Consider the following 57,443-nt stretch of genomic DNA (forward strand, 5'->3'; position numbering starts at 1 on the left):
ACGCCCCCTGTGTTCGCTTCGCAGGCGGGATCACTCCCGCACCACGCCACACTCGGTTCCGGTGGATGGCCAATCCTTACCGGCTCGGGACTTTCACCCGGTGGGCCGCAACAAGGAGTTTCCGATTCGCTTATCCGTTCGCTATCTTCCTCTCCTTCCAGGCTTTGCCTGGCGCAACCGAAGGATGATCGACGCCGCCGAACCGTGCAATTGAAGCGCTCGATATGATTCGAGGACGACAGGCGGTTGCCCGCCGGCTGAGTCCGCGATGCGCATCTGGCACAGCCGTCCCAGCGCATCCGCTCCTGGACTGCAGTCGCCTAAAGCTGTGCGGAAGTCGCCAGTTTTCCCTTCTTCGCTCCTCTAAGATCTCAGGAACCTTTTTCGCGACAGGCCGTGCTGGGCCGTCGGTGGCGCATGGGAGGAAGCCGTAGAGCGGGATGAGAAACCTGACACGCATGCTGTACCTGAGCCGTGTGAGCGGCGGCGTCGGCGAAGAGGAGCTCAAGCAGATCCTCGAGCACTCGCGCACGAAGAACAAGGCGCTCAATGTGACTGGGATCCTCTGTGGTGGGGGAGGGCACTTCATTCAGGTGCTGGAAGGCGAGCAGGAAGACCTCTTCAGGCTCTATGGCAAGATCCTGGAGGACCGGCGTCACTACGACTGCTATCTCATCGGTGTGGCCCCGATCAAGCAACGGCTCTTCGGGGGCTGGTCCATGGGTTATCTCTCGAATCCTCCGGAGATGATGGAGGTCCGGCGAAAGGAGCTGATCGCCGCTTGGGAGGGGCGCACTGAAGCGACAGAGCTGGTTGCGCTGTTGAAGCGCTTCCTGGTCCAGCTGAACGTCAGCTCGACATGAATCCGCGAATCCGATACCGCCCTGTCCGTGCGCAGGTCTTTCCAGCATCGTCATCCGTCCCCTGGATGCGTATCGGCTCGGACATCTCCGGGCGCGGCTGATGCGTGCGGCGCCTGTCATGGATCGAGCGGATGTCAGCCATGCGCGCATCAGCCTTCAGGTGTTGCGCGGACGCGCGAGCCGGGCCTCGCTGCAGGGTGTGTTCATTGCCGTCGGCGCCGTACTGCTGGCGACCATGGCCGTGACCTATCTGACCGCGCAGGGGGTGAGTCTGGACGGCGTCGTCCAGGTGCAGCGGACGAACTTCGCCCTCTGGGTGCTCGACCTCAGGCGATTTCCGGGAAACACAATACCCGCGGCTCCGATCCCGTAGGATGGGCAAAGCCCTGGCGATGTGCTTCTTTCAGAGTGCCGAGGGTCGAGTGCCGAGTGCCGAGTGCCGAGTGCCGAGTGCCGAGTGCCGAGGGTCGAGGGGCGTGCCCATCATCCTCGCTCCGAGCCCAGCAAGATGGGCACGTCCGTCCGACGCTGAGGTTGCATTCAAGCTCCGAGCGCGGACTTTGCCCATCCTACCAATCTCGTCATCGCGGCCAGCCGCCGTGGGAGCGCGCGACGGCGACTGATCGAGCGGGGGGTGCGGTTCGAGTTCTTGGCGCTTCAGCGCCAGTCAGACCAGGCCGTGTCGGTCCTTCATCTCCAGATAGACGAGATTGGACACCTTGCGGATGGCATTGCTGCGCTTGGTGATCCAGCGTCCGTAGTTGCGGGCGCTGCTGCGGCGCTCGATGATGCCGATCATGGTGTAGGCGTGAGAGCGGCCACGCCAGTCGCGCGCCTCGATGATGCCCATGTTCCCGCACAGCCTCGCCGTCGAGCCTGTCTTGTCGCAGACGCGGACGGAGTCCGGCACGCTGGAGACGCCGTGCACGATCCGGTCGTGATTCGGCAGCCGCATGATCCGGCGCAGCTCGCTGCTGTAGGGCAGCGTTCCATTCTTGAGCGCGTAGAGGAAACGGCTGTAGTCGTGCGCCGAGGCCTTGTTGGCGTAGGTGCTGCCGCCGCGCGGGATCTTCTCGACGATACGTGTCTGCTCGAAGACACCGGGGGCATGCTGCTTGAGTACGGCCTCGACGTCGCGCGCGCCGCGACCTGAGCGATTGCGGCTGACCAGGTCGATCAGCCGATTGGTCGAGGGATTGCTGCTCTTCTGGATCATCCGCTCCATGATCCGCTTGACCTCGCCGGTGTAGCGCACCTTGCGCGACTTGGCGGCCTGGCGGGGCACGGCTTCGTTGATCGAGACCAGCTTGGTGCCGGTGGTGAAGTCGAAGACGGACCAGGATGTCTTCTCACTTGGGAGGATGAGTCCCTGGCGGCGCAGGCGCTTGACGAGGTCGTTGACCTTGCGGCCTAGCGAGGTCTCGGAAGACGCTGCCGTCGCATAGCTCGGTGCCCCGGCCATCAGCCCGGCGGAGGTCGCCGCAAGCGCCTCCAGGAACTGGCGGCGGCTGAGGAAGAAGCCGTCTTCATCGTGTTCAAGGGCGGGTGGGTCGAGCAGCGGCCCGGCGGGGCGGATGATCGTCTCTTCATTGTCCGGCGTGCTCAATCCATACGGCGCTTCGTTCTGTCCGATTGCATCAATACCCAGCATCGTTTCTCCAATTCCACGGTCGTGCCTTGAGGGGATTTCCGGGAAACAACAGGTCGGCGGTCCTGTTCGCCGCTGGAGGCAAACAGCCGCTCACCCAGCGGGTGAGCGGTGCATCACCAGAAGGCGACTGTCGATCCAAGGCGCTGTGCTGGTTCCTGGTGGTTGACAGCTGTTTCTGGCTCGATCAAGCGCGCTATTGAACGCTGCCGAAGGAGTTGTCGACAGCACTCGCCGGCGGTTTCAAGCCAGCGAGGCGGCAGCCTTGGGCGACTGGGCCGCCAGGAAAGAGGCCGTAGAGATACTTGATGCCGCCTTGACCGTGAAAGACCTCGTCCAGGGCGTCGTGCAGCTCGCGAACATGGGTCTGCTCGTTGCGACTGAAATAGTCTTGCAGGGCTTTGATGGCCTTCCAGTGGTCGTCCGTGAGTGCGACACCGTCCGCTTGGGCGATCTGCTCCGCCTGGGTGTGGCTCCAGTCCTCGGGGGCGTGTGGAAAGTCGGGATCATGCACCGTCGCGCCTGGATTCATGATGTCTGTCATGGTCTTGGTCGCCATGTCGTCCTCCTGATGATTGTTTGATCGATGAGCATTGATCGATGAGCATCGCCCGTGGGTGATCCGCTGCCTTGCTGCGAGTGCCTTGCACACGCATTGCGTGATCACCGGGGCTGAGGCAGTGTCGATTCTGTCAGAGGGCGCGTCAAGGGCGGATCTTGGCTGGGGAGCACGCATCTGCGCGGCGGCCGAGTGACTGCGTCATGGGTCGGTCAGCCGCCGGTGGCCGGCTAGGGTGCGAGATAGAGGGGGTCTGGGAGGGGTGTGGCCAAGGCCGCGAGCGTCCTTTCGGCCGCGCGGTCGCGATTCCTGCGCAAGGCTGAAACGCGAAGCGGTTCCAGCGTGCGGCGTTTAGGCCGGTCGCCAGCGTTGCAGAGGCGGATCGCCCTCTCGGGCATCCGCTCTACCCGCCGACACGATGATCCAGGCCTTGGCGATGGATTGGCTGGCGCGGTTGAGGCCGCGCGGGTGACTGGGTTCGACCTGTCGGATCAGGTGCTGCCGCCGAGGAGGTAGAAGACCGCGCCGGCTGCGCCCATGCCGAGTAGGGCGGCCAGGACGACGAGTCCATACATGACGCCCTTGGTCTTGTTCAGTGACTGCTCGACCGCCTGGACGGCTTGCTGAGAGGCCAAGAGCGCGGCATCCATGGTCTCCTGGGATTCGCGTCTCGCCATCGCGATCGCCTTGAGTGCCATCTCCTCGCCGCCATCCTGACCGGCTCCCGCCTTGGGCAGCGCCTCACGCAGGTGTTTGTCGAAGGATTCCATGATCTGTGTGCGCTCGGCCACGAGGCTGCGCTTGATCAGATCCGGGACCGTCTCGGTGGCCAGACGGGTCGAGATGGCCTGGAGGTCCGCCATGGTCGGATGGGGCGCGGCGTTGCGCTTGGCGGCTTGCTCCGCGGCGAAATGCTCTTCGAGCAGACGGTTCACCTCGCCGAGGATGGTCTTGCTCAGGTCGTGACGCAACTCCTCCACCAGTGCGGGCAGCACCTTGGAGAGTCGAGCCTCCAGGCGCGCGTCCAGGATCTTGACGATGGCGTCTTCGGAGAGGCCGGCCGATGCCTCGGCGTGGCCGGTGGCGGCCACGGTTGCCGCGGCCTTGCCGGCACCCATGCCGAGCGCGCCCTGCAGCTTCTCCAGCATCTCCGGCAGCATTTCGGGGGCCGCCGACTTGGGAAGGATGCCGAAGACACCCTTCTTCTTCGCCTGGGCGACGAATTCGGGCTCTTCGTGCGAGGTGCACATGATCACCGGAATCGCACTGGTGCGCGGATCTTCCCGGATGACCTCGAACGCCTCGAAGCCGTTGAGGCCGGGCATCATGTGGTCCATCAGGATGGCGTCTGGCAGGGCGCCTTTCAGCTTGGCAAAGGCCGCTTCCGCGGATTCCGCCGTATCGACCTCCACGCCGTGACGTTGGAGCTGGAGCCTCAGCGCATAGCGCGCAGACTTGGAATCGTCGACCAGGAGTATCTTCATCGGGCGCATCACTTCCAATGATTGTGTTGAACGACTGACGTGAGGCGATCCGCCGGACGTCGTTGCAGCGATGGTGGGCGGGCGCAATATCCCAAGAGCCGCTTCGCACAAGGCTCGCTGCGTGGAGCGATCGCCCTAGAGAGCGGCGCAATGGCGGGTGCCAAGCGCGTCAAAATTCCAGAGGAATTGTGCCATGGCCGATACAGAGATCACCTTCCATCTATATGAGTCCGCGGAGCAGGTTGCCAGCGTCACGGCCCAACGCGTGCTCGCGTCAGCCGGTGAGGCGATCGCGGCCCGCGGGCGCTTTCACTTGGTCTTGGCAGGCGGGCGAACTCCCCTGACGGCCTACACTCTACTCGCGGATCAGTTTTCAGACTGGGACCGATGGCACATCTTTTTCGGTGACGAGCGCTGTTTGCCGGCCGATCACCCCGAGCGCAACAGTCATGCGGCGCAGCTGGCCTTCCTTCGCCGCGTCCCCATCCCCGCAAAGAATCTCCATCCGATTCCGGCGGAGTTGGGCGCCGAGGCCGCCGCCGCGGACTATGAGGCCCTCATCCGGCGCAGCTTGCCTTTCGACCTGGTGCTGCTCGGCATGGGCGAAGACGGGCACACGGCCAGCCTCTTTCCCGGTCATGAGATTCCGGAAGGGGTGTTGGTCATGCCGGTGCACGAGGCGCCCAAGCCACCCCCGGACCGTGTCTCGCTCACGCCGCGCGCGCTGGCGGCGAGCGCGCGGGTGCTGGTGGTGGTGACTGGGGCCGGCAAGCGCGTGGCCCTGGCACGCTGGCGGCAGGGCGCGGATCTGCCCGTCGCGAGGGTCGCAACGGCCGGAAGGGCCGAGGTGCTGATGGACCTCGATGCCGCTGGCGTTCGGGCGTCGAGCTAGCCTCAGTCGCTCGTGGGAGCGGCGCCCCGCCGCGACCGGGTGCGGCGGAGCGGTGTCGGTCGCGCCGGGGCGGCGCTCCCACGGGTGTCATGCTCCGGGGTGGCGACCCGCCCTGGTCCTCAGCTGATCTTGATCTGAAGCTCCCCGCCGGATTCCGGGTCCGTGAGATGCACGGCGCAGGCGATGCAGGGATCGAACGAATGGATGGTGCGCAGGATCTCGATCGGCTGCTTGATGTCCGCGAGCTGGTGATTGTCCTGCAGCGCGGCCTCGTAGGCGCCCGGCTGCTCGTGCGTGTCGCGTGGTCCTGCATTCCAGGTGGAGGGGACCACGGCCTGGTAGTTGGCGATGCGCCCGTCCTGGATCACGATCCAATGCCCCAAGGCTCCGCGCGGGGCTTCCATGAAGCCGGCCCCGCGCGCCTGGCGCGGCCAGCTCGAGGGCTCCCAGAGCCTTGGGTTGAAGGTGCTGGTGTCGCCTGACTTGATGTTGGCGACCAGGGCGTCGTACCAGCCTTGCATGGCATCGACCAGGATCTTGGTCTCCAAGGTCCGGGCAGCGGTGCGTCCCAAGGTGGAGAAGAGTGCCTCGACCGGCAGGTCGAGTTTGCCGAGCGTCATCTCGACCAGCTCCGTGGTCTGGGCGTGGCCGCTGGCATAGAGCATCAGCACGCGGGCCAAGGGGCCGACCTCGACCGCCTTGCCGTTCCAGCGCGGTGCCTTCATCCAGGAGTAGCCCTGGTCGATGTCGAGCTGCCTGTAGGGTGGCTTGACGCCGCCGCGGCCGTCGTACTCCAGGTTGGTTTCGCCGTCGTAGGGGTGCAGACCCTGGTCGTTGCCGCTGTCGTAGTCGTACCAGGAGTGCGCGATGAACTCCTGGATCTGGCTCTGATCATGCAGATCCACCGGGTGCAGGGTCGAGAGATCTCGGTTGAGGATGACCCCGCGGGGGAAGAGGAAGCCGGACGGATCCATGAGCCCGCCCGCGGGCAGATCGCCGTAGCAGAGGAAGTTTCCCAGCCCCTCGCCGCGCGTGCCCCAGTCCTTGTAGAAGCCGGCGATGGCGAGCGTGTCCGGGACATAGACCTGGTCCACGAAGGTCAGCATGGACTCAATGATGCCCTGGACTTGCGCCAGCTTCGCGGCGTTGATGGCGGAGTCGGAATCCAGATCGATGGCGCAGGGGACCCCGCCGACCACGAAGTTGGGATGGGGGTTCTTGCCGCCGAAGATGGCGTGCAGGCGCGCGGCGTCGCGCTGCCAGGCGAGCGCCTCCAGATAGTGTGCGACCGCCATGAGATTGGCCTCGGGCGGCAGCTTGTAGGCCGGATGCCCCCAATAGCCGTTGGCAAAGATGCCGAGCTGGCCGGATTCGACGAAGGTCTTGATGCGCTTCTGGGTGTCGGCGAAATAGCCGGGGGAGGACTTGGGCCAGCCGCTGATGGATTGCGCCAGCTCGGAGGTCGCCTTGGGATCCGCGCTCAGTGCGCTGACCACGTCGACCCAGTCCAGGGCATGCAAGTGATAGAAGTGCATGATGTGGTCGTGCACATACTGGGCGCCGATCATGAGGTTGCGGATCAGCTGGGCATTGGTCGGCAGCTCGATCCGCAGGGCGTCCTCCACCGCGCGCACCGAGGCAATGCCGTGCACCAGGGTGCAGACGCCGCAGATGCGCTGGGCGAAGGCCCAGGCGTCGCGCGGGTCGCGACCCTTGAGGATCGTCTCGATGCCGCGCACCGAGGTGCCCGAGCTGTAGGCTTGGGCGATGCGGTCCGCGGCCATCCGCGCCTCGATGCGCAGATGCCCTTCGATACGGGTGATGGGGTCGACGACGAGGCGTTCGCTCATGGTGGCGGATCTCCTGCGCGAGGCTGGCGCACCGGCCCCGCTCTAGTGCGGTGAAGGCCCTTGCCTCAGGCCCTGGTGTCGTCCTTGGCGGGTGTCTTCTCGACCAGATGATCCGCGATCATCTCGGTCAAGCCGACCACGGGGATGTCCATGTTGAAGGTCTCCAGGCCCTCTTCGAGCTGGGTTCTGCAGGTGGCGCACATGGTGACCATGCGCTCGGGCTCGACCTTCTCGATCTGCGCCTTCTTGCGCTTGAAGGCGGCCATCTTGAGGGGCTCGGCGCGCTCGTTGGAGCTGACCCCGCCGCCGGCGCCGCAGCACCACTGGTATTTGCCGTGCTCATCGAGGTCGACGAAATTCTCGGCGACCAGGTCCATGAGATTGCGCTGCGGCTGGATGACGCCGCTCTTGCGCGCGAGGTTGCAGGGGTCGTGCATGGAGAGGCGGTCCGTCTCCTTGCCCTCGGTCTTGAGACGCCCGCTGGCGCGCAGCTCTTCCAGCACCTCGACGATGTGGAAGACGCGGAAGGGATAGCGCCGGCCGATGAGGTTGGGCCCCTCCCAGCGGATGGCGGTGAAGGCGTGGCCGCACTCGGGACTGATGACCTTGGGCACCTGGAGCGCCTCGGCCGCGGCGACGACGCGCTCGACCAGTTGGGCGGCGATGTCCTTGTTGCCGATCTGGATGCCGGCGTTGGTGGCCTCGAAGCATTGGGTGGAGAGTGTCCAGGTCACGCCGGCGTGATCGAAGATCCGGGTGATGGCCTCGAGATACTCGGGGAAGTTGATGACCTCCATCGAGGAGAGCAGCACCAGGTACTCGGCGCCGACCTTATCGACTGGGACCACGAGGCCAGAGCTGCTTTCGACGTGCTTGATCTGGACCGCGAGCGTCTTCCACTGCAGACCCATGGGGCTGCCCGTGGTGATGGCGCGAATGGAGGCGTTGATGAGCCCTTCCGGCGCATGCCCGGACTGCACCATGCCCTCGCGCGTCTTGCGGATCATGTAGGCCAGGTCGTTGCCGACCGGGCAGACCATGGAGCAGCGACCGCACATGGAGCAGGAGTCGTAGAGCAGTTCCTCCCACTCGGCCAGCATCGCGTCCGTGACCTTCTGCTCCAGTCCGAGGATCCGCTTGATCCGTCCCCAGAGGGTGAATTCCGCCTCCCAAACCCGGCGCAGCGGTTCGAGCTTGAGGACCGGCGTGTATTTTGGGTCCCCCGTTTCCAGGTAGAAGGGGCAGGACTGCGCGCAGATCCCGCAGTGGACGCAGCTGGAGAAGAAGGCCGCTATCGGCGCATCGATCTCGGCGCGGAAGGCGGCCAGGCCGCGTTCGAGTGTCAGCTCGCTCATGACTGGACCCCCTTGCGGCCGAAGGCGGCGCCGTTGTACCAGCGTGCGATGAAGGTGGTGAAAATGTGCGTCAGCTTGGTGAAGGGCAGGATGATGAGGAAGATCTCCGCGCAGAGGATGTGCATCCCGAGCGCGAGCGGGTAGGGATTCACCAGACGGTGATAGGCCAGGTAGCCGGTCAGCACGACGAGGAAGACGACCGTCCAGACGAGATAGTCCTCGACGGTGCTGATGTGCCGCTTCACCGGATGGGTCAGACGGTGAACCAGGGTCGCGACCAGGCTGAACAGGGTCACGGCGGTGAAGACGTCGACCACCGGGTTCGGGAGAGCCGGCCAGGAGATGCCCAGCACGCCCTTGACCAGCTCGACATGGGGCACGAAGAGCAGCAGCGCGACCAGGAAGCCGATATGCCAGATCCAGCCGACGAGCACGTTGAAGGGTGCGCGCTGGAAGGTGCCAGGATCCGGGACCGAGCGCGTCAGGACGGTGCGGAAGCCAGGCAGCCACTCGGTGGCGCGCGGCTCGGCGTAGTTGGTCGCCCGCCCGAGCATGAAGATCTCGACCAGGCGGGCGAGCAGTCCGACGGCGAAGATGACCATCGCGATGTCGAACATGGGACCCTTGGTCCAGAGCAGGAAGTCCATGGCGCTGTTCATTGCGTCTGCTCCAGTTCGTCGATGGTGACGGGTTGGCGCTCGGCGTCCGCCTTCTTGACGCCATGCTTCGCCAACGCGGCTGAGCCGCCGCCGACCACCGCGCCGACGGCCCCAGCGGTTAGCAGCGTGCCTGCGTTCGCGGTGAGGGGCACCGAGACCGGCTCATAGAAGCCGCCGCCATCCCAGAAGCTCGGCTCCGAGCAGCCCAGGCAGGGGTGTCCGGACTCGATCGGCCAACTGGTGCCGCCGTTCCACTTCATGGTGGCGCAGGCGTTGTAGGTGGTCGGTCCCTTGCAGCCGAGGCGATAGAGGCACCAGCCCTCCTTGGCGCCCTGGTCGTCGAAGCTTTCCGCGAAGAGTCCCTTGTCATAGAAGGGGCGACGGTAGCAGCGGTCGTGGATCGACTGGCCGAAGAAGGCCATGGGGCGGCCATAGGCGTCCAGGTCGGGCAGCCGGCCGAAGGTGAGGTAGTGCGCCAGCACGCCGGTGATGACCATGGGGACGGGGGGGCAGCCGGAGACGTTGATGACTGGCTTGTCCTTCACCAGATCCATGACGGACATGGCCCCGGTCGGGTTCGGCCTGGCTTGGGGCAGCCCGCCGAAGGCCGCGCAGGTGCCGACCGCGATCACGGCGGCGGCGTGTTCGACGGTCTCCATGAGGATGTCGTAGTTGCTCTGGCCGGCGACCGTGGAGAAGCCGGGGTTGGCGTCCGGTCCCGGGATGGAGCCGTCCACGATGACCAGATACTCGCCGGCGTTGGCCTCCATGGCCTGCAGGCGGGCCTCCTCGGCGGCCTCGCCGGCGGCGGCCTGCAGGGTGTGGTGGTAGTCGAGCGAGACCATCTTGAGGATGAGATCCTCGAGCGTCGGCGCATGGCTGCGCGTGAGCGACTCGGTGCAGCCCGTGCACTCCTGGAACGACAGCCAGATCACCGATGGCCGCCGGGCTTGCTCGAGCGCCGCCGCGATCCGGGGCACCATGCTGGCCGGCAGGGCCATCATGGACGCGGTCGCGGCGCAGAGTTTGAGGAAGCCTCGGCGTGAGAGGCCATGGTCGCGCAGGCGCTCGCCAAGGGTCTTCTCGGGGATTGGGGTAGCCATGGTCCCTCCTTCAGCCTGTCAAGACGATTCCGGCGGGGTGCCCTGATCCTCTTCCAGGCGGGCATCGAGCAGGGTGAGCGCTTCCGCGAGGTCCCGCGGCTGCGGGCGCAGGAGCTCGGGAACCGGGGCGATCTCCAGGTGCAGCGTGAGCCGCTGCCCCTCGCCGCTGCGGTAGTCGACCAGCCAGACGCCAGGGATGGCGGTCTCCTGGATCTGCGTCGGGCCGAGCGCCTCGACGGTTGCCGTGACCTCGCCCTTGCCGAGCCACGCGGTCAGCCGGTCGAGATCGCCGGGGCCGAAGGGCATGCCCGAGAGGTCGATGCGGGTCTCCTCGCCGGTCTCGACGAGCCGTTCGAGGGCGTGGCGGATCTCGTTGAGCACCGGCAGGGCGTTGCCGAAGTCGCGCGGAGAACGGGCGCAGTTCTTGGCTGCGCGGGTTTCGGGGATGATCCGATCCAGGTCTGACATAGGCTCGCCTCGGTGGTGCTTGTCGAATTCTATGGGTTTTTCCAGTGAAGGGACTTGATGCAGGACAGGATGCTGTCGGGTGGAATCCGCTTTCGTGGCGCTGCATACAGCATAGAGGAGGATCGATGTGGCATCTGGCTGGAGGGGCTGGATGTCAGGGCCGCGCGGATCGGGAAAACGATCGGGAGCCCCGACGGGCGCCTTGGATGCAAGGCATTCCAATGGCTCCGCCCCGCGTCGCGGTCGGGCTCTGAAGGCGTCTGAAAACCCTCGCGCGTCGGCACGAACAGCGAGGTCCGAAGGCGCAGAGCGCCAAGACGGGCACGTGGCACCGCAGAGCGGTGCCACGAGAGGGTGGAGTTTTTCAGACCGCTTCTCAGGGTCTTGAGTGCTGCCCGAACCCTGTCGCATCCAGTCCGTCAGCGCGGTTCGGCGGCGACATCTTGCCGCCCGCCGATTGGAACCTGGCGGGCGCTCCAGCGCGCGATGAGCGACTGGATCTCCGCGATCGCCCGCGGCACAGCCGCGGCCACGGCGGGCGTGAGTTGCTCGCCCCAGTCGACGAGCTGGGGCTCGATGCCGATGAGTGCCCGCTCGGCGGGCAGCTGATCGGTCAGGCGGACCATGTCCATGAGGTCCGCCAGGCTGACCTCGTGCACGCTCTTGGCGTGGGAGCGCAGTTGGCGGTCCATCGCCTCTCCCTCGAAGACGCGGACGGTGCCGGGCGGGTCGCCCATGGCCGCGGCATCGACCACGATCAACTGCTCGCAGTCGCCAATGGGGCCGGCGAGGGTAAAGCTCAGTGTGCCGCCGTCCATCAGCGTGCACTCCGCGCCGAGGTCGGTTGTGGTCTCCAGGTGCTTGAGCACCTCGGCGCCGACGGCCTCGTCCGTCAGCAGGACGTTGCCGAGGCCCAGAATCAGCGTGTTTGGCTGCATAAGGCGGCTCTCCCTGTTGCGCGTGTCTCAGGTTGGTTTCGTTTCGGAACGGCTCATGTCTCGAGGCCGCGTGTGATCTTCGGACGTGTCAGCTCCACTGCTGGCTGACGGGGCGCGGGCGCAAAGCCTGATCGCCGTCCTTGCGTCCGAGTCTAACCCCGCCTAGCCTCTGCCGCTAAGTGCGCTGGCGCAATCCCGCGGCGGGTCATCGAGGAGTGAGCGGTCATGTGTTTCGGAATTCCGATGGAGGTGAAGTCGATCGAGGGCTTCACCGCTAGGTGCGAGGCGAAGGGCGTGGAGCGCGAGGCGAGTCTCTTCATGCTGCAGCATGAAGAGGTCGCTGTCGGCGACTATGTGGTCGTCCACCTCGGCTATGCGATCAACAAGGTCACGGCCGAAGAGGCCGCCGCGGCTTGGGAGATCTATGACGAGATGCTGGCGGCGGAGGCGCCTGGCGGGCGGGCTTGAGGCGGGGCTATCGCGCTGGTCTGCTCGATCGCACTGGGTTGGTCAGGGCGCGAAGACTGCATCTGCTGCGGTTTGCTGGTGGGTGTGAGAGCGCGCCGACTGGCGCCACAGGCACCAGTCGGCTCTCGAGCGCTAGGCGCTAGAGACCGGTCGGATCAATAGCGCGGGGGTGGGCCGTAGCGGTCCTGATCGTAGGGTGAGCTTCCGCGCGGTGGCGGAGGTCCATAGCCGTCTCTGGGGCCATAGCCAGGGCCGCCGCCTGGACCCCGTCCGTAACCCGGACCGCTGTCATAGCCGCGCCCATAGCCAGGGCCTCGGCCATAGCCTGGGCCTTGTTGGCCGCCATAACCGCCGCCGCGATTCGAGCCGCGTCCCTGACTTGGTCCCTGATTCGAGCCTTGTCCATAGCCTTGGTTGCCGCCGGAACCTTGGCTCTGTCCTGGTCTCTGGCCTTGGCCTTGACTGGGGCCTTGTCCCTGGCTCGGACCCTGGCCCTGGCCCTGACTGGAACCCTGACCCTGACTGGGACCTTGGCCTTGACTGGGACCTTGGCCCTGCCCTTGACCTGGCCCTTGGCTCTGACCTTGACCCTGACTTCCCGGGCCGCCTTGACCTTGACCTTGACCTTGACTCGGTCGCTGGCCTTGATTCTGGCCGGGTCCTTGCTGTTGTCCTCCCTGATTGTACCCCTGTCCTCCCTGAGAATAGCCCTGTCCGGGCTGAGCCCAGATCGCAGAGGATGCGCCGAGGCTGGACAACGCCGATACAGCGAGGACCGCCATCCGGAACCCTGGTTTTCTCATTCTGGCCTCCTGGTTTTGATGCGGGGTGAGCCGTGCCCGGGCCTCAATTCCTCGGGCGCAGACACCGCGCGGTGGCCCCGCACAGACGGCGGGGTGTCTTGTCGATCCGTGGGTCGCGCAGGTCACCGACCTGCATGCTGACTCTAGCACGAGTGTATGACCTCGGTGAGGATCCGCGGTCCGAGCATGCAGATGCCTATCGGGCGCGGGCGATCAGAGGTTGCGGCCGATGGGGCTGTCCGGGCGGCGTCGCGGGTGCGGCTAGTGGAGCGCCGTGTCGAGCCAGTGTTCGAGCTGCTCGCGCGAGAGGGTTCCGAGCTTGGTCGCCACGATTTCTCCCCGCTCGAAGAGCAGGTAGGCGGGAATCCCGCTGATCACATAGCGGTTCCGCAGGGTGGGATTCTTCTCCACGTCGAGGCTCAAGACGCGCAGCCTCTGTGCATAGGCGCCGGCAACCGCCGTGATGACAGGCTCCATGTCTCTTGCGGGGGAAGACCAATCGGCCACGCAGAAGACCAGGACGGGGCGCTCACTCTGGAGTGCGAGTGGATTGAAGTCTGCTTCGGTGACCGTTGTGACGGCGCCGCTCTGGATGCCGGGCCGGACCCGCGCCGCGAGCAAGCCCCTTGGCGCCGCGATCGGCGGCTCAATGGATGCGGATTGACCCTGCGCGGCCGAGCAGGGGGGGAAAGGGAAGAGTGTCAGGCTCAGGAGGAGGGACGATACAGTCAGCCTTGTCGAATGCGCCATCTCGCCTTCGTGTCCTTCAGGTGGCCCTTGGTCGGGCGACTCTCCCACAGTCGACCGTGCTTGATCAAGGCGTGGACGCGCGAAGGCAATGCAGCCCGCCGAATCGTCCTGGCGGAGAGGCTGGAACCCCGACTTTAGGCGGTGTCTGGCGGCGTCGCCGCACCCCGAGGAGGTGCGACGCGCCAGTGAGACGGGGTCACTTCTGACTGACGGCCGGGGTATCCGTGTTTCCTGCAGCCAGATGCTCGACCACGTCGACGTTCTGCAACTCGGCCACCCGCTCGGGCGTGTAGCCGAGCATGGCGAAGTCCATGATGCCGTTCGGAGAGTGGCAGTCCTTGCACTCGCGGCCCTTGCCCTGGATGCCGTGATTGACCATCAGGGTTCCCATCTGACGCATCCAGTGCGGCTCGACGTTGACCAGCTTGCCGTCGACCACGGGATAGATGGTTTTCCAGCCGGAGGTGATGCCGAAGTAGGACATGAACTCGTCCATCATGTAGAGCTTGAAGGGCTCCTGGTACATGCGCTGGACGATGGGGTCTTGCACGGCCTTGACGACGGCGGCCTTGCTGTCGCCCGTTTCGTAGTAGGTCTTGTAGTCGAACGGCAGGATCATGGCGCCGAAGGGCCCCTGATTCGACATGTCTTCAAACATCATGGCGTTGAAGAGCTTGAAGGGATAGAGGCGGCTCTCGCCCTGGTTCATGGCGCCTCGCAGATTCTCCTGGATCATCGCCTCGCGCTTGGCGAGCAGCGCCGGCGGGAGCTGCGAGAGGGGATCCGTGGCGGTGCGAACATAGGTCTCGACGTCGATGTCCGGATACTGCTGTTTCAGCTCGACGGCCTTGGCGCGCACGGCGGCGATGATCTCCGGATCGTCGATCCGCGCGACCTGCTGCATCAGCGGGTTGTAGACCTCTGAGCCGTTCGGGTTGTTGCCCAGGGCGTTGGCGAGGAAGGTCCCGTTGCCGTTGAACCAGAGAAAGGTGAAGCCTTTGCCGGGTGCGCCGGAGCGGTAGACGTCGGTCGGCTCCCAGATGCCTTCTTCCGCGTTCCAGGTCGGATGCACCCAGTCGCGCAGCACGACGTTGTCGGACTCAAGCTTCTCGATATGGCAGGTCTCGCAGGCGAGGCGCTCGATGTGTCCGTTCAGCAGCACCTTGTGCTCGGAGTTGTTGTGCGGGGCGCGTGAATGACAGCTCTCGCAGGAGACCTCCTGGCCCGGCAAGTCGTTCGCGACCAGATCCACGCCCTTGCGTCCGCGTGGGATCTTGTGGCCCTGCGGTCGGTGACAGTCCGTGCATTGCAGCCCGGCGGCGGCGTGCGCGTCGTCCTGCGGACTGAATGGATTGCCGCGCTTGGCGCCGCGATGGAGGATGCGCTGGTGCTTGTAACCTGACGCCTGGGCGGCCGCGTTGTGCGCATAGGCATCGCCGCCCATGTTGTGCTGATGGCAGCGCAGGCAGTTCTCGGAGCGGATGGGGCCGACGGTCAGGGCGGCGCGCAGGCTGCGGTCCTGGTCCCAGCGCAGGCCGTGCTCGTCCTTGATGACCACGCGTTGGTTCATGTCGTAATTGGTCGAGTGGCAGATGAGGCAGTCGATGCCTTCCTTGGCCTCCGCGGGCACGTCGCCGATCGGCATCATCTTCTCGGTGGCCGGCTGGTAGTTGCCACCGATGTGGCATTGGCCGCAGCCCTCGCTGCGCAACTGCGTCACGCCCGCGGCGGCGTGCTCGGGGCTGGCCTCGATCAACGCGGCCCAACCGGTCCAGGTGAAACTCCCTGGAATGCCGCAGGCGCGGTCGATCTTGCCGACCGGGATCTTGTGCGGCCCGCTGTTCACGCGGCGTCCGTCATAGCCGTAAGTCGAGAAGCCGCCCGATTCGCTCTGGAATTTGAAATGCACCGAATTGACGATGTCGTCGAGCGTGTTGACGGTGGAGACGCTGCCGTCCGGGTGATCGATCTTGATGGCGGCATGACAGGTCAGGCAGGTCTTTGGCCCCTCGTAGCGGCGGATCCCGGCATCACGGAAATACTTGATGTGCGGGGGCTCGGCGTCGCGCACCACGGAGTCCGTGCCCATCAGCATCTCGATCTTGACCTGGCGCGCAAAGGCGTCTTGATCGCTTTCCACAATGGCCGCGGCCGTGCGATAGCGCGCCTCCTTGGTCAGGTCCTGCGCGAGCCCCTCGAACTCGGCGTTGGTGAGCGGCTTGCTGCTCTCGTAGGTGAGCTGGGCGTTGGTCTTACCGACATAGGCATCGAACACCGGCGGATAGACGAGCTTGTACGCGAGCGTCAGCGTCAGCAGCGCGAGCGCCGCGATCAAGACCCGGCGTTTGGTCGGCGTGGAGAGCAGATTTTGGAGCGGGTTCATGGTCGTCACTCTTGAAGATTCCGACGAAGACAGTCGTCTAAAGCCTCGGGTTGGTGCTGCCGGCTAGGCTTCCGGTTCCTGATGATCATCCCGATGCCATCCGGTCAGCATGGCGCGCATGTTCGTCATCACCGTCTCGCCTGTCGTGATGATGTAAAGGTGAATCAGCAGGAAGAGTACGAGGAAGTAGGCGATGCTGAGATGCAACATCGCGACCACCCACACACTCCCGATGCCGAGCAGCGTCTCCGGCAGGTAGACGGAGAAGAGGAAGGCCCAGCCGCTGAGGATGAGTAGCGGCATCAGCACATACATGACGCCGATATAGGTGACCTGCTGCAGGGTATTGAGCTTGGCCTCCGCGCTTGGATGGAAGGGATGCGGCGCGTTCTTGAAGATGCCGTAGCCGTAGTAAATGCTCTGCGTCATCAGGCGCTGGACGAATCCATGCAGCCGAACCCGATAGTGGCGGCCATTGTCCGAGACCAGATTGCCGACGATGAAGCCGATCCAGCCAATCGTGAGTAGGATGCCGGCGGTATTGTGGATCAGAATCGCGCTCTGGAAGTCCAGCAGCCAGCCGGCGCCGTTGAAGTGCATGCTCGCGCCGGAGAAGATGAGCACCAGAAAGAGCAGGGCGTTGATCCAATGCCAGGTGCGCACCCAGCCTGAATAGAGATAGAGCGCACTCATGTCCGATTCTCCTTCGAGCGGCGATAAGCCCGATAACGCCCGTAGCCGTGGGCACCGAGTCCGAGCAGCGTGATGGCGATGATGGCCAGCGCCGAGCGGTCGATCAGCGGGCTGCGGCTCATGCCGACGACATAGGCCTCATTGAACACAGCCTTCGAGATCCAGCCTTTGTTGGCCAGATCTGTCTCAGACCTGTACTGGTAGAGTCGGTTCAGGAGCTGCGGTGCCTTGGAGTGGCACTTGACGCAGTCGCGATTGCTGTCCTTCCCCGCGAGGATCCGGTGCGAGACGGCCTGGCCGTCCTCCGACAGGGGCGTGTGGCAGTCCAGGCAGCGCACGGCCTCGCGGTGCTTCTCGGGTTTGGGCAGCCAGGTATGCGGGTCGCGCAGCGGGTCTTGGATCTCGGCGTGACAGGAGAGGCAGATCCCATTGTCCTGGCGCACGATCTGGGCGATCTCCTCGCCAATCTCCGAGTTGCGGAAGGCATGGGGGTCATGACAGCTGTGACAGCTGAAGCCCGCGACCTCGGGTGCGTCCGAGGTGACATGGATGCTGTGCTTGAATTCCTCGTCGATGGTCTTGAAGCGGTAGACCCGCTCCGCCGCGTCGTCGTGCTCCTCGTGGCAGCCGACACAGGCCAGTGTCTCGCCTTTCAGGCGCTCGGGATGCGGATATTGGCCGAAATCGCTGTCGTGACAGTCGGAGCAGGCAAGCTCGCCGTGCACCGAGTGGGAGAGCGCCTGGGGGGCGATCGCGAGATCGACGATCTCGCCGTTTTCCGGGTTGCGGTAGGCGAGGGTCGCCATCTGGTGACAGCGCAGGCAGTTCCTGTTCTCGCTGGATCGGCTTTCGGCTGATCGAGTCTCCGCTGACGGTGTCTCCGCCGATGGTGTCTCGGCGGCCTGGCTCGCGGATGCCTGGCTGGGGCCGACATCGGTCTCGGCGCAAGCCGTGCCTGTGCCGGCCATGCCCGAGAAGAGCAGGATCCACCCCATGGCCAGCGCTGGCGCTGACCATGGCGCTCTCGGCCACTTGGCTCCAGGATGAGTATCGCGGTCGTTCATAACCCCTCTTCGCATAGCGCGTGCTCTCTGGTCCGGGGTCCGTCCGCGGCACCCCTTTCAGGCGTTGGTGCTGACAGTGGCTCTGCGGCCCGCACCGTCCCTCACCCTCTCCACCGGCGGATGCCAGCGGCGCTCCTTGAGTAAGGCTGGGCCGCATTTGGTGCGATTGGCGTGAAATTGGTCACAAAATAGCGCTTTCCATCGGCGGATACGGACTCTTCGTTCTTTACTTGATGCAAGCCAAGACTTGAGCGCTTGAGGTTGGACAAGCGTCGGAAGACGGCCTATAAGAATCTTAGTAGAAACTAATATTATTGGGTTGCAATTGATCGATTGATAAAGACGCGTTTGGATCCCTGCATTGAGCCAAGACTGCTGTAACGCTCGATCAAGGGATATGTCGTTCCGGCCGCCTGTCGCCATGACACATCTCAACCCGTGCTTCAGCATTGCCAATCGGAGAACGCCGACTGACTCGATGATGGATCCAAGCGCTGCGTGATTCTGGCGGTCGTCTTGGAGGCAGTTCAGATGAGAGAGCAGGCACAGCATCTACCCGACACGGAGATCGGTCCCTACCTGTCGAGTCAGCTTGAAATCCACGGCGTCAGCCGGCGCCGCTTCCTGAAATTCGCCCTGGCCATCACTGCGGCCATGGGTCTCCCGTTTGGCATGTCCCGCGAGGTTCTGGCTGCACTCGAACAGTCGCAGCGGCGCCCCGCCGTCATCTGGCTGCATTTCCAGGAATGCACCGGCTGCACCGAGTCATTGCTGCGGGCGACCCATCCCACGGTCGAGTCTCTGATCCTCGACCTCATCTCCCTGGATTATTCCGAAACCCTGCTGGCGGCCGCTGGTCATCAGGCCGAGCAGGCGCTGGCGGATTCCATCGCGGAGAACCGGGGCAACTTCATCCTGGTCGTCGAGGGCTCGGTGCCCATGCGCGACGGTGGCATCTACTGCAAGGTCGCGCGCAAGACGCCGCAGCAAATGCTGCACGAGATCGCCCCGCAGGCCGCGGCGGTGGTCGCCATCGGCTCCTGCGCCTCCTGGGGAGGGGTACAGAGCGCCGCGCCGAATCCGACCGAGGCCGTCGGTATCCCGGAGGCCCTGCTGCGCGAGGGCATCACCAAGGCCGATGGCAGCGCCTTGCCGGTGATCACGCTCCCGGGCTGCCCCGCCTCGCCCTACAACCTGCTCTCGACCGTCCTCTACTACCTCACTCTCAAGCAGTTGCCGGAGCTGGATGCCAAGGGTCGCCCGCTGTTCGCCTACGGGCGTCTCATCCACGAGAACTGCGAGCGTCGTCCGCACTTCGACGCCGGGCGTTTTGCCGAGGAGTTTGGCGACGCGGGTCATCGTCAGGGCTGGTGTCTCTACAAGCTGGGCTGCAAGGGACCCGAGACCTACGCCAACTGTCCAGCGATCGAGTTCGGCGACGTCGGCGCGAACACCTGGCCGGTGGGTATCGGGCATCCCTGCTTCGGCTGTGCCGAGCAGGGCGTCGGTTTCCACAAGGCGCTGCACGACCAGGCCGACGTGAAATCGGTGACGCCGCCGGCCTTCTTCCCACAGATCTTCGCCGAGCATCCGGGCGGCGCCAGCCTCGCTGGGGCGGCCCTGGCAGGCGCGATCGGCGGTGGCGCAACTGTCTACGCGGTCAATGCCAGCAGCAAGCTCAAGGACACGAAGGCGGCATCGCGCGCCGAAGTCGAGTCGGAGTCGAGGTGAGCCATGAAGATCGATCGTCGTGATTTTTGCAAGGTCGTGCTCGCTGGCGCCGCGACGGCACTGAGCGGCACAACGGCGCAGGCGCGTCCCCCGAAGACCCTGCCGCCCGGCGCCGTGGGCATCCTCTACGACGCCACCCTCTGCATCGGCTGCAAGGCGTGCGAGGTTGGCTGCAAGGAAGCCAACGACATGCCCATGGACCATACCTCTTGCGTGGAACAGGCGCATGGCGTGAGCGGCGTCTGGGACGCCCCGGATGACCTCAACAGCCGGACCATGAACAAGATTAAGGCCTACGCCCAGGGAACGGCCAAGGTCAAGGATCGGCCGCACGATGGCTACAGCTTCATCAAACGGGCCTGCATGCACTGCGTGGATCCGGACTGCGTCTCGGCCTGTCCGGTCAGCGCCCTGACCAAGGATCCGGTCACGGGTATCGTGCAATACGACCCCGACGCCTGTATCGGCTGCCGCTATTGCCAGCTGGCCTGTCCCTTCAACATTCCCAAGTTCGAGTACGACAAGACCTTCCCCAAGATCGTCAAGTGCCAGATGTGCGCGCACCTCCAGGCGGAAGGCGGGATCCCCGCCTGCTGCGACGCCTGCCCGACCGGCGCGAGCCTCTTTGGGAACGTGCCCGATCTGCTGGAGGAGGCGCGTCGCCGCCTGGCCTTCCAGCCGGGCGAGCGTCAGTCCTATCCCATCCACCGTCTGGACGGCGGTGAGACGCGGATGGCCGAGGTCCGTGGCTACTATCCGAAGGTCTATGGCGAGACCGAGACGGGCGGCACCCAGTACCTGATGATGGCGGGCGTGCCCTTCGAGGATCTCGGGATGCCGGCGCTGGGAAGCGATTCGCGCGCGCGGCTGTCCGAGACCATCCAGCATGGGCTCTATCAGGGCATGGTCGGACCTTCGCTGCTCCTGGGCGGCCTGGTCTATTCGGTCTACCAGCACACCAGGGAGGAGCGCGAGGACCCGCCGGAATCACCCGAGGTGAAGACGCGGGAGGAGGACCACCATGAATGAAGTCTATCGTCCGGTCGGTGGCAAGCTGCTCACCCGGCAGTTCTATTTCCTGGCCGGTCTGGCCTTGATCGCCGCCTATTTCATCGTCCGTCGCTTCATCTTCGGCATCGGCGATGTGTCGAACCTCAACGACGGCTATCCCTGGGGACTCTGGATCACCTATGACGTGGTCACGGGCACGGCGATCGCCTGCGGCGGCTATGCCATGGCCGTGGCTGTCTACGTCTTCAACAAGGGGCAGTTCCATCCCATGGTGCGGGCGGCGCTCCTGACCAGCGTCTTCGGCTACACCCTGGCGGGCGCCTCCATCGTCGTCGACGTCGGCCGCTACTGGCAGCTCTACAACGTCTTCCTGCCGCAGCACGTCAACCTCAACTCCGTGATGCTGGAGGTGGCGCTCTGCGTGACCCTCTATACGCTGGTGCTGTGGATCGAGTTCTCGCCGGCGATCCTGGAGGCGATGAAGGCCAACCGCGTCCTGCGCATGCTGCGGCATGTGCTGTTCTTCTTCATCGGGGTGGGCATCCTGCTGCCGACCATGCACCAGTCCTCGCTCGGCTCGCTGCTGATCATCGCCGGGCACAAGGTCCATCCGCTCTGGCAGAGCAACATCATCCCGCTGCTCTTCCTCATCACGGCCATCACCATGGGCTATGGCATGGTGGTCTTCGAATCGCTCTACGCCTCGGTCAATCTGGGCCGCAAGCTGGAGACGGAGCTGCTGGCCAAGGTCGCGGGGGTCATCCCCTGGCTGCTGATCGCCTATCTGGTGCTGCGCATCGGCGACCTGGTGCTGACGGGGGATATTGCTGCCCTAGCCGAGCCCGGAAAGGCGCCCATCCTGTTCGCCGCCGAGATGGCGCTTTTCGTCTACGCCATCCTGAGCCTGCTCGGCAAAGAACGACGGATGCATCCGCGGCATCTCTTCTGGAGCGCGCTCGCGGTGGTCCTGGCCGGGGCGCTCTACCGGTTCGACGCCTTCATGATCGCCTACAACCCAGGACCCGGTTGGCACTACTTCCCGGCGGTCGGGGAGACGATGATCACCCTGGGGATCGTGGCGATCGAGGTCATGGCGTACCTCTTTTTCGTGAAGAAGACGCCGGTATTGAACGTGGAGCAGTGAGAGGGAGTCCGTGGGAGCGGCGCCCCGCCGCGACGAGGCGGACCACAAGCGCCTGAGCCGTCGCGCCGGGGCGGCGCTCCCACCTCCCGCCTGCCGCCAAGCTCCTGATGGGCTTGGGGCAATCCTCTACTTAGCGGAGCAAGTGCAGTGACGAGCAAACGTATCAGCGTAGACCCGGTGACTCGCATCGAAGGCCATTTGCGGGTCGATTGCGATATCAAGGACGGCAAGGTGGTGGACGCCTGGTCCAGTGGGCAAATGTGGCGCGGTATCGAGACCATCCTCACCGGGCGCGACCCGCGCGACGCCTGGCTCTACACCCAGCGCATCTGCGGCGTCTGCACCACGGTGCATGCCATCGCCTCGGTGCGGGCGGTGGAGGACGCGCTCAAGCTGGAGATCCCGCTGAATGCCCAGCTGATCCGCAACCTCATCGTCGCGGCCCACGGCATCCATGATCACGTCGTGCACTTCTATCACCTCTCGGCACTCGACTGGGTCGACGTGGTCTCCGCCCTGCAGGCGGATCCCAAGGCGACCGAGACCCTGGCGCAGAGCCTCTCGGACTGGCCGAACAACAACGCGACCTACTTCGCCGCGGTGCAGGGGCGGGTCAAGAAGCTGGTTGAAAGCGGTCAGCTCGGTATCTTCGCGCACGGTTACTGGGGCCACGAGGCGATGAAGCTGCCGCCCGAGGCCAATCTGATGGCCGTCGCGCACTATCTGGAAGCGATGGAGTATCAGCGTAAATCCAACCAGATTACGGCGATCCTCGGCTCCAAGACCCCGCACATCCAGAACCTGGCGGTCGGCGGCGTGGCCAATGCCATCAACCCGAACGACCAGTCCGCCCTCAACATGGAGCGCCTCGCCTACATCCAGACGCTGATGGCCGAGCTGGAGGGCTTCCTGCGCAAGGTCTATCTGCCGGACGTCATCGCCATCGCCGCCCTCTATGCCGATTGGCTGCCCTACGGGGCTGGTGTCATGAACTATCTGTCCGTCCCGGACTTCCCGCGCGACACCAAGGGAACGGACTTCGGGATGCCCGGCGGTTACATTCCGGCCGCGAATCTGGATGCCTTCCAGGCCGTCAGCCACTTCGGCGACCCCTTCTTCGAGCAAAACGTCAAGGAGAGCATCAAGCACAGCTGGTATCAGGGCGACTGGACGCGCTCGCCCTACGAGGGCGAGACCGTGCCCGAATACACGGACTTCCAGGAGGACGCCGCCTATTCCTGGGTCAAGTCGCCGACCTTCAACGACGAGCCGGCCCAGGTCGGACCGCTCGCCAACGTGCTGGCCATGGTCGCGGCCGGCCACGAAGGCACGCTCGGCTATCTCAACGACGCGGTGGCGCGCATCGGTGCCATCGCTGGTAAAGAGGTGCCGATGAGCGCGCTGCACTCATCCCTGGGGCGTCACCTGGCGCGCTGCATCCGCACCCAGGTGCTCTACGACATGATGGTCGAGAACTACCATGCCCTGGTCGCCAACATCGCCAGCGGTGACGTGACCACCTTCAATCGGCCGACCTTCCCCAAGGGCGAGCAGATGGGCTATGGCTTCCACGAGGCGCCGCGTGGCGTGCTCTCGCACTGGGTCGTGATCGAGAACGGCAAGATCAAGAACTACCAGGCCGTGGTGCCCTCCACCTGGAACGCCGGCCCGCGCAACCAGAACGACGCGCGCGGTCCCTACGAGGCGTCGCTGATCGACAACCCCATCCTCGACGAGGAGCGGCCGCTGGAGGTGCTGCGCACGGTGCATTCCTTCGACCCTTGTCTCGCCTGCGCCATCCATTTGCACGACAACGAACGGCGGGAGATCGTGCGTGTCAAGGCATTCTGAGTCGGGCGGGGATGTCCTGCTGATCGGCTGGGGCAACATTCTGCTGAGCGATGAGGGCGTGGGTGTCCACGCCCTGCGCCGGCTCGAACGGGACTACCGCTACGCGCCCGAGGTTCAGCTGGTGGACGGCGGGACCTCGGGGCTGGATCTATTGCCGCTGTTCGGGGAATACCGGCGCATCCTCATGCTGGATGCGGTCGCCCTGGATGAGGCTCCGGGCGAGATCCGGGTGATTCGCGGCGCGGACATCCGCCGCCTGCTCACCCAGAAGCTCTCTGTGCACCACCTGGGCGTCTCCGATGTGCTCGCCGTCGCGGAGCTGCTGGACTACGCGCCCGAGGAGATCGTCCTGGTCGGCATCGTCCCCGAGCACCTGGAACTTGGGCTGGAGCTGTCACCGACGCTCGTCGCGCGTTTGCCAAGCTTCATTGAAACGACGCTGTCGATCTTGCGGGAATGGGGCGTGCGAGGCGAGCAGCGAGATGCATCCGAGATGCCCGCCGCGCCCTTGTCGCTCTTCTCGTGACACCGCTCCGCGGTGTCACGCGCCTCGACCGACAAAGAAGATCACTGCCCGCGTGACCTTCCGCAACCCGGCGTGAACAGGCTCATCCGAGCGCCGATTGGAGAAAGGCGCTCGCGATCCTATGCTGATGTCTGGCCTCATCCGTCTCTGAAGCCGTGTCGTCTTCCATCATGGCGCAGGTCACTGCCATGCGCGCATTCACAGCGGCTTTCCATGCCCGGTTCTGCTTGTCCGTCAGCATGTCGTCCGGTGTCAGCGCCGCTGCCGTGGCGGCGGCGACGAAGTGGTCGGCCTGAGCCATCCAGTCCGTGTCCTTGCCGCAGTCGGTATAGCTCTTGACCGCATAGGCCTTGGCCGCCCGATAGGCATCCTCCAGCTCGCCTGGCGTTATGGTTTCCCGCAGTCCCGTGGCGATGGCGCGATGCAGACGCTCGTCCCTGATCAGATGTTGCAGGTGCTCCGCGAACGTGCAACCCAGTCTACGCTGCTGTGCGGCGCTCAGCCCCTCAAGTGCCTGACGGAGATCCTGGTCGGTATCGATCTTGGCCATTGGCTGCTGTCCTCGGGCGAGTGGATGGGTCATCGCAGGTGCTCGCGAGCGCTGTGCGACGGGCGCTGGGCATATCACCAAATTCCACTATAGATCACATTGACATGAGTCACAGGTCGGCGTGGGCGGAAAGGGGATATGCTGAACCGACCTACGGCCGATACGTATCGGTTCGAGGCCCTGCGCCGGATCCGGCGGCACCGCCCGAGGACGTCGGCACCAACCACAGTCAGCAAGAGACCACATGAACCGCACTGTCTTTTTCGTCTCCGAGAGTACGGGGATCACCGCCGAGACCCTGGGCCACAGTCTGCTCTCTCAGTTCGATACGGTGGATTTCGAGCAAGTCTACATGCCCTACATCAACACCGAGCTGCGCGCCAAGGCGCTGACTCAGCGGATGCAAGAGGCGGCGGACCGCGACGGTGCTCGGCCGATCGTTTTCGCGACCATGCTCAACAATCAGATCCGCGACATCCTCAAGGGCGGCAACTGTTTCTACATGGAGCTGTTCGAGGTCTTCGTCGATCCGCTGTCCGCCGAGCTGGGCGTGCCGCCGAGCCTGCAGTCAGGCCGCAGCCACGCCATCACCAAACCCAGCTACTACACCAAGCGGATCGAGGCGATCAATTTCGCCATGGCCAACGACGACGGCATCCGGCCCGACAACTTCCATCGCGCCGATGTGGTCTTGACCGGGGTTTCGCGTTCCGGCAAGACGCCAACCTGCCTCTATCTAGCGATGCACTACGGTCTGCGCTCGGCGAACTATCCGATTACGGAAGAGGACTTCGAGCGCGGAGACGTGCCTCAGCTCCTCTACGACTGTCGGCACAAGCTCTTCGCCCTCACCATCGACCCCCAGCGGCTGCAGCTGATTCGCGAGGAACGGCGACCGGGTAGCCCCTACGCCTCGCTCAAGCGCTGCCAGGATGACATCCGCATGGCGCACCAGATCTACAAACGCCTGCAGGTGCCGGTGCTCAATACCACCACGCAATCCATCGAGGAGATTTCCTCGCAGATCATCAAGGCGCTGAAGGAGACGCAGGAAGGTCGGCCGATGGCGGTCGCTGAATTCGGCGGTGCTGCCGGACGATAAGCCTCCAAGAGGCGGACGGCCCCGGCTGCCTCCCCAGTCAGAGATGCCTGCGGCGGTCGGATGAGCCGCGATTCCGCGCCATGGCTTGAGTCTGGCCGCGCGAAGCCGGCGTTGCGTTGCAAGGGCGCTGCATTCAGAGACCGAACGAAACAGGGCCGGCGAGCCGGCCCTGCGAGCGCCTGAATCAGGAGGGAGCGCCTCCGGTCACGGCGCTATTTCTCGGCAGCGGAGCTTGTCGGGGCCGCGGGAGCGACTGGCGCCGCTGCATAGGGATAGCCGTAGCCGCCCCATGGATAGCCTGCGCCGCCCCAGCCAGGATACCCTCCCCAACCGGGGTAACCACCCCAGCCCGGATAACCGCCCCAGCCGTAGCCTGGATAGCCGCCCCATCCATAACCCGGGTACCCACCCCACCAGGGTCCGCCGTGCCAGGGGCCGCCGTACCAGGGTCCGCCCCAAGATCCCCAGAAGGCATTCGCGGGCAAGGTTGCGAGTGAAGTTGCGCCAGCAAGTGTCAGACTGGCCGTGGTCAAGAGCAGTCGCTTCATTGTTGTGCCTCTCTCGTAACGCATGAGGGTGTCGGGGAAATCCCCGGAGAAAGTCTAGCCAGGATGGCGGTGGCGGCAAGTGTTTTCTGGAGCATTTCGGTCTGGGCTCGCCCGCCTGAGTAACCAGGACGCGTGGGACGCGGCCGAGACGTCCCTGCCCGGGCGAGCAGCTGGCCGTCGTCGAGGAAGAAGGCGAGTTCCGTGCGGAGATCGGTCGCCGCCTAGACGCACTGGTTGAGCGCGAGGACGAGCGCGCTCTGGCGTCGCGCGGCGCTGGCGATCCCGAGCGCGGTGCTCGAGCCGCAGAGGCGTCCCCATAGCAGCCGCTCGCCGGTGCGCTGCGGCAAGGACGGATCGCCGCGACTAGCGAGTAGAGCTGGGCCTTCGCCGCCGCGTGCATCGTGCCGCTCGTGCGAAATCGCGTTGTCGCCATGCAGCCAGCCATCTGAGACTCGAGGGATGACTCCCGCAGCTTGACGGTGCCCACGTCTTCGGCGATCTGGGCGACCCCTCCACGGATATGGCGCAGGTGCTCGAGAATCAGATTTTCCGAGTTTTCAATCATAAACCTTCCCCGACAGCCATCGAATCGGAAGTACAGCGCCCTAGATCGGCCATTCCGCCGTCCACTTTGATGTCTGAAGCCTACCGGCAGACACCCCAAGAACTCGCCGGCTGAGCGTTCTCGCGGATGTCTGGATTCACGCTCGGTCACCCCAAGGCGGGCTATCGCTTGCAGCCTTCCAGCGGGCTAAGGAACCCGGCGCGCGTGGCCATAGAAGATCGGTGAGGGAAACGGGAAACAGGGTACGGCGTGCCATCAAATCGCCCACTCAACTGTGACGCTCAAGCCAAATGAGAGGGATGCCATCGGGAACGACGGAACGGTATTCTGGCGCTCACTCAGGACCACTCGTACTTGCGGCACGTGATACGATTGCCCTCGCAGTATGCGATTGATTAGGAGCGACGAAGAAATAGGCTCTCAATCGGATCGCCTATACGTTGTCGCTCACGCGTTACCATGCCAACTCGGGGAGCTTAGAGATGCCAGTCAGACGAAAATGCGTCTATGCCTATTCTTGGATCTACCTCTTATCAGCCTTGGTCTTCCCCGCCAGCCCTGGAATGGCATTCAGTTTCGTTGCAAGTTATGATGTGCTCTTCGATGGGTGGGACATCTATGACACGGGCGGCGATGATGCCAATTTCAACATATCCGTTGCGCGATTGAGTGGCGACGGTTCTCGCATCGCATTCGCCGGCCACGTGAGATATCCCAGCACTTATACCACCGACTATCGGCTGTATATTGTCGACTTCGATGGCTCCAATCTCTTGGAGATCCCACTTCCAGTCGATCCTGATCCCATGCGGGTCTACGATATTGCGATCAACGAAGATGGTTCGCGGTTCTTTTTCATGACGCCGTGGTATCAGCATCGCATCTACAGGGTAGACGTCTCGCAGGGTCCGGTGGATCCGCAAGTCACACAGATCGCGGATCTTCTCGGCCTACACAACAAAGAAATCGCTTCTGCCATCAAGACGACGGCTGCCGGCGATTGGGTCTACTACACGGATTGGGAGTACCAAGTCGGAACCGGCGATCTCTTGAGATTGTCCTGGGAAGGCGGTCTTCCAGAAGTCGTCATCGATGACACAGCGGTACCGATAGAGGAGGCCGGCGTGGGGTGGCAGGTACGTGATTTCGATATCTCGGACGATGGTAGCGCGATCGTCTTTTCGCTCGAGGGCTACTGGGATACCCAGGGTGTCCGTCACGATCGCTGGTTTGGTTGGCTTTCCCTCGATTCAACAGGCTTCCACCAGCTTACTCCCATCGACAAGGCAGGAGAGACTCCCGGTGTCATCTCGGGTGATGGCTCTAAGATCGTCTTCAGCGACAGCTCGAACAGCTACAAGTACCTTTCGGTGGATACCGGCGGCGCCACGCCTGTCGAGATCGAGGACAAGGGCTATAATTTTGCTGGCGCATCGCTGAATCAGCGTGGCACAAGGTTGTTTTATGCGGATCATTTGGCTCGTTCGGGCCGCATCGCTAATACCGACGGTCGGGGTGGCGAGCCGATCCTTCCCGATTCGGACGTAAACGCGATCAGGCTCGAAGTGAACGCCGATGCCCAGTTCAGCAGCGACGGCCAACGTGTCGCATTCATCAGCCGGGTGCCTACTGGTCCATGGACCGAGGAGCCGCTGCGTCTCTATGCAGGAATCTTCAATGATCGCCGATGGGCGAGCGCGGGTCCGGCAATCGCGGACATCGCGTTCAGTCCGCCGTTCATCGGGGAAGACATCAATGCACAGGTTCTGTTGACCTCGAGCGCCACGGCGGGCGTTGGCGGAGTGGAACGCGTCTCGCTCGATAGCATCGTGAACGGACGTTACTACGGGAGTTCTCCGTGGGAAGACTTCTCTTACGGCTTCCTCCACCACCCGGTGGACGACGGGGTCCATCCAGATGTGACAGCCGGGGACGGCATCTACTCGGCGGTCACGAGCAAGAATCCGGACTATGCCGGCAGTCCTCTCTATCGCATCACCGCGCGGGTCGGGTTCATGGATAGCGTCGGCAACGTGGCGGTCGCCGACAGGACGTTGTGGGCGGCCTCTGACTTTTGCTCGGGCGATGACGTGAGCCTGACTGATCATGACTTTCTGCCCCAGACGTATTCCATCTGTGTTGGAGGCAGCACGATGAGTCTGGGCTCGGCCGTGCAGGTTCTCGCAGGTGCGAGTGTCGTCGTGAGCGCTCCTCGGACCCTGCTGCGCGCCGGGTTCCGGGGTTGGCCTGGTGCGGCGCTCCAGATCCTCGTTCCCTAGCACCTATGGGGCGTCTCCGCACGCTCTGCGCACCCATGGCCGCGAGGCCTAGCGCAGCAGTGCGGAACCACCCGACCCTGGGGCGCGCGAACAATCGGATTGGATAGATGATTTCGCCGAAGCCTGGGGTTGCTCCTGCGGCTCGCGGCGTATGGCGCGAGCCCTTCCGTCTGTGGGCTGCCGCGTGAGTCGCCATCAGCTGCGCCGCTCGATGCGTCAAGCGGGCATCCAGGTGCGTTTCTGCACGAGGCGTCACGCTCCTTTCCAAGGCGCAGCACATCGATAGGGAGCCTTGACCAAATCCGGGTGATTTTCGGTAAGATGCCTGTGGTCAATCCGTCGTTGAGGGTCGATTCATGATCGTCTCCCGCGCACTCGACGTGACGTCCCGGCCTGTACTGACCCCAGGGCTTCGCCGTGTCCTGGCGGTCGTTTTCGTGCTGCTGGGCCTCCTTGCGGTGAATTCGCTCTATCTGCTTGCCGTAACCCTGGGCGAGCTTGGCACCGGCCGCATCCTGCAGAACCGCGCCTATCTGCTCATGTTCCTGGCGCACTTGGCGCTGGGTCTCGTGGCGATGCTGCCGGTACTGACCTTCGCTGTCTTGCACCTGCGCCGGGCGTGGTACCGCCCGAATCGCTACGCGGTGCGCGCCGGACTGGGATTGCTGCTGAGTCTGGTGCTGCTGTTTGCCTCTGGGGTCCTGCTCACCCGCTTCGGCTTTTTCGAGATCAATGCCCCGAGCCTGCGGCGTTGGGCCTACTGGATCCATGTGCTCACCCCGCTGACCGCGATCTGGTTCTTCGTCCTGCATCGCCTTGCTGGACCTCGGCTGAATTGGCGTCCGGGCCTCGTCTGGGCCGCGGCGGGTGTGGGCGTCGTCGCGGTCGCGCTGACACTGCATTTGCGGGCGGGCCTCCAGACTCCGGAGCTGGCGCAAGCCTTCGCGCCGGCGCTGACCGAGCTGCCCGCCGGGCGGCTGATTGCGCCCGAGCACCTGATGCAGGACGACCTCTGCGCCGAGTGCCACGCCGATATCGCCAAGGCGCACGCGTCCGGCGTCCACGCCATGAGCTCCTTCGACAATCCGGCCTACCGGGCCAGCATCGATGAGCTGCGCGCGCAGCTGTTGGCCAGGGATGGCGACGTCAAGGCCGCGCGGCTCTGCGCGACCTGTCATGATCAGGTGCCCCTGTTCTCCGGGCGTTTCGACCGAGTGGACTTCGACCCGAATCAGGATCCGACCGCGGGTGCCGGCATTACCTGTTTGGGCTGTCACGCCATCACCGCGGTCGCCAGTCCGCTCGGCAATGGCGGCTACCGACTCGAGGATCCGCCCGGCTATCCCTTCGCCTTCAGCGATCAACCCTTGTTGAAGGGCATCAATCGCCAGCTCATCAAGGCCAAGCCCGCCTTCCACAAGGAGACGCTGCTCAAGCCGATCCACGCTCGGGCCGAATTCTGCTCCGCCTGCCACAAGGTTCACCTGCCCTTCGCGCTCAACCGCTACCGCTGGCTGCGGGGTCAGAACCACTACGACAGCTTTCTGATGAGCGGGGTCTCCGGGCACCGGGTCGACAGCTTCTACTACCCGGCCAAGGCGGTCGGCTCCTGCAACGTCTGCCACATGCCGCCCCAGCCCTCGACCGATCCCGCCGCGCGCGATCTGGGTGGCGACGGCCAGCTCGCCGTCCACGGGCACAGCTTTGCCGCGGCCAATACGGCCGTGCCAGGGATGCTCGGCCGGGCGGAGCCGGGGAACACGGAGCGCGAGCGCATGCTTCGTCAGGCGGCGCGCATCGATCTCTTCGGGCTCAAGGAGGAGGGCCGCATCGATGGTGCCCTCCATGCGCCCTTGCGCCCGGATCTGCCAACCCTCGAGCCGGGCCGACGCTATCTGCTGGAGCTGGTCGTTCGCACACTCGGCGTCGGCCATGAGCTGACCCAGGGCACGGTCGATTCGAACGAGCTCTGGCTGGACGTCGAGGTACGCAGTGGCGATCGCGTCATCGGCCGCTCCGGGATGCTCGACGCGCGGGGGGAGGTCGACGACTGGGCCTACTTCGTCAACGCCTACCTGCTGGATCGCGACGGCAACCGCATCGAGCGGCGCAATGCGCAGGACATCGTCGTCGCGCTCTACGACCACCAGATCCCGCCGGGCGCGGCGGCTGTCGCGCACTATGCCTTCACCCTGCCTGCCGATCTGGAGGGGCCGGTCAAGATTTACGCCGCCCTGCGCTACCGCAAGTTCGACTCCAGGTTCATGCGGTTCGTCGAGGGCGACGGCTATGCGGGCAATCGGCTGCCGATCGTGACCATGGCGGAGGATGCGCTGACGCTGCCCGTCCGGGGGCTGGCGCAGGTCGCGCGGCAGTCGAGCGCGATACCTCCCTGGGAGCGCTGGAACGACTACGGCATCGGCCTGCTGCGCGAGGGCAAGCGCGGAGAGAGCCGACAGGCGGCGGACGCCTTTGCCCAGGTGGAGGAGTTGGGCCATGCCGAGGGTCCCTTGAATCTCGCCCGTGTGCTCTATCGCGAAGGGCGTCTCGAGGAGGCCGGCGCGGCGCTGGCGCGGGCAGCCGCCTGCGAGCCTGCGGCACCGCCCTGGACCCTGGCGTGGCTGACGGCGCTCATCGAGCGCGACCTCGGCCAGCTCGATGCGGCCATCGCGAGCCTTCAGGCGCTCGCGGAGACGCGCTTCAATGACGCCCGGCAGCGCGGGTTCGACTTCTCGCGCGATTACCGCATGCTGACCGAGCTGGGACGGACACTCTATGAGCGAGCCCGCCAGGAGCGGGGTCAAGCGCGTCTGGAGGCACGCATGGCGCTCTTGGCGCGTGCCCGCGATTGGCTGGAGCGCGCCCTGATCGAAGACCCCGAGAACGCGGCGACGCACCACAACCTGAGTCTGGTCCTGGCGGAGCTGGGCGAGCGCGCGCGCGCCGACGAGCACCGCCGGCTGCACGAGGTCTACCGCATCGACGACAACGCCGTCGAGCGGGCCGTGAGTCTGCACCGCAGCCGCGTGCCGGCGGCCGACCATGCGGCGGAGGCCGTCGCCATCTATGACCTCCAGCGTTTCGAGGGCTCGGCTGGGGTGGCTGAGTGGCCGTCGAACCGCAAGGCGATCGCATCGGATGCCGAATCATCGACGCAGAGGAGGATGCCATGACCTCAAGCCCCAAACCCTCAATGAGTCGCGGCGAGGCGCGTATCCGCCGTGCCTTCATGCTTTCCTCGGCCGTCATCGGCGCCATCGGTCTGCTCGCGGGGGCGGCCTGCCTCTTGCTCGGCCGCGCGCATGAGACCCGCCAGGTCGAGGAGGTACGCATCGAGGCGCCTACCCCAGTGCCTGTCGTGGGCGAGCCGCCGGATGTGCGGTTCACGGATATCACCGAGTCCGCGGGCATCGATTTCGTCCATACCAGCGGCGCCTACGGCGAGCGGCTGATGCCCGAGACGCTCGGCAGCGGCGCGGCTTTCTTGGACTACGACCGCGACGGCGACCAGGACCTGCTGCTGGTGAATTCGCGGCGCTGGGCCGGGCACGAGGAGGGCAGGGCACAGCCGACACAGGCGCTCTACGCCAACGACGGGAGCGGTCACTTCACGGATGTCACGGAGCAGGCCGGACTTGCGCTCGTCACCTACGGCATGGGCGTCGCGATCGGCGACTATGACGGCGATGGTTGGGATGACATCTACCTGACCAGCCTGGAGTCCAACCACCTTCTGCGCAACCGAGGCGGTCGGTTCGAGGACGTGACCGCACAGGCCGGTGTGGCGGGGGGCAAGGACAGGTGGAGCAGCAGCGCTGCCTTCCTCGACTACGACAAGGACGGCGACCTGGATCTCTTCGTCGTCAATTACGTCAAGTGGTCGCGCGAGATCGATCTCGCCATCGACTTCCGTCTCACCGGCTTGGGGCGCGCCTACGGGGCGCCGGTCAATTTCGTCGGCACGGACGATCAGCTCTACCGCAACGAGGGCGACGGGCGCTTTACCGATGTCACCCGCGCGGCCGGGATCCGGGTCACCGATCCTGTCTCCGGGAATCCGGTTGGCAAGGGGCTTGGCGTGGTGCCCGTGGACTACGACGGGGACGGTTGGCTGGATCTGATGGTCGTCAACGACACGGTCCGCAACTTCCTGTTCCACAATCTGCGCAACGGCCGGTTCGAGGAGGTCGGCATCTTCGAGGGGATCGCCTATGACCGCAACGGCAAGGCGACCTCGGCCATGGGCGTCGACACTGCGCATTTTCGCGACGATCAGGACGTCGGCATCGCCATTGGCAACTTCGCCAACGAGATGGCCTCGCTCTTCGTCACCGCCGCCGGGCGTCCGCCCTTCGTCGACGAGGCGGTGCTCGAGGGGCTGGGACCGGCCTCGCGGATCCCTCTGACCTTCGGCCTCGTCTTCCTCGACTACGACCTGGATGGCCGTCTGGACCTCTTGTTGGCCAATGGGCACCTGGAGCATGAGATCAGCAAGGTTCAGCAGAGCCAGCACTATCTCCAGCCGCCGCTGTTGTTCTGGAACTGCGGCGATACCTGCAGCGCGCGTTTTGTGCCGGTCACCGATGCGGGGGATTTGTCCCGTCCCATGGTCGGGCGTGGTATCAGCGATGCCGATATCGACGGCGACGGCGACCTGGATGTGCTCATCACCCAGAACGGCCGGCGACCGGCCCTGCTGCGCAATGATCAGCAGACCGGGCATCACTGGCTGCGGGTGCGTCTGGCCGGACAGCCGCCAAACCCGGATGCCCTCGGCGCCCGCCTTGAGCTGACCGCCGATGGCGCCACCCGGATCCGCGAGCTGGTCTCAGCGCGCGGTTACCTGTCCGCGGTCGAGCGGACGGTGACCTTCGGGCTGGGACCGGCCGCGCAGGTCGAGCGGCTGCGTGTCATCTGGCCCGATGGCCAGGTGCAGGAGCTGACGCCGGATCAGCTGGACACCACCCTCGTGATCGAGCAGCCGGTGGAGACGACGAGCCGTTGAGAAGATACCTGGGTGGTGGTCGCCCAACCGATCTTGGGAGAGGAGATGCCGATGCGCGCCTTTGCGATCGAATCGCGGATGAAGAACCGGAGGTCGTCGCTTACCGATGCATGGCGGCGGGCGCGGCGGCCCCTGTTGGTGTTCTTCCTGCTTCTCCAGTGCCTCCTCCTCGTCACCGGAGCGCTTCGCGCAGATGATCTGAGCGAGCTTCCAGTGGCCTGGCAGAGTCGGCTCCTGCCGGTGGTCGAGGGGGACATCAGCGGGGCCGAGCCGCTGATGCGGGAGGCCCTGACGCAGGCGCGGCGGTCAGTCGCGGAGCGGTTGGCGCAGGGGTCGGAGGCGGCCGACCCCAAGGCGCTGGCCGATGCCTACGGCCGGCTCGGCGTCCTGCTCCTGCTGCTGGAGGTCGAGAACCCCGCCGATGCCGCGCTGCGCAACGCCGCACGGCTGCAGCCACTGGAGTTTCGTTGGCCCTACTACTCGGGCTACATGGCGATGCTCGCCGGGAACACGGATCGGGCGCTCGCGGACTTGCGCCGCGCACAGGAGATCGATCCCGCCTACCGACCGCTGGAGGTCCACTTGGGGCGTGTGTTGCTGGAGCGCAGCACGCTGGCCGATGCGCGCGCCGTCCTTGAGCCTGTCGCCAGCGTTGCAGGGCTGAGTGCCTCCGCAGACTACTATCTGGGCCAGATCGCCCTGCTCGAGCGGCGCTATCCGGATGCCGTCGACCTGCTGACCCGATCGCTTGAGGCAGATCCCAAGGCGCTGGGAACCCACTATCCGCTGGCCCAAGCCTACCGGGCGCTGGGACAGGACGCGCTCGCGCGGACCCATCTGGAGCAGTTCGAGATGATCGTGCCCTTTCCGGCTGATCCGCGCATCGTCGAGATGAAGGGTGCCGTCCAGCGCTCAATCCCCGCGTTCGAGCGCGGTCTGGAGGCGGTGCGCAAGGGCGACTACAGGGACGCGGAGCGGCTCTTCGGCGAAGGGCTCGAGGTGGTCCCGGACAATGCGGCGGCACGCATCAGTCTCGCGCGCACCCTCTATCTCACTCAGCAGCCGGAGGCCGCGGAGCGCGAACTCCAACGTGCGGTGGCGACGGACCCCTCCCAAGCCCTGGGGCATCTGCTGCTCGGTGTCCTGGCCCTGAATCGGGGCGATCAGGATGCTGCCAGCGTCCCTTTCACTCGCGCCACGGAGGCGGATCCGCGTCAGGCGGGAGCGCTCTTCTACCTGGCCGGTCTGGATTTCGCCGCCGCGCGCTGGGCAAAGGCCGCGGAAGGCTACCGGCAGGCTGTCGCGATCGAGCCCGCGCTTGGCCCAGCCAAGCTGCTCGGCGTGGTCGCCGCATTCAGGGCGGCCCAGTCAAGCGAGGATCCGACCAGGCAGGCTCTGGCTGCCTTGACCGAGCTCAGGGAGAGCGTGCCCCAGGATCCCCAGATCGGCTACGCACTGGTTTGTCTGCTCTGCGCAGCCCCTGATCAACGCCTGCGCAATCCCGAAGAGGCGCTCAGCATCGTCGATGAGCTGCTGCAGACCATTCCAGCACCGCCACTGCAGCGAGCCCGTGCCATGGCGCTCGCCGCTGGTGGGCGCTTCGAAGATGCGCGCGCACTCATGCGCGAGACGCTATCGGCCGCGCTCTGGGGTGCGTCCAATGCGGTAGTCGATCTCATCAAGGAGGATCTGGCCGCGTTCGAGCGCAACGCGCTTCCGGAACCCTGGCCAGTCGGCGACCCCATGTTGTCTCCACCGCCGCTCGATGCCACGGCGGTGTTTCGTGACTATCCCGCCGTCGATCCGTATTAGGGGCCGCCGTCAATGACTGGAAACACCACCACCTACATCGATTCAACTGGCCAGCAGCGGACAGATCGCCGCCTGCACCACCGGGTCCGCGAGGTCTTCGACCGAGCCTGGGCAGTGATGGAGCCCATGCTCTCCGTGACTGACGGCAAGTCCGTCGGGAAGGTGAGTGTTTAAGCAACGCGCTGTGCGCCGCGCTTCCAGAGTTTTCTCAAAGTGAGTTCTTGGGAAAACTTACTGATGCTTCAGATCGTCAAAGACGTGATCGTGATAGAAAGAATGTGGGTGTTGCCGGAGGTGCTTGATACGACCATTGCAATCGAAGTCAAGATGACAGGCATTTGCACTACCGAGAGCGTCTCGTCAAGCGTATCGTTTATGTCCCAGTAACCCGGCGGCCGATTGCATGCAGTAATGTGAATAGGATAGGCGCCTGCTTTCCAAGCAAGCGCCTATCAATGATCGAAAACCTGTAATCAGCGGTGACGTCTACGGCTTTACGGCTTTAAGTCTCATACGCGCAGGTCGCAGAACATAAGAAGCACCTGGCCGCCCGATGGGCGGCCTCTATCGATTGGCGAGGAGGCTAATCAACCCCTCGCACGTTGCTTAAGGTTTCTGATCGAGTCGGTTGCGCATCTGCTCGATTTCAGTCCTCAGCGAATCGTTGTCTTTCTTTAGCTGGATGACGTAAAGGGCGAGCTCTTCAACCTTCTCGAGCGTTTTCGCGCTCATCAACCCAAGATTTTGGCCGTTCTTGCTGATTTCTTCTGCGGTCGGAATACCGGGAAGATGCCCTTTCTCTTCAATGTGCCGATTGAGTTCGTCGATGCTCATCAAGTTGTAGCCGTCTTTGAAGACGTAGTCCGGCCAACTTGTGCTCGTATCCACTACCTCGATCTCATTCGCTTTGATCTTGCCTTTGACCGAAAGATTTCCTTCCGGAGTGATAACGACCCTGTCGCTCCAGCCGCTTCCATTGTAGTGAGTGAAGGTCACTGTGCCCGTACCGGGAGCACCGCCGAAGATGAATTTGAACTGACCGTCTCGGCTGTCATAGGCGCCCGTCGCATTCTTACTATAGGCCTCGAGATTGCCGCCGCCGGTGCCCGTCCAGCCGAAATCATATCGACCGTTTCCCTTATCTGTGACGATGTCGTCTGCCGTCGCGGCGCAAGCAGAAGCGCTTGCCATCATGAGAGCCGTTGCGATTGCTACTTTCTTCATTAATTTCACTCCTTGGGGTTGCCGATTTCGGAAGGCCTTGCAGGACCAGCGTGGCCGCGTTCTTTCATATCGAAGATCAGTGCGACAAGGTGGCTTGTGAATCCCGTTGAACGGAAGACGGCTGCTTATTCGTATGAAAGAATCGCATTCTTTGAATGCATATTCACATGGGTTTCGCCAACTTCCCGCGAATAACTTGCCCAAAGCTGAAGTTTTCCGCGGAACTCGCCGACAGACTGTGACACGCATCACAGGATTCGCAAGCCCAGTCTGTGTTCAGTCCTGAGTTCTTGCCACGATACAAGTGCATGCAGCCAGCTCCCACTTGCCTAGTTGTACACGCGGTCTTAGTTTCTGGTCAATGCTATAGGGCGAGATCCTTGCGAACAGCTCTCAGGTCTCGACGTCGAGCGAGATGACGGTTGCCGGTGCGCGCCAGAACTCGCGGTAATCTGATCCCGATTATAGCACCCAAATGGAGGCCGGGTTGTCTTGCAGGGCACTTTGGACCCTTCGGTTGGATTCTGACGGAGGCGGCGATGCCAGCTTGGGCATGCAGCCTTGCCTCCACCTGTATCTGATTGGACCGTCGTGCAGTTATTGTCTTCTTTTCGCTATCCAGCCGCATCCATTAGACTGCCGCCCACTCAACGCAGGCGTCCCAATTTCCCTCCCGTTCGATCGCACACGAGGTCTTCATGAAACGGAACGTGTTTTTCTTGCCGGCGCTTCTCGTCGTGGGCTTCACCCTCGTGTCGGTGATCGCGCCCTCGGCGGCTCTCGGCGCTGGTCGCGATCATCGGGACGGACCGCGCATCGGTCTGGTGCTGAGCGGTGGCGGCGCGCGCGGTGCGGCGCATATCGGGGTGCTCAAGGTGTTGGAGGAGCTGCGGATCCCGATCGACGTCGTCGTCGGGACCAGCATGGGCTCCTTGGTGGGCGGCGGGTATGCGGCGGGATTGACGCCCGAGGAGCTTGATCGGCGTGTGACGGAGGTGAATTGGGATGTGCTCTTCAACGACGATCCGCCGCGCAAGGATTGGCCGGCACGGCGCAAGGAGGCATCGGCAAATCCGACTTGGAACTTCTCACTCGGTGTGCGGGATGGCCAGGTGCGCCTGCCCAAGGGGGCTATCTCAGGTCAGCAGGTGCAACTCTTCTTCAATGATCTGGTAAAGGGCGTCGAGACGGTGCAACGCTTCGATGAGATGCCGATCCCGTTCCGTGCGGTCGCGACCGATCTGGAGGACGGTCAGATGAAGGTCTTCGATCAGGGCCCGCTGCCGGTGGCGATGCGCGCCAGTATGTCGGTGCCTGGCTTGTTCGCACCGATGGAATGGGATGACCACATCTACGTCGATGGCGGGCTGGTGCGCAATCTGCCGATCGATGTGGCGCGTGGCATGGGGGTGGATGTCATCATTGCTGTGAATCTCGGTTCCGGGTATCTGCCACGGGAGCAGCTCGGGACCATCCTCGGGGTGACGGGCCAGATGATTGCCATCCTGACCGAGCAGAATGTGCAACGCTCACTCAAGGAGATTCGGCCTGGGCGCGACGTCTTGATCGTTCCGGATCTTGGCGACATTACCTCCGGCGACTTCAAGCGTGCCGCGGAAGCCATTGCCACGGGCGAGACGGCGGCGCGCAAGGCGGCGCCGCAGCTCGCGCGCTTCAGCCTGAGCGAGGATGCCTACGCGCGCTGGAAGCACCGGCGCTTCGGTCCTGGCGATCCGGTCAGGGAGGTCGGCGAGGTGCGGGTGGCGGGACTCAAGCGGGTGAACCCTCAGGTCTTCGATGGCCTGGTTGCGGATCAGGCGGAGCGTCCGCTCGACCGCGAGCGTTTGGTCGATGATATCGAGGGTCTCTATGGCCGTGGGGATTTCGAGCGCATCAGCTATCGTTTCGAGCCGCAGCGTGACGGTAAGGATCTGCTCATCGTCGATGCCATTGAAAAGGCCTGGGGGCCAGGATATCTCGGCTTCGGGCTTGGTCTTTCGACAGATAACCATGGCGATAGCCGCTTCGGCTTGCGGGCGACCTATAACCAGACCTGGATCAACTCTCTGGGTGCGGAGTGGACGTCCATGTTGACGCTCGGCAATGCCCCGCTCCTCTACAGCGAGCTTTTCCAGCCGTTGGATCTGGATCGCGCCTTTTTCGTGGCGCCCTATCTGGACCTGAGCCTGAGCCCTGATAGCGTCTTCCTCGAGGACCAGCGGGTTGCACGCTACGACGTGACCCGCCTTCGAGTGGGGATGGATGTGGGAACGACCCTGAAGGACGTCGAGGTGCGCGCAGGTGCCTACTACGGCCACACTGAGGTCGATCTCGACACGGGATCACCCGAGCTGAACGAAGGTGGCCGCCCCGATTCCGGGTTACGGGGGCGTCTGCTCTACGACACGCTCGACAGCGTCGGGGCGCCGCGCGCCGGGATGCGGCTTTCTCTGGAAACCATGAGCCCCCTCTCGGCGATGGGGTCGGACGACGACTACACGCGCGCGGAGCTCAACGCGACGGCGGCCCATAGCTTCGGACCCCATACCATTGCCGGGAACATCAAGGGCGGCACGAGCTTCGGCGCCGAAATGCCCTATTACGATCAGTTCCCGCTGGGCGGTTTCCTGAAGCTCTCCGGCTACGCCAACGAGCAGTTTCGTGGCAACGACATGGCCTTCGCGAGCCTGGCCTACTACCGCCAGATCGCCTCGCTTCCGCCACCGATCGGGCGCGGGCTCTATCTCGGCGCCTCACTGGAGGCGGGCTGGCTCTCCGACGGTATCGTGACGAATCCGCGCGACGGGAAGGACACGATCCTGAGTCCAGAAGAGACACGTTATGGCGGCAGCCTGTTCTTTGGATCGGATACCTGGATCGGGCCCGCCTATCTCGGGGTTGGGCTCTCGGGAACGGGCGATAGCGCCATCTATGTGCTGATCGGCACGCCCTGAGCGCGGCGACGCAAGGTCTGGGGCGGATGCGCCATGCATATGGCGTGACGCCTCCGCCCTCAGTCCACCGCGTCAGTCGGGTAGACGCGTCACGCGCAAGCTGAGGCTGCCGCGATTGTTGCCATAGAAGCGCCAGGCATCGTTAGCGTAGCAATAGAGGTAGCCGGAGGACGTGGGCCTGAAGGGTGGGGCGTTGTGGATGGCGAAGCACTGACCCCTGGGCGGCGAGCCTCCGCCATCGACATCGGCCTGGTTCGCGACCATCCCCACCAAGGCGAACCAGGCAGCCTCCTCGAAGCGCTTGGTACCCCACCAGTCAGCTTGAGGCTTCTTCAGCAAGGACTTGTAGAGCTTTTCGCCGAGGCCGAGCAGGTCGCCGAGCCGGTAGGCCCAATCGCGCGGCCAGAAGCTGACGTTCGGCATGCCTTCGGGTCCCGAGCGGTTGTACCAGTCGAGCCATTCGCCTTCGGCCTCGAATGCATAGCCGGCCGTCTCCTCGAGCCAAAGGCCGGTCTCGTTCCAACGCTCTTGCGCGTAGATCCGGCCCGTCCATGATTGACCCGCGTCAAGCGTCAGACTCGGACGATAAGGCGACTGGGTGATTGGCGGCTCGCTGTGGCGTTGCCAGGCGGCTGGGTGCAGGCTCTTGTCGACGTTGTCGAGCGCGCACTGCGGGACCGCGCGCGGCAGCGTCCGCATGAATCGCCAGATGCCTTGCAGGACGTTGTGCAAGCCGGCCCGGGGATCCGGGCGCAGTTGTGATAGGAGCCGTTCGTCGATCTGCAGTCCCTGGGCGACAGCCTGCTCCGCCATCCATTCCAACGCGATATCCGCGAGTCCGCTTTCCAGATAGCCGCCGCCGACATCACTGTGGCAACCCGGGAACCAGCGCTGGGCGCAGGTGCTGTCCGGCGGGCGTGGGTCGTCGAGTGTCCAGAGCGTGGGCGCGAAGCTGGCCCGCGGCTCGTCGAGCGCGACGGCGTGGTAGGCATGACGGACGCGCGGGCTCAGTCGGGTGTCGTGGAAGTCCCAGTTGCGGCGGCGGTCCAAAAGCAGATCCAGGAAGACCAGATCGTCCGGCACGCCTCGCGCCCCGACCGTGTCCCAGACGCCGATGAAGTGGATGTCTGGTGCGACGCCCTGGGTGTTCAGATGCACCGGCCACGCGGCGCCCCAGTCGCTTCGAGGGCGGCGCTGGCGGTAGCCGAGACGGTAAGCCGCGTCGACCCGCGCCCAGCCTTGGGCGGGCGTGAGCTCGGATAGATCGAGCAGGCCGCATCTCAGGATGAGGCCGCTCAGGCTACGAACCGTGTAGGCGCCGCGGCTGAAGCCAAAGAGATAGATGCGATCCTCGGGGCGGTAGGTGCTGCAGAGCCAGTGGTAGGCGCTCTTGATGTTCTGGTCGAGTCCAGTGCCAATGCCGCCAGCGAGCAGGCGGCGAATCAGCGAGCCCTCGGCACCCACGCCTGGGTGGTAGTACCTCCGCTGTGCGTCGCTCTCGATGCAGAGGTTGTAGAGTTTGACGACGTTGGTCGGCGCGGGGAGCCCGGCTTCCAGCTGATCGGGGGTGTTCCAGGTTCCATCGGAGCAAAGGACGAGATTGCGCATGATCAGGTTGCCTCATCGAGTCCAAACCCAGTGGGTGCGGCCGTAAAGGTGGAGACGGCGGAAGGTCGCCCGTCTCGTCTGGCGCTGTCCAATCACACTTGAGTATATGTGGCGTGTCGGCGTTGCGTAGCGCGCGGTCGCCTTTCTTGATGGAACGGGCGGGGGATGACGCGATGGAGTGGTTTGGCGGCGATGGACAAGGCGGGTCGCCTATTCGGCAGCGCACGCCGCATCCCGCGCTGGATGGGCCTCATCCTCGGGCGCGCTGAACTCCCTTGACTGATGCGCCTGCGTCGAACGGATGTGCGTGTGCGCGACGCTCAGCTGGCCGCTGTCTCTGCGAGCCAGGCGCGGGCCTGCTCACCTTCGCCGCGGTCGAAGTACTTCACCGTCGCGCGCGTGAAGGGTTTGCAGAACGGGGTCATCCAACGCTCCCATGCCGTGTCGCCGACCAGGGCGATCCGCTCGAAGTCCGAATAGTGCTCGATGCCCAGCTTGAAGTCGTCCCAGGCCGCGTGCAGGTCCCATCCATGAAAGTCTGCGAATTCAGCCAGCAGGCTGAGGTTTCCTTGTTTCGCGAGGGACTCCTCCAGGATGGGAACGAAGCCTCGATAGTCTTCGTCGTGGAGCTTGCCGGTCATCTTGAAGCCGAGGATTTTGGGCGAACCCATCTCAAGTTGTTCGATCATGGCGTCTCTCCTTAGCATCCAAGCGTCTGATACCCGGCTCGGTCGTACAGCGTCTGGCCGGGATGCGCGGTGTTGAGGCCTCTGCAGCCGAGCTGGCATGAAAGAGCGTTCTCGTCGCCGACTCGACTCAGTCCCGCAGGCTCAGTGGATTGGACCCTCGGCCCCGCCAAATCATTCCATGACGGTGGTGTCATCTTGAGGGCCGCGATCGGTATGATTAGGAGTGCGGTCGCCTGAGACTCACGTCTTGCCGGTTGCTTAGTCCGCGCAGTGGAGCCTGTTCGACGGCCTAAATCCTCGGTCTTGGAATGGCGTTCCTTACCCGCCCCGTGGTCCTTCCCAGACCTCCGCCCGGAACGCACGCATGAAACTCTCGATGCTGCTGGCGGTGCCGCAGACATAGACCAGGTCCGCCGGGTCGATGCGCAGGGTTTCATCGAACTCGATCATCATCTGTCCGTTGTGCTCGAGGGCGATGATCGAGGCCCCCGTCTGCTCGCGCACGCCGCTGCGCCAGGGGTGGCCGCCGACCAGGGTGCCCGGGCGCATGCGCGCGCAGCGCAGCCGCTGCTCGATCCGTAAGGATCCGTCTCCGAGGCGCTGATGCGCGAGCAATTGGCCCGCGACCTGTCCGACGGAGAGCGCGAAATCCGCACCGACCTGATAGAGCCGAGGGACGTTCGAAGCGCGGTTGACACGCGCGATCAGCCGAACCTGTGGCGCATAGTCGCGCACGATGGCCGTCCCGAAGACGCCGGAGCTGTCGTCGCTCAGGGCCAAGACGACTGTGCCAGCCTCGCGCACCCGCGCCTGCTCCAGTGTCGATTGCTGCAGCAGGTTGCCGACCACATCCACTCCCGGTTGGTCGAGCTCGTCGATCACCACGGTGGTCTCCCGTGCATCCTTCAGTATCTCCACGATCTTGCGCCCGACTGCGCCGAACTCGGTGGCGCCGACCGTCAGCATCGGCGGGCGGTGCAATGGATTCTCGGCCATGGCGTAGATGGGTCCCGTGAAGCCTTGCTCGCGCGCCATCATGATGAAGGTCGCGTTGACGTGGTCGTTCGCGTTGGTGACGAGGGCGCGCGCGGCGATCAGCCCCTCGAGCAGTCCGGGATCCTCGTCGAGCTGGCCGACGACCACTGGGAAGCCGCGATCGGCAAGCCGGCGAGCGACGGCGGCGTCTTGCTCCAGGATGACGAAGGGCGTGCGCTGGCGCGCAAGGTGGTCGACGACGGATTCCACGGCGGGTCCGTAGCGGTGAAAGAGGATGCGCTCCTGCATATTCGGGAGCTTGTTCGGCAGCCGCGGCTCGAAACGCTCCTTGAAATAGGGCAGCACATAGATGGGGAAGATCAGGAAGACGAGGAAGAGCCCGCAAATCTGGACCATCATCACGAAGAGGGTCATCAGCGGATGACCCCAGCTGGCGTCTCGGCCTTAGCCGGTCGTGGTCAGTGTCTCTGACGCCCATTCCAGGCTTTGCCAGAAGCCGCGCGGGCTGTGCTCCAGATAGTGCATGCCGAGCATATAGAGCACGCCGACGATGGCCATCGCCGCGGGCAGGGCTGCCAGAAAGGCGAGCAGCCGCTGAGAAGGTCGATCGAGTTTCAAGCGCAAGGAAAGCGTCCCCTTCGATGGGCCGGCGCGGCGCCCGTCGTTGCGCGGAGATCCTTATAGCGGGGGAGTGCGATCATCGCCATGCGTGCGGCAGCGTCTCGATGAGGCTGGATTGTGGCCTGGCTCTGTCGGTCCGCCGGTGACGGATCCTCGTCCTGGATGAGCCGGGGGCGGCCCCTCAGTAGCGGACCCTGAGTATCCGAAGGTCGGAACCGTTGCGTTCGAACAGCAGCTGGATGATGCCTGATTTGGTGGCGAGGAGGGACTGTTCATCCAGGTAGCTCACCTGAAAGAGCGCCATGGCCGCACAGCGGTCCCCACCTGACTTGGGCTCGATGCGGACTTGCTCGAAACGGATGCGGCGTGCCGAGGTCTTGCGGAACCAGTCGGCGTAGGTCTGGCGGATCGCAAACCAGGTGGCCAGGTCGTTTTCCTTCGCGAGCGGGCTGTAGAGCGCCATGAACTGGTCCAGTGTGCCCGCCTGGTAGTTCTGCTGAAAACGGCGCAGCACCTCGGGGACGGTGCTGCAATCGCCTGGGATGCTGGCGACGGCAGGGGTGGAGGGGGTGGCGATATCGGCCTGACTGATCTGCAGGGGTGGCTCGGGCGCGGTCGGGGGCGCGGGTGGTGCCGGCGGATTGGCGGCTGGGATGCGAAGTCTGGGTCGGTCCGGCTGATCGAGGTCTGGCTGATCCAGGTCCGGTGTGCGGTCGGGTGCGGGCGCGTTCTGATGCGCCGATGTCGATGCCGAAGTCGAAAGAGGCGCTTGGTCAGCGATCGGCGCATCCTCGGCGGAGGCGGTGTCGGATCTTGTGCTCGACGCCGGTGACGGCGGCTCCGGTGCGCCCTGTGGACCTGGCTCCGTCGCGGTGCTGGCGGCTGAACGAGCGATGTGCGCCTGCGCCTCGGGTTCTACTTCGGGGGAGGCTGGCTCGGGGGCGGGCGAGGCGATCTCCTGCTCGAGCGCCGAAGGCCGATCGCTATCGGGCTCCAGTTCGGAAAGCTCGGGCGTGGCTGGCTCGAGCCCAGATGCCGGTCGGGCTGTCGGCTCCTGCGTGAGCGCCCGGAGCGATGAGGATCCAAGGGCCTTGTCGGGCGGCGACTCATGAATCGCCGCGATTCGGGCGGGCTCCTCGGCGCGCGGCTTGGCCTCTCGGGGCGGCGGGCGGTTGGATGCCGTATCGAGCGGTGTGTCCAAGCGATGATGAATGATCTTGGGGACGGGTTTGGGCTTGTCCCCGAATGAGACGGCGCTGAGCAGGATGACCAGGCCCAGCATCGCCACCGTCGAGGCCAGGATCAGCTTGTTGGCCGTGGTCAGCGTGCCGAGAAAGGCCTGCAGTCGCTCCCAGCTCGCCGGCCAAAGCTGCTCGCCCGCAACGCGCCATGTCTCCAGGGCGCGCGTCCAGAGACTGTCCGCTCGGCGTTGGCCAGCGTTTCTCCCAGGGCTCCTGGCTCCGCCGTGGGCCTTGCGTGCGCTCGGAGCCTTCCGGTAGGCGGCGAAGGCGCGGTTGAGCTGGTCGGTCCGCTGGGTCGCCCAGGCCGCGCGGTCCGGATGATGATCCGGGTGGTAGACCTGAACCAGGCGGCGGTAGCGCTGCTTGGCCGTGGTGAGATCCGCGTCTTCTGGCAGCCCCAATGTGGCTGCGCCCGCCTGGCCATCGCTGGCGAAGAGCAGCGCGTCGAGCATCCGATAGGCGCGATCGGTCGCGGCGGCTCTGCTCAGAGGCTGGTGACCCATGGCCCTGTCCAGCTCCGCGGCCCTTGGGTTGTTTGGGTTGCTCAGCCAGAGGAGGAGGGCGTCCAGGTGGCGCTCGAGGGCACGCGAGGGGCGCCCTGTCGATATGGACTTGGCGAGCTGCTGCGTCCAGTGCAATCCCATGATGTCGGTGATCCGAGCCTCGGGCTAGGTGGTCGGCGGAGGGCTCCACTATAGACCTCTCAGGCTGGCGCGTGGAGCGCGCGACCACAGGCCTTGTCGGGGTCAGCGGCTCCGGCATCCTCGCGCGTTTGCTGCGAGCGGCACTGCGCTATGCTTGAGTGACGCCCAACGACCCAAGCGCATCATGGACCATGACTGAAACGAAGCGTCAGTTTCTGCGCCATCCATCGGACGTTCCCATCAGCTACAGCCTGCGGGAGGTGGTTTCCAGCCAGAGCGACTACCTGCGTAACATCGGTGCGGGCGGTCTCTGCTTTACGTCCCGAATCCCGATTTCGCCCGGCACCAACATCCACATCGAGATCCCCATCGCCGAGCCCGTCTTCGAGGCGGACGGGATCGTGGTCTGGTGCCAGTCATCGGAGCAGGTCTATACAGATCAGGCCTATGAAGTCGGCGTCCGCTTCAACGGTGTCGAGGCCGAGTACAGCATCCGCATGGTGGAGCAGGTCTGTCACATCGAGCAGTATCGGCAAGACGTGCTCAAGGAGGAGGGGCGCAGCTTGACGAGCGAAGAGGCCGCACTGGAGTGGATCCAGAAGTACGCCGCCCGTTTTCCCCGCTGACGCGGCCGCGCCACGCAGGGTGGCCTGCGCGGCACGGCGATCACGGTGTCTCAGGTGATGACGTCCGGCTCGCTCCGCTGCGTGCGGGTCTCGATCTGTGCCAGCTCGCGCGCGATGAGAACGAGCGGCTGCATGGCGGCCTGGGTGTCCTGCTGATGGCGAGCCGGGTCGGGCTCGAAGTATTCGAGATAGACCCGCAGGGTTGCCCCCGCCGTGCCTGTGCCCGAGAGGCGATAGACGATGCGCGCGCCGCTCTCGAAGCCGATGCGGATGCCTTGGCGCTCGGAGCGACTTCCATCGATGGGGTCGGTATAGGCGAAGTCGTCCGCATAGCTCACGATCTGGTCGCCTAGCGTCTTGCCGGGCAGCTCGGACAGTAGGATCCGCAGGTGGTCCATGAGCCCCTCCGCGCCGGCCAGATCGACGCCCTCGTAGTCATGGCGGGTGTAGAAATTGCGCCCGAAGCGCCGCCAATGGTCTGTCACGATCTCGGCGACCGACTGCTGACGCACGGCAAGCAGGTTGAGCCAGAAGAGCACCGCCCAGAGCCCGTCCTTCTCGCGGACGTGGTCCGAGCCCGTGCCGAAGCTCTCTTCGCCGCACAGCGTGATGCGGCCGGCGTCCAGCAGGTTGCCGAAAAACTTCCAGCCGGTCGGGGTCTCGAAGCACTCGACGCCGAGGAAGTCCGCGACCCGGTTGGCGGCCTGGCTGGTCGGCATGGAGCGGGCGATACCGCGGATGCCGCTGGCATAACCGGGTGTCTGATGCGCGTTGGCTGCCAGCACGGCGAGGCTGTCGCTCGGCGTGACGAAGAAGTTCTTGCCGAGGATCATGTTGCGGTCGCCGTCGCCGTCCGAGGCGGCGCCGAAGTCGAGTCCGTTCACGCCCTGCGTGAGGGCGACCAACTCCTTGGCGTGGGCGAGGTTGGGATCTGGGTGGCCGCCGCCGAAGTCTTCCTTCGCCTCGCCGTTCATGACGGTGCCCGGCATGGCTCCCAGCCGGTTTTCGAGGATTTCGACGGCATAGGGGCCGGTGACTGCGTGCATGGCGTCGAAGCGCATGCTGAAGTGGCCGGAGTTGAAGAGTTGGTGGATGGCGTTGAAGTCGAACAGGGACTCCATCAGGTCCGCGTAGTCCTTGACGGGGTCCATGACCTCGACCGCGGTCTCGCCGAGCTGCAGGGTGCCGAGTTTGTCGAGGTCGATCACCGGCGCGTCCAGCGTCAGGTAGCGGTCGATGGTGCAGGTGCGCGCGTAGATGGCGTCGGTGACCGACTCGGGCGCGGGGCCACCGTTGGCGGCGTTGAACTTGATGCCGAAGTCCTCGTCCGGCCCGCCCGGGTTGTGGCTGGCGGAGAGCACGATGCCGCCCTGGGTCTTGTACTTGCGGATGACGCAGGAGACCGCCGGCGTGGAGAAGATGCCGCCGCGGCCGACCAGGATCTTGCGCACCCCATTGGCGGCGGCCATGCGCAGGATGATTTGGATGGCTTCGCGGTTGAAGTAGCGCCCGTCGCCGCCGACGACCAGGATGCCGCCCTTGAGCGCGGCCTGGGTGTCGAAGATCGCCTGGACGAAGTTCTCCAGATAATGCGGTTGCTGGAAGACCTTGACCTTCTTGCGCAGGCCGGAGGTGCCGGGCTTTTGCCCGTCGAATGGCGTCGTAGTGATGATCTGCGTTTCCATCTTCAAACCCTTGACTTATGGTCGATCTGCCTTCACTGAGCGGGCCAGCGCGCGGCAGCGGGGGACGGCAACGCACGCCTTAGGGGCGCATGAGCACGCGTCACCAGGTGTCTGGAATGGTGCCCCCATCGGGCGGCGACAGGGGGCACCTGAACAAAAGATTGTATCCCCGGCGGCGCGTGCCACAATAGCGGATTCGTTTTTGCGGGTGTTTTCCCTTTCTCGCCCGCGTGTTCTCAAACCCATCGTTGAAGAATGATTCAAGGTAACGACACAAGATGACAGTCGAAGCGCATAAGGAAACACTGGAGTTCAAGGCCGAAGTCAGCCAGGTGCTGGATCTGGTGATCCGATCCCTTTACTCGAACAAGGAGATCTTTCTGCGCGAGTTGGTCTCGAACGCCTCCGATGCGGCCGAGAAGCTCCGCTTCGAGGCCCTCAGCGACGACGGCCTCTACGAGGGCGACAGCGAGCTGCGGATCCGCGTCACCGTCGATCGCGATGCTGGCACCCTGACCATCGCGGACAACGGCATCGGGCTCAGCCGTCAAGAGGTGACGGAGACCATCGGTAGCATCGCCAGCTCAGGCACCCGCCGTTTCATCGAGAGCATGTCCGGCGACCAGGCGAAGGACAGCAAGCTGATCGGCCAGTTCGGCGTCGGCTTCTATTCGGCCTTCATCGTCGCCGACACAGTCACGCTGAGGTCGCGCCGAGCCGGGCTGGGCGCCGAGCACGGCGTGCGTTGGGAGTCCGATGGCCGCGGCAGCTACTCGCTCGAAACGGTCGAGAAGCTGGATCGCGGCACGGCGGTGACGCTGCATCTGAAGGAGGAGGAGAAGGAGTTTCTCGACAGCTGGCGTCTGCGCTCCATCATCGGCAAATTCTCCGATCACATCGCCCTGCCGGTCGAGATGGCGAAGGAATATTACGGCGAGGAGGCCGAGCAGAAGAAGGACGAGCCGCCGGAGTTCGAGCAGGTCAACCGCGGCACGGCGCTGTGGATGCGCAACAAGTCGGAGATCACCGAAGAGGAATATCACGACTTCTACAAGCACGTCTCGCACGACTTCGAGCAGCCACTCGCCTACGCCCACAACCGGGTGGAGGGCACCAATGAATACACCACGCTGCTCTATGTCCCCAAGAAGGCCCCCTGGGACCTCTGGGACCGTGATCAGAAGCATGGGGTAAAACTCTACGTTCGCCGCGTCTTCATCATGGACGAGGCCGACAAGCTGATGCCGCACTACCTGCGTTTCGTGAAGGGAGTCGTCGACTCCGACGACCTGCCGTTGAACGTCTCGCGCGAGATCCTGCAGCACAATCGCAAGATCGACACCATCCGCCAGGCCAACACCAAGCGCATCCTGGGCCTGCTCGAAACCATGGCGAAGGACGAGCCCGAGAAGTACGGTGAGTTCTGGGACGAGTTCGGCCGCGCCCTCAAGGAAGGCCCCGCCGAGGACTTCGCCAACAAGGAGCGTATCGCCGGCCTGATGCGCTTCTCGACCTCCACCAGCGAGGGTACCAAGCAGCGCGAGTCGCTCGACGGCTACATCGAGCGGATGAGGGAAGGTCAGGACAAGATCTACTACATCACCGCGGACAGCGCCGCGGCGGCGCGCCACAGCCCTCATTTGGAAGTCTTCCGGAAGAAGGAGGTGGAGGTTCTGCTGCTGTCCGATCGGGTCGACGAGTGGTTGGTCAGCCACCTGAATGAATATAAGGGCAAGACCCTCCAGTCAGTCGCCAAGGGCGATCTGGACCTCGGTGAGCTGGCCGACAAGGAGGAGAAGGAGGCCAAGGAGAAGGCGGCGGTCGAGCACGGCTCGCTGCTCGAGCGTCTGAAGAGCGCGCTTGGGGATCGGGTCGCGGACGTGCGTCCAAGCACGCGCCTGGTCGACTCGCCAGCCTGTCTGGTCGTCGGTGAGGATGACATGAGTGCCAATCTGGCCCGTGTGCTCAAGGCCGTCGGGCAGAGCGCGCCAGAGACCAAGCCGACCCTCGAGGTGAACCTCGACCACCTTCTGGTCAAGCGGCTTGAATCCGAGTCTAATGACGATCGTTTCAATGATCTCAGTCTCGTGGTCTTCGATCAGGCGCAGCTTGCGGAGGGCGGTCAGCTCGATGATCCGGCGGCCTTCGTCGGACGCCTGAACAAGCTGATGCTCAACATGATGATGGCGGGGGGCTGAGGCGCGACCCGGACTGGAGCTTCCATGGCACAGGGGAGGTGCCCGATTGACGGCGGCCAGGTGCCGCTTGGGCCTTTTTCGTTTCCGGGCGGCGAATCGCCGCTTTCGCACGGCCTGGCTGTTCAGTCGCGTGACTGTTGCGACCAGTCGACTCGCGCGTTTCTCTCATCCATCATCGCTGATGATCCCCTCCGGCCCGCGGGCGTCGGTTCCCTCGCAAAAGACGCTTACCATTGGGGCTGGATTGAGAGCGGGTCGTCCAGGCGGCATCGAGTGGCCAGCGCCTCGATCTGGCGGATGGTTGCTCAAGACGCGGCTGTGGCACACTGCCCGGCCAGAGAATAAAAGCAAAGAGGAAAAACGACTATGCGCATCATCCTTCTCGGTGGCCCCGGCGCGGGCAAAGGCACCCAGGCCGGCTTCATCAAGGCACACTTCAGCATCCCTCAGATCTCGACGGGTGACATGCTGCGCGCGCACGTCAAGCAGGGGACGGAGCTTGGCAAGGCCGCGAAGAAGATCATGGACGAGGGCGGCTTGGTGTCCGACGACATCATCATGGGCATGGTTAAGGAGCGCATCACAGACGCCGATTGCAAGAATGGTTTTCTCTTCGACGGCTTCCCTCGCACGCTCGCCCAGGCCGACGCGCTGAAAGAGGCTGGTGTCGGAGTCGATGCCGTGGTGGAGATCGACGTCCCGGACGAGGAGATCATCAAGCGCATGTCCGGTCGGCGCGTCCACCTGGCCTCGGGACGCACCTACCATGTCGTTTTCAATCGGCCGAAGGTCGAGGGCAAGGACGACGAGACGGGCGAGCCCTTGATCCAACGCGACGACGATCGCGAGGACACCGTCAAGGCGCGCCTGAGGGTCTACCACGATCAGACCGAGCCCCTCATCGGCTACTACTCCTCCTGGGCCGAGCAGGGCGGGGAGGGCGCGCCGAAATACGTCAAGATCGAGGGGGTCGGTGGCGTCGACGCCATTCGCGACAGCATTCTAGGCGCGCTGGCTGCCGTTTGATCCACGGCCAACGTCCCCTCCGGCGGGCGGAAAACCGCGCATCGGCACGGGTTGGGCCGCGGGGGGCGGGTGTTTCTGTTAATATCCCGAGTAAATCCATTTACGGGGAATCCTCATGGCCGTCGTTGAACTCGATACTGCTGGCTTCGAAAAAGCTATTCAAGACAATGACTTCGTTGTCGTAGACTTCTGGGCGCCTTGGTGCGGTCCGTGCCGCTCCTTCGCGCCCGTTTACGACAAGGTGTCGCAGGATTTCGACGACATCGTCTTCGCCAAGGTGAATACCGAAGAGCATCAGCAGATCGCCGCCCACTTCCAGATCCGCTCGATTCCGACGCTCATGATCTTCCGCGAGCAGATCATCATCTTCTCGCAGGCGGGCGCCTTGCCGGAAGGGTCCTTCCGCGATCTGCTCGCCAAGGCCAAGGAGTTGGACATGGCGGACGTCAAACGCCAGATCGCCGAGCAGGCCAGCCAGCAGGCCTGATCCCTTTGCCGCTTGCCAGGTTGGCGGCCCGGCGCGTGCCAGGGTCGGTGACACCCGGTTGACTCCAGATCCAGCGGAACACCGATATGCCGCGCCGTTTTACCTGAACCTCATGCAGCGCTCGTTCACCCCGTGCTCCGCTGCGAGCCTCGCCTCAGGGCGCCCCGACGTGGGCGCCCTGATGGCTTTGTGCGAGGAGAATTACACCCTGATGCAGTGCCTGGCGCCTGGCCTCAAGCAGTTGTCAGGCAAGTTGATCTCCAGGCAGCGCGGTGTCATCGATCTGCATCTGGAGATTCAGGAGCAGTCTCCCTACACCACGCAGGTGCGCCTTACTCACCTCTTTAGCGAGCCGGCTGGTGCCGAGCCGCATCCGGATCCGGACGCCCGCTTGCGCGTCTATCACGATGCGCAGCAAATCGAGGTTCTGGAACTCAGGCAATCCGTCCTGCGCTTGAGCAAGGACTACGCGCATCCCGCCCTGCTCGACAAGTGGCAGGCCAATCTCTTTCTCTCGAAGTGGCTCGTGTTCTGTCTGCGCCAAGGTCATGGGTTCGGCCAGCGCTCGCCAATGCTGTCGTCCGCGGCAGCCGACGCCCTGCTGCCGACCTGTCTCGCGCGCTCCTAACGGACGCCGATCAAGCTCCACCTGGGCCTTCGTCAGCGCCTGCCTCGAAAACGCGGTTTTCCAGCGGTCTCATGGGTCCCTGCCTCAGCGAGCGCGCTCTGTGTGTTTTGCCCTAGATTTCAACTCTGTATTGAAATAGGGGGATTGTTGACTAATTTAGTTGATGAGAGGCGGGGAGGCGGCAGCGCCGAAGCGCTCGATCAATGATCAACAAGCAGCAGGCACCAGAATCATGAGACTTTCCACCAAAGGCCGGTATGCGGTCACTGCGATGCTCGACCTCGCCCTGAGTTCGGGCAAAGGGCCAGTGACGCTTGCGGATATCTCCGTCAATCAGGGTATCTCGCTGTCCTATCTCGAGCAGCTATTCGCGGCGCTGCGCGCCAAGAAGCTCGTGCGCGGCGTGCGCGGACCCGGAGGCGGTTACTATCTCGGTAAATCGCCCGAGGAGATCTCGATCGCCAACATCATTTGCGCGGTGGATGAGTGGGTCGAGTTCACCCGCTGCGGTGGGCGCGAGAACTGCCGCGATGGCCAGCGCTGCCTGACCCATCACCTCTGGGATCAGCTGAGCGACGAGATCTTTCGCTTCTTGAGCGATATCACCCTTCAAGACTTGGTCGATCGCGGTCGTTCGGGAACGGGCGGGTTGGCGCTGCCTGAAGCCGACATTGGGCATGACAAAGGTCGGCGCGCCGCCTGAGATCTCGCACTCGATCGGGCTCTTCGATCGAGCGGCCAAGGTGGGCCACAGTGGGTGAGTGCAGTGCCCCGCCGTGATCTGGCGCACCCACTTGGGTGTGCCGAAACCATGGGCGCGGTCCTGGATTCGACCGACAGCGAAAGCTGCGCGCATGCGGACTCCTGCTTGGTTGATCGGTCTGAAGTCACGGCCTGCGGCAACGGGTGCTGTGGCATGTGCCGAGTTCGGGTGAAAAAATCGGCGCGGCGGTGGTATGCTTGGCCGCTTCCATTCGGGGAGGTCGGCTAATCTGCGTCCTCGGCACCCGAGACGACGAGGATTGAGCTGAAGACGCGTTATGGCAGAGCAGCCCGATGGTTTGGTGACGATCAGGGATTTCGTGCGCTGGGGCGCGAGCCGCTTCAATGCGGCCGGGCTCTTTTTCGGGCATGGCACGGACAACGCGATCGACGAGGCCGCTCAGCTGGTGCTGGGCGGGCTCCATCTCGGGCCGTTCTTGCCCGTCACCTTTCACGATTGCCGACTCACGCCAGCCGAGCGCGATGTGGTCGCTGAACTCATCGAGCGGCGTCTGACCGAACGGGTTCCCGCCGCCTACCTCACGGGCGCCGCCTGGTTCGCTGGCCTGGAATTCTTCGTCGACTCCCATGTGCTGGTACCGCGCTCGCCGATTGCCGAGCTGGTCGAGGCCAGCTTCACTCCGTGGATGGACGCGGACCGGATCGGACGCGTGCTGGACCTCTGCACCGGCAGCGGATGCATTGGCATCGCTGCGGCTGCGTATCTCCCGGACGTGGACGTGGATCTGGTCGACATCTCGCCGGAGGCCCTCAGGGTTGCCCGTCGCAATGTCGAGCGTCACGGGCTGGAGCATCGAGTACGGGTCCTGGAGTCCGATCTGTTCTCGTCGCTGGACGGATATCGCTACGATGTGATCGTCTCGAACCCCCCCTATGTCTCGCGCGCCGAACTCGAAGACCTGCCGACGGAATATCACCGTGAGCCGAGTCTCGGTCTCTTCGGCGGCGAGGACGGCCTGGATATCGTGCTTCGAATCCTTGGCGAGGCGGATCAGCTCCTGAGCGACGATGGCATTCTGATCGTCGAGGTGGGCAACTCGGCCCAGGCCCTCGAGTTGCGTCTACCCGAAATGCCCTTCACCTGGATCGAGTTCGAGCGCGGTGGAGATGGCGTTTTCCTGCTGACGCGCGAACAGCTCGTCGAGCATCGAGCCATGATCGAGGCCGTCTTGGAGCGATGAGCCCGAGGCGGGCGAAGAGCGTGGATGAGTACGTCGAATGGGTGCGCCAGGCGGTCTTCGAGGTTGACGATCTGAGGGACTGCCTGGAATACGCGAGCGAGGATATGGCGAGCGCCCCGGCCTTTCTCGATCCGCTCGAGGCAGGCGTCAAGGCGGTCCATGCCGCCATGCGGGACGGCAGCGATGCCTTTGGTCGGGAGGATCTGCCGTTCATGGATTTGGCCGGCAAGTATGCGGAAGAGATTCCATTCCATACCCTGCTCAAACAGATCAACGAGACCCATCGCCGTGGGCTCGATGTGAGTGGGGATGATGCCTGAACAGGCTTTACGTGATAGGCCGTTTGGGAGCCGAAGATGGGCTCCACGGCTGGAGGATTGAACGGTGGAGCAAGGCGTTTCCTTCGACCTTGATTTGATTCGACGCTACGACCAGAGCGGTCCGCGCTATACCTCGTACCCGACCGCGGTCGAGTTCGACGAGTCCTTCGACGAGGCGGCCTACCAGACCGCCTGTGCGCGCAGCAACGAGAGCGGCCGACCGCTTTCGATCTATTTTCACCTGCCGTTCTGCGACACGGTCTGCTTCTATTGCGCGTGCAACAAGATCGCGACCAAGGATCGCTCGCTGGTGCAGCCCTATCTGGAGCGCGTCTACCGTGAGCTGGAGATGCAGTCCGCGCTCTTCGACCGGTCGCGCCAGGTCGAGCAGCTGCACTGGGGCGGCGGTACGCCGACCTTCCTCAACAACGCTCAGATGATCGAGCTGATGGAGGTGACCCGCCGGCATTTCACGCTGGCCGGTGACGACGTCGGCGAATTCTCGATCGAGATCGATCCGCGCGAGGCCGATGCCGCCTCGATCAAGGTGCTGCGTCAGATCGGCTTCAACCGCATGAGTCTCGGCGTGCAGGACTTCGATCCTCGCGTGCAGACCGCGGTGAACCGGATCCAGACCGAAGAACAGACCATGGCGGTGCTGAACGCCGCGCTGGCCGAGGGCTTCCGCTCCATCAGTATCGATCTCATCTACGGGCTGCCCTTCCAGTCGGTCGAGAGCTTCTCCAAGACCCTGGAGCGCGTCATCGCGGTGAATCCGCAGCGTCTGTCGATCTTCAACTACGCGCACCTGCCGGAGCGCTTCAAGCCCCAGCGCCGCATCAACGATGCCGATTTGCCCGCGCCCGAGGTCAAGCTCGATATCCTGCAGTCCACCATCGCGCGCCTGACCGAGGCCGGCTATGTCTACATCGGCATGGACCACTTTGCGCGTCCGGACGACGAGCTCGCGCTGGCCCAGCAGGCCGGAACCCTCTATCGCAATTTCCAGGGCTACTCGACCCATGCCGATTGCGATCTGATCGGGATCGGCGTGACCTCCATCGGCAAGGTCGATAACACCTATGGGCAGAACCGCCGTGGTCTGGACGAATACTATGCGGACATCGACGCCGGCCATCTCGCTGTCTTCCGCGGCATCGAGCTGAACCGCGACGACCTCATTCGGCGTGACATCATCACCCAGCTCATTTGCCATTTCGGGCTCGATATGCGCGCCGCCGAGGCCAGGTGGGGCATCCAGTTCGCGGACTACTTCGCGGACAGCCTGGAGAAGCTTCAGGGGATGGCGGAGGATGGTCTGGTCGAGATCACGGCTGATGAGATTCGCATCCTGGCGCCCGGGCGGCTGCTGGTGCGTAACATCTGCATGGCCTTCGACGCCTACCTCGCGGCAAAGACGGGACCGATCGGGTTCTCCAAGGTCATCTGAGACTGGGCTGGGTGATGGCCTCCCAGGGGCTCGGCGCGGGCATCGCCGGTCGCTTTCGCGAGACAGCGGCCAGGTGCGCGGATCTCGCCTGTGTGTTCACCGATGCGGGGTCCGTGTCGTTCCGGGCGCTCGATCTCGCGTCCGAGGGCGTTGCCGCCTCGCTGGCGGAGGCCGGCATTGCACCTGGAGACCGGGTGGGGCTGCTGGCGCCCAATGGCCCTGACTTCGTCACCGCCTATCTGGGCGTGCTCAAGGCGGGGGCGACGGTCGTCCCACTGAATCTGTTGCTCAACCCCAAGGAAGTCGCCTTCATTCTCCGTGATAGTGGTGCGAAGGCGCTGATCTACCATGAGGATTTCGCGGCGGTCAGCGAGTCCGCGCAGGCGGAGTGCTCCGGGGTGGAACTGCGGGTCTGCATCGGTGCGACGTCCGATCCGGGGATCCTGGCGTTTGCGACGCTCACGCGTCACAGGGGCGCGGCGTTTGAACAGCATTGCGATCCGGCGGCGGACTTGGCCGTTATCCTCTACACCTCGGGTACGACTGGCCGGCCCAAGGGCGCCATGCTGACTCACGCCAATCTCTTGGCGAACACCGCCAGCGTCGCACGGGCCCTAGACTTCACGCCAGCGGATCGGGTGCTCGTCGTCCTGCCCATGTTCCATGCCTTCGCTGCGACCGTCGGGATGCTGACGCCTGTGCTGTTCGGGTGCGGTTTGATTCCGGTGGTTCGGTTCGAGCCGAAGCTGGTGACCCAGAACGTCGCCAGGCATGGCGCAACCCTTTTTCTCGGCGTACCGAGCATGTATGGCGTGCTCATGCGTCTCGATGACGCTCAGGTGTTTGCATGGCGGGGGGTTCGCTGCTGTGTCAGCGGCGGAGCGGCCATGCCCGTCGCCTTGATGTCCGCATTCGAGGCGCGCTTCGGGATCCCTGTGCTGGAGGGCGACGGCCCGACCGAATGCAGTCCCGTCACCT

48 protein-coding genes (1 of these 48 running past the window's edge) are annotated in these 57,443 nt (G+C 64.3%); 26 read left to right on the top strand and 22 right to left on the bottom strand.

Annotated elements, in window-relative coordinates:
* Nucleotides 1-440: 440 nt before the first annotated feature.
* Both CKO23_RS08270 and CKO23_RS08275 read left to right on the top strand, forming a co-directional pair.
* Entirely contained in the window at nt 441-863 is a 423-nt protein-coding gene (locus CKO23_RS08270) for a BLUF domain-containing protein (RefSeq protein ID WP_200329934.1), read from the top strand.
* Between the two features lie 118 nt (nt 864-981).
* On the top strand, nt 982-1,236 hold the full coding sequence (locus tag CKO23_RS08275) for a hypothetical protein (RefSeq protein WP_200329936.1): 255 nt from the start codon (nt 982-984) through the stop codon (nt 1,234-1,236).
* 294 nt (nt 1,237-1,530) lie between these two features.
* Here CKO23_RS08275 and CKO23_RS08280 read toward each other — a convergent pair whose 3' ends face one another.
* The 3 genes from CKO23_RS08280 to CKO23_RS08290 all read right to left on the bottom strand — a co-directional run bounded on the left by CKO23_RS08280 (nt 1,531) and on the right by CKO23_RS08290 (nt 4,554).
* Nucleotides 1,531-2,514, bottom strand: a complete 984-nt coding sequence (locus tag CKO23_RS08280; protein ID WP_200329938.1) for a serine hydrolase — start codon at nt 2,512-2,514, stop codon at nt 1,531-1,533.
* 193 nt (nt 2,515-2,707) lie between these two features.
* Nucleotides 2,708-3,070, bottom strand: coding sequence for a TusE/DsrC/DsvC family sulfur relay protein (locus CKO23_RS08285; protein ID WP_200329940.1), 363 nt, complete (start codon nt 3,068-3,070; stop codon nt 2,708-2,710).
* 491 nt (nt 3,071-3,561) lie between these two features.
* On the bottom strand, nt 3,562-4,554 hold the full coding sequence (locus tag CKO23_RS08290; protein WP_200329942.1) for a response regulator: 993 nt from the start codon (nt 4,552-4,554) through the stop codon (nt 3,562-3,564).
* Between the two features lie 193 nt (nt 4,555-4,747).
* Here CKO23_RS08290 and pgl point away from each other — a divergent pair, with 193 nt between their 5' ends.
* Nucleotides 4,748-5,446: a 6-phosphogluconolactonase gene (gene pgl, locus CKO23_RS08295; RefSeq protein WP_200329944.1), complete on the top strand. Its 699-nt coding sequence runs from the start codon at nt 4,748-4,750 to the stop codon at nt 5,444-5,446.
* Between the two features lie 119 nt (nt 5,447-5,565).
* Here the strand turns inward: pgl and CKO23_RS08300 are convergent, their stop codons facing one another.
* The 6 genes from CKO23_RS08300 to CKO23_RS08325 all read right to left on the bottom strand — a co-directional run bounded on the left by CKO23_RS08300 (nt 5,566) and on the right by CKO23_RS08325 (nt 11,819).
* Nucleotides 5,566-7,296 (bottom strand): nickel-dependent hydrogenase large subunit, encoded by a 1,731-nt coding sequence (locus CKO23_RS08300; protein ID WP_200329946.1) that lies wholly within the window; start codon nt 7,294-7,296, stop codon nt 5,566-5,568.
* A 65-nt stretch (nt 7,297-7,361) separates the two neighbouring features.
* Nucleotides 7,362-8,651 carry a (Fe-S)-binding protein gene (locus tag CKO23_RS08305; protein WP_200329947.1) on the bottom strand — a complete coding sequence of 430 codons (1,290 nt, stop codon included), beginning with the start codon at nt 8,649-8,651 and terminating at the stop codon, nt 7,362-7,364.
* Complete coding sequence (locus tag CKO23_RS08310; protein ID WP_200329949.1) at nt 8,648-9,310, bottom strand: hypothetical protein; 663 nt, start codon at nt 9,308-9,310, stop codon at nt 8,648-8,650. Before CKO23_RS08310 ends, CKO23_RS08305 begins: the two co-directional genes overlap by 4 nt.
* Complete coding sequence (locus CKO23_RS08315) at nt 9,307-10,413, bottom strand: hydrogenase small subunit (RefSeq protein ID WP_200329951.1); 1,107 nt, start codon at nt 10,411-10,413, stop codon at nt 9,307-9,309. Before CKO23_RS08315 ends, CKO23_RS08310 begins: the two co-directional genes overlap by 4 nt.
* An 18-nt stretch (nt 10,414-10,431) precedes the next feature.
* The gene (locus CKO23_RS08320) at nt 10,432-10,881 is read right to left on the bottom strand and encodes a hydrogenase expression/formation protein (RefSeq protein ID WP_200329953.1); all 450 of its coding nucleotides are present in this window, start codon (nt 10,879-10,881) and stop codon (nt 10,432-10,434) included.
* A gap of 419 nt (nt 10,882-11,300) precedes the next feature.
* Complete coding sequence (locus CKO23_RS08325) at nt 11,301-11,819, bottom strand: HyaD/HybD family hydrogenase maturation endopeptidase (RefSeq protein WP_200329955.1); 519 nt, start codon at nt 11,817-11,819, stop codon at nt 11,301-11,303.
* Nucleotides 11,820-12,044: 225 nt separating this feature from the next.
* Between CKO23_RS08325 and CKO23_RS08330 the strand changes: the two genes are divergently transcribed.
* Nucleotides 12,045-12,287, top strand: coding sequence for a HypC/HybG/HupF family hydrogenase formation chaperone (locus CKO23_RS08330; RefSeq protein WP_200329957.1), 243 nt, complete (start codon nt 12,045-12,047; stop codon nt 12,285-12,287).
* 1,064 nt (nt 12,288-13,351) lie between these two features.
* On the opposite strand, the gene CKO23_RS08335 is transcribed toward CKO23_RS08330, so the two are convergent.
* The 4 genes from CKO23_RS08335 to CKO23_RS08350 form a co-directional block, all read right to left on the bottom strand.
* Nucleotides 13,352-13,840 (bottom strand): thioredoxin family protein, encoded by a 489-nt coding sequence (locus tag CKO23_RS08335; RefSeq protein WP_200329959.1) that lies wholly within the window; start codon nt 13,838-13,840, stop codon nt 13,352-13,354.
* A 196-nt stretch (nt 13,841-14,036) separates the two neighbouring features.
* Entirely contained in the window at nt 14,037-16,223 is a 2,187-nt protein-coding gene (locus tag CKO23_RS08340; RefSeq protein ID WP_200329961.1) for a multiheme c-type cytochrome, read from the bottom strand.
* 63 nt (nt 16,224-16,286) lie between these two features.
* On the bottom strand, nt 16,287-16,916 hold the full coding sequence (locus tag CKO23_RS08345; protein ID WP_200329963.1) for a cytochrome b/b6 domain-containing protein: 630 nt from the start codon (nt 16,914-16,916) through the stop codon (nt 16,287-16,289).
* Nucleotides 16,913-17,911 (bottom strand): cytochrome c3 family protein, encoded by a 999-nt coding sequence (locus CKO23_RS08350; RefSeq protein ID WP_242482300.1) that lies wholly within the window; start codon nt 17,909-17,911, stop codon nt 16,913-16,915. Before CKO23_RS08350 ends, CKO23_RS08345 begins: the two co-directional genes overlap by 4 nt.
* A 600-nt stretch (nt 17,912-18,511) precedes the next feature.
* Here CKO23_RS08350 and CKO23_RS08355 point away from each other — a divergent pair.
* The 5 genes from CKO23_RS08355 to CKO23_RS08375 all read left to right on the top strand — a co-directional run bounded on the left by CKO23_RS08355 (nt 18,512) and on the right by CKO23_RS08375 (nt 24,243).
* Nucleotides 18,512-19,711 carry a hydrogenase small subunit gene (locus tag CKO23_RS08355; RefSeq protein WP_200329965.1) on the top strand — a complete coding sequence of 400 codons (1,200 nt, stop codon included), beginning with the start codon at nt 18,512-18,514 and terminating at the stop codon, nt 19,709-19,711.
* A 3-nt stretch (nt 19,712-19,714) separates the two neighbouring features.
* Nucleotides 19,715-20,740 carry a hydrogenase 2 operon protein HybA gene (gene hybA, locus CKO23_RS08360; protein WP_200329966.1) on the top strand — a complete coding sequence of 342 codons (1,026 nt, stop codon included), beginning with the start codon at nt 19,715-19,717 and terminating at the stop codon, nt 20,738-20,740.
* A complete protein-coding gene (gene hybB, locus CKO23_RS08365; RefSeq protein WP_200329968.1) occupies nt 20,733-21,866 on the top strand; it encodes a Ni/Fe-hydrogenase cytochrome b subunit in 1,134 nt (377 codons plus the stop codon). Before hybA ends, hybB begins: the two co-directional genes overlap by 8 nt.
* A 147-nt stretch (nt 21,867-22,013) precedes the next feature.
* On the top strand, nt 22,014-23,717 hold the full coding sequence (locus CKO23_RS08370; protein WP_200329970.1) for a nickel-dependent hydrogenase large subunit: 1,704 nt from the start codon (nt 22,014-22,016) through the stop codon (nt 23,715-23,717).
* The gene (locus tag CKO23_RS08375) at nt 23,701-24,243 is read left to right on the top strand and encodes a hydrogenase maturation protease (RefSeq protein WP_200329972.1); all 543 of its coding nucleotides are present in this window, start codon (nt 23,701-23,703) and stop codon (nt 24,241-24,243) included. The genes CKO23_RS08370 and CKO23_RS08375 overlap by 17 nt, the downstream gene beginning before the upstream one ends.
* 82 nt (nt 24,244-24,325) lie before the next feature.
* Here CKO23_RS08375 and CKO23_RS08380 read toward each other — a convergent pair whose 3' ends face one another.
* Nucleotides 24,326-24,793: a hypothetical protein gene (locus CKO23_RS08380; RefSeq protein ID WP_200329974.1), complete on the bottom strand. Its 468-nt coding sequence runs from the start codon at nt 24,791-24,793 to the stop codon at nt 24,326-24,328.
* Between the two features lie 244 nt (nt 24,794-25,037).
* On the opposite strand from CKO23_RS08380, the gene ppsR reads away from it, so the two are divergent.
* A complete protein-coding gene (gene ppsR, locus CKO23_RS08385) occupies nt 25,038-25,895 on the top strand; it encodes a posphoenolpyruvate synthetase regulatory kinase/phosphorylase PpsR (protein ID WP_200329976.1) in 858 nt (285 codons plus the stop codon).
* 212 nt (nt 25,896-26,107) lie between these two features.
* On the opposite strand, the gene CKO23_RS08390 is transcribed toward ppsR, so the two are convergent.
* Entirely contained in the window at nt 26,108-26,443 is a 336-nt protein-coding gene (locus CKO23_RS08390; protein ID WP_274600199.1) for a sulfur globule protein CV3, read from the bottom strand.
* 1,047 nt (nt 26,444-27,490) lie between these two features.
* Here CKO23_RS08390 and CKO23_RS08395 point away from each other — a divergent pair.
* The 5 genes from CKO23_RS08395 to CKO23_RS08415 all read left to right on the top strand — a co-directional run bounded on the left by CKO23_RS08395 (nt 27,491) and on the right by CKO23_RS08415 (nt 36,104).
* On the top strand, nt 27,491-29,287 hold the full coding sequence (locus tag CKO23_RS08395) for a choice-of-anchor X domain-containing protein (protein WP_200329979.1): 1,797 nt from the start codon (nt 27,491-27,493) through the stop codon (nt 29,285-29,287).
* Nucleotides 29,288-29,390: 103 nt separating this feature from the next.
* Nucleotides 29,391-29,573 (top strand): IS3 family transposase, encoded by a 183-nt coding sequence (locus tag CKO23_RS26705; protein ID WP_200330052.1) that lies wholly within the window; start codon nt 29,391-29,393, stop codon nt 29,571-29,573.
* Nucleotides 29,574-29,643: 70 nt separating this feature from the next.
* On the top strand, nt 29,644-32,460 hold the full coding sequence (locus CKO23_RS08405; RefSeq protein WP_200329981.1) for a tetratricopeptide repeat protein: 2,817 nt from the start codon (nt 29,644-29,646) through the stop codon (nt 32,458-32,460).
* Complete coding sequence (locus CKO23_RS08410) at nt 32,457-34,292, top strand: CRTAC1 family protein (RefSeq protein WP_200329983.1); 1,836 nt, start codon at nt 32,457-32,459, stop codon at nt 34,290-34,292. The genes CKO23_RS08405 and CKO23_RS08410 overlap by 4 nt, the downstream gene beginning before the upstream one ends.
* 213 nt (nt 34,293-34,505) lie before the next feature.
* Nucleotides 34,506-36,104, top strand: coding sequence for a tetratricopeptide repeat protein (locus CKO23_RS08415; protein WP_200329984.1), 1,599 nt, complete (start codon nt 34,506-34,508; stop codon nt 36,102-36,104).
* 606 nt (nt 36,105-36,710) lie between these two features.
* On the opposite strand, the gene CKO23_RS08425 is transcribed toward CKO23_RS08415, so the two are convergent.
* Nucleotides 36,711-37,328 carry a bZIP transcription factor gene (locus tag CKO23_RS08425; protein ID WP_200329988.1) on the bottom strand — a complete coding sequence of 206 codons (618 nt, stop codon included), beginning with the start codon at nt 37,326-37,328 and terminating at the stop codon, nt 36,711-36,713.
* Nucleotides 37,329-38,026: 698 nt separating this feature from the next.
* On the opposite strand from CKO23_RS08425, the gene CKO23_RS08430 reads away from it, so the two are divergent.
* Nucleotides 38,027-40,282 (top strand): patatin-like phospholipase family protein, encoded by a 2,256-nt coding sequence (locus CKO23_RS08430; protein ID WP_200329990.1) that lies wholly within the window; start codon nt 38,027-38,029, stop codon nt 40,280-40,282.
* 72 nt (nt 40,283-40,354) lie between these two features.
* On the opposite strand, the gene CKO23_RS08435 is transcribed toward CKO23_RS08430, so the two are convergent.
* The 5 genes from CKO23_RS08435 to CKO23_RS08455 form a co-directional block, all read right to left on the bottom strand.
* Nucleotides 40,355-41,890: a DUF2235 domain-containing protein gene (locus CKO23_RS08435; protein WP_200329992.1), complete on the bottom strand. Its 1,536-nt coding sequence runs from the start codon at nt 41,888-41,890 to the stop codon at nt 40,355-40,357.
* 320 nt (nt 41,891-42,210) lie between these two features.
* The gene (locus CKO23_RS08440) at nt 42,211-42,579 is read right to left on the bottom strand and encodes an STAS/SEC14 domain-containing protein (protein ID WP_200329994.1); all 369 of its coding nucleotides are present in this window, start codon (nt 42,577-42,579) and stop codon (nt 42,211-42,213) included.
* A 318-nt stretch (nt 42,580-42,897) separates the two neighbouring features.
* Nucleotides 42,898-43,989 (bottom strand): NAD-binding protein, encoded by a 1,092-nt coding sequence (locus tag CKO23_RS08445; RefSeq protein WP_200329996.1) that lies wholly within the window; start codon nt 43,987-43,989, stop codon nt 42,898-42,900.
* Nucleotides 43,990-44,019: 30 nt separating this feature from the next.
* Nucleotides 44,020-44,199 (bottom strand): hypothetical protein, encoded by a 180-nt coding sequence (locus tag CKO23_RS08450; protein WP_200329997.1) that lies wholly within the window; start codon nt 44,197-44,199, stop codon nt 44,020-44,022.
* A 178-nt stretch (nt 44,200-44,377) separates the two neighbouring features.
* The gene (locus tag CKO23_RS08455) at nt 44,378-46,081 is read right to left on the bottom strand and encodes a J domain-containing protein (protein ID WP_200329999.1); all 1,704 of its coding nucleotides are present in this window, start codon (nt 46,079-46,081) and stop codon (nt 44,378-44,380) included.
* Between the two features lie 191 nt (nt 46,082-46,272).
* On the opposite strand from CKO23_RS08455, the gene CKO23_RS08460 reads away from it, so the two are divergent.
* Nucleotides 46,273-46,707, top strand: a complete 435-nt coding sequence (locus CKO23_RS08460; protein ID WP_200330001.1) for a PilZ domain-containing protein — start codon at nt 46,273-46,275, stop codon at nt 46,705-46,707.
* Nucleotides 46,708-46,757: 50 nt separating this feature from the next.
* Here CKO23_RS08460 and CKO23_RS08465 read toward each other — a convergent pair whose 3' ends face one another.
* Nucleotides 46,758-48,392 (bottom strand): alpha-D-glucose phosphate-specific phosphoglucomutase, encoded by a 1,635-nt coding sequence (locus CKO23_RS08465; RefSeq protein ID WP_200330003.1) that lies wholly within the window; start codon nt 48,390-48,392, stop codon nt 46,758-46,760.
* Between the two features lie 278 nt (nt 48,393-48,670).
* Between CKO23_RS08465 and htpG the strand changes: the two genes are divergently transcribed.
* From htpG to CKO23_RS08510, 9 genes are all read left to right on the top strand, one after another.
* Nucleotides 48,671-50,590: a molecular chaperone HtpG gene (gene htpG / locus CKO23_RS08470; protein WP_200330005.1), complete on the top strand. Its 1,920-nt coding sequence runs from the start codon at nt 48,671-48,673 to the stop codon at nt 50,588-50,590.
* Nucleotides 50,591-50,956: 366 nt separating this feature from the next.
* Nucleotides 50,957-51,616: an adenylate kinase gene (gene adk / locus CKO23_RS08475; protein ID WP_200330006.1), complete on the top strand. Its 660-nt coding sequence runs from the start codon at nt 50,957-50,959 to the stop codon at nt 51,614-51,616.
* A gap of 115 nt (nt 51,617-51,731) precedes the next feature.
* Nucleotides 51,732-52,103, top strand: coding sequence for a thioredoxin (trxA, locus tag CKO23_RS08480; RefSeq protein WP_200330008.1), 372 nt, complete (start codon nt 51,732-51,734; stop codon nt 52,101-52,103).
* 181 nt (nt 52,104-52,284) lie between these two features.
* Entirely contained in the window at nt 52,285-52,731 is a 447-nt protein-coding gene (locus tag CKO23_RS08485; RefSeq protein ID WP_242482301.1) for a DUF1249 domain-containing protein, read from the top strand.
* Between the two features lie 232 nt (nt 52,732-52,963).
* Nucleotides 52,964-53,434: an Rrf2 family transcriptional regulator gene (locus CKO23_RS08490; RefSeq protein ID WP_242482302.1), complete on the top strand. Its 471-nt coding sequence runs from the start codon at nt 52,964-52,966 to the stop codon at nt 53,432-53,434.
* Between the two features lie 337 nt (nt 53,435-53,771).
* On the top strand, nt 53,772-54,695 hold the full coding sequence (gene prmB, locus CKO23_RS08495; RefSeq protein ID WP_200330012.1) for a 50S ribosomal protein L3 N(5)-glutamine methyltransferase: 924 nt from the start codon (nt 53,772-53,774) through the stop codon (nt 54,693-54,695).
* A gap of 20 nt (nt 54,696-54,715) precedes the next feature.
* Entirely contained in the window at nt 54,716-55,015 is a 300-nt protein-coding gene (locus tag CKO23_RS08500) for a hypothetical protein (protein WP_346014587.1), read from the top strand.
* Between the two features lie 64 nt (nt 55,016-55,079).
* The gene (gene hemN / locus CKO23_RS08505; protein ID WP_200330016.1) at nt 55,080-56,465 is read left to right on the top strand and encodes an oxygen-independent coproporphyrinogen III oxidase; all 1,386 of its coding nucleotides are present in this window, start codon (nt 55,080-55,082) and stop codon (nt 56,463-56,465) included.
* 14 nt (nt 56,466-56,479) lie between these two features.
* Nucleotides 56,480-57,443, top strand: the 5' portion of a protein-coding gene (locus CKO23_RS08510; RefSeq protein ID WP_200330054.1) for a long-chain-fatty-acid--CoA ligase. Its footprint extends 626 nt past the window's final position; the window shows 964 of its 1,590 coding nt (coding positions 1-964); its start codon is at nt 56,480-56,482; its stop codon lies beyond the right edge, outside the window.

Source organism: Thiocystis violacea, from assembly GCF_016583565.1.
Classification (GTDB): Bacteria; Pseudomonadota; Gammaproteobacteria; order Chromatiales; family Chromatiaceae; genus Thiorhodococcus; species Thiorhodococcus violaceus_A.

Excerpts from the sequence above, each read along its gene's own strand:
- CKO23_RS08430 (WP_200329990.1), top strand. The coding sequence starts at position 38,027 with ATGAAACGGAACGTGTTTTTCTTGCCGGCGCTTCTCGTCGTGGGCTTC.
- CKO23_RS08440 (WP_200329994.1), bottom strand. The coding sequence starts at position 42,579 with ATGATCGAACAACTTGAGATGGGTTCGCCCAAAATCCTCGGCTTCAAG.
- CKO23_RS08425 (WP_200329988.1), bottom strand. The coding sequence starts at position 37,328 with ATGAAGAAAGTAGCAATCGCAACGGCTCTCATGATGGCAAGCGCTTCT.
- trxA (WP_200330008.1), top strand. The coding sequence starts at position 51,732 with ATGGCCGTCGTTGAACTCGATACTGCTGGCTTCGAAAAAGCTATTCAA.
- CKO23_RS08445 (WP_200329996.1), bottom strand. The coding sequence starts at position 43,989 with ATGACCCTCTTCGTGATGATGGTCCAGATTTGCGGGCTCTTCCTCGTC.
- CKO23_RS08490 (WP_242482302.1), top strand. The coding sequence starts at position 52,964 with ATGAGACTTTCCACCAAAGGCCGGTATGCGGTCACTGCGATGCTCGAC.
- CKO23_RS08305 (WP_200329947.1), bottom strand. The coding sequence starts at position 8,651 with ATGAGCGAGCTGACACTCGAACGCGGCCTGGCCGCCTTCCGCGCCGAG.
- pgl (WP_200329944.1), top strand. The coding sequence starts at position 4,748 with ATGGCCGATACAGAGATCACCTTCCATCTATATGAGTCCGCGGAGCAG.
- CKO23_RS08345 (WP_200329963.1), bottom strand. The coding sequence starts at position 16,916 with ATGAGTGCGCTCTATCTCTATTCAGGCTGGGTGCGCACCTGGCATTGG.
- CKO23_RS08325 (WP_200329955.1), bottom strand. The coding sequence starts at position 11,819 with ATGCAGCCAAACACGCTGATTCTGGGCCTCGGCAACGTCCTGCTGACG.
- CKO23_RS08290 (WP_200329942.1), bottom strand. The coding sequence starts at position 4,554 with ATGAAGATACTCCTGGTCGACGATTCCAAGTCTGCGCGCTATGCGCTG.
- adk (WP_200330006.1), top strand. The coding sequence starts at position 50,957 with ATGCGCATCATCCTTCTCGGTGGCCCCGGCGCGGGCAAAGGCACCCAG.
- ppsR (WP_200329976.1), top strand. The coding sequence starts at position 25,038 with ATGAACCGCACTGTCTTTTTCGTCTCCGAGAGTACGGGGATCACCGCC.
- CKO23_RS08380 (WP_200329974.1), bottom strand. The coding sequence starts at position 24,793 with ATGGCCAAGATCGATACCGACCAGGATCTCCGTCAGGCACTTGAGGGG.
- CKO23_RS08405 (WP_200329981.1), top strand. The coding sequence starts at position 29,644 with ATGATCGTCTCCCGCGCACTCGACGTGACGTCCCGGCCTGTACTGACC.
- hybA (WP_200329966.1), top strand. The coding sequence starts at position 19,715 with ATGAAGATCGATCGTCGTGATTTTTGCAAGGTCGTGCTCGCTGGCGCC.
- CKO23_RS08465 (WP_200330003.1), bottom strand. The coding sequence starts at position 48,392 with ATGGAAACGCAGATCATCACTACGACGCCATTCGACGGGCAAAAGCCC.
- CKO23_RS08390 (WP_274600199.1), bottom strand. The coding sequence starts at position 26,443 with ATGAAGCGACTGCTCTTGACCACGGCCAGTCTGACACTTGCTGGCGCA.
- htpG (WP_200330005.1), top strand. The coding sequence starts at position 48,671 with ATGACAGTCGAAGCGCATAAGGAAACACTGGAGTTCAAGGCCGAAGTC.
- hybB (WP_200329968.1), top strand. The coding sequence starts at position 20,733 with ATGAATGAAGTCTATCGTCCGGTCGGTGGCAAGCTGCTCACCCGGCAG.
- CKO23_RS08335 (WP_200329959.1), bottom strand. The coding sequence starts at position 13,840 with ATGGCGCATTCGACAAGGCTGACTGTATCGTCCCTCCTCCTGAGCCTG.
- CKO23_RS08300 (WP_200329946.1), bottom strand. The coding sequence starts at position 7,296 with ATGAGCGAACGCCTCGTCGTCGACCCCATCACCCGTATCGAAGGGCAT.
- CKO23_RS08485 (WP_242482301.1), top strand. The coding sequence starts at position 52,285 with ATGGCTTTGTGCGAGGAGAATTACACCCTGATGCAGTGCCTGGCGCCT.
- CKO23_RS08355 (WP_200329965.1), top strand. The coding sequence starts at position 18,512 with ATGAGAGAGCAGGCACAGCATCTACCCGACACGGAGATCGGTCCCTAC.
- CKO23_RS08330 (WP_200329957.1), top strand. The coding sequence starts at position 12,045 with ATGTGTTTCGGAATTCCGATGGAGGTGAAGTCGATCGAGGGCTTCACC.
- CKO23_RS08285 (WP_200329940.1), bottom strand. The coding sequence starts at position 3,070 with ATGGCGACCAAGACCATGACAGACATCATGAATCCAGGCGCGACGGTG.
- CKO23_RS08320 (WP_200329953.1), bottom strand. The coding sequence starts at position 10,881 with ATGTCAGACCTGGATCGGATCATCCCCGAAACCCGCGCAGCCAAGAAC.
- CKO23_RS08315 (WP_200329951.1), bottom strand. The coding sequence starts at position 10,413 with ATGGCTACCCCAATCCCCGAGAAGACCCTTGGCGAGCGCCTGCGCGAC.
- CKO23_RS08460 (WP_200330001.1), top strand. The coding sequence starts at position 46,273 with ATGACTGAAACGAAGCGTCAGTTTCTGCGCCATCCATCGGACGTTCCC.
- CKO23_RS08395 (WP_200329979.1), top strand. The coding sequence starts at position 27,491 with ATGCCAGTCAGACGAAAATGCGTCTATGCCTATTCTTGGATCTACCTC.
- CKO23_RS08270 (WP_200329934.1), top strand. The coding sequence starts at position 441 with ATGAGAAACCTGACACGCATGCTGTACCTGAGCCGTGTGAGCGGCGGC.
- CKO23_RS08275 (WP_200329936.1), top strand. The coding sequence starts at position 982 with ATGGATCGAGCGGATGTCAGCCATGCGCGCATCAGCCTTCAGGTGTTG.
- CKO23_RS08350 (WP_242482300.1), bottom strand. The coding sequence starts at position 17,911 with ATGGGGTGGATCCTGCTCTTCTCGGGCATGGCCGGCACAGGCACGGCT.
- CKO23_RS08310 (WP_200329949.1), bottom strand. The coding sequence starts at position 9,310 with ATGAACAGCGCCATGGACTTCCTGCTCTGGACCAAGGGTCCCATGTTC.
- CKO23_RS08435 (WP_200329992.1), bottom strand. The coding sequence starts at position 41,890 with ATGCGCAATCTCGTCCTTTGCTCCGATGGAACCTGGAACACCCCCGAT.
- CKO23_RS08280 (WP_200329938.1), bottom strand. The coding sequence starts at position 2,514 with ATGCTGGGTATTGATGCAATCGGACAGAACGAAGCGCCGTATGGATTG.
- CKO23_RS08340 (WP_200329961.1), bottom strand. The coding sequence starts at position 16,223 with ATGAACCCGCTCCAAAATCTGCTCTCCACGCCGACCAAACGCCGGGTC.
- CKO23_RS08410 (WP_200329983.1), top strand. The coding sequence starts at position 32,457 with ATGACCTCAAGCCCCAAACCCTCAATGAGTCGCGGCGAGGCGCGTATC.
- prmB (WP_200330012.1), top strand. The coding sequence starts at position 53,772 with ATGGCAGAGCAGCCCGATGGTTTGGTGACGATCAGGGATTTCGTGCGC.
- CKO23_RS08455 (WP_200329999.1), bottom strand. The coding sequence starts at position 46,081 with ATGGGATTGCACTGGACGCAGCAGCTCGCCAAGTCCATATCGACAGGG.